Annotated in this window: 55 protein-coding genes (2 of these 55 only partly in view); 28 read left to right on the top strand and 27 right to left on the bottom strand. The window is 42.6% G+C overall.

The window, feature by feature from the left end; genetic code table 11:
- From FSB76_RS06390 to FSB76_RS06370, 5 genes are all read left to right on the top strand, one after another.
- Positions 1 to 1,045 carry the 3' portion of a hypothetical protein gene (locus FSB76_RS06390; protein WP_147052788.1) on the top strand. 41 nt of this gene lie to the left of the window's left edge, so 1,045 of the gene's 1,086 nt are visible here — the last part of the coding sequence; its start codon lies beyond the left edge, outside the window; the stop codon is at positions 1,043 to 1,045.
- Positions 1,046 to 1,194: 149 nt separating this feature from the next.
- Positions 1,195 to 2,589 carry a class II fumarate hydratase gene (gene fumC / locus FSB76_RS06385; RefSeq protein WP_147052786.1) on the top strand — a complete coding sequence of 465 codons (1,395 nt, stop codon included), beginning with the start codon at positions 1,195 to 1,197 and terminating at the stop codon, positions 2,587 to 2,589.
- 108 nt (positions 2,590 to 2,697) lie between these two features.
- Positions 2,698 to 3,267, top strand: a complete 570-nt coding sequence (locus tag FSB76_RS06380) for a fumarate hydratase (RefSeq protein WP_147052784.1) — start codon at positions 2,698 to 2,700, stop codon at positions 3,265 to 3,267.
- Complete coding sequence (locus tag FSB76_RS06375; RefSeq protein WP_147052782.1) at positions 3,267 to 4,061, top strand: S1/P1 nuclease; 795 nt, start codon at positions 3,267 to 3,269, stop codon at positions 4,059 to 4,061. Before FSB76_RS06380 ends, FSB76_RS06375 begins: the two co-directional genes overlap by 1 nt.
- A 107-nt stretch (positions 4,062 to 4,168) precedes the next feature.
- Complete coding sequence (locus FSB76_RS06370; RefSeq protein ID WP_147052780.1) at positions 4,169 to 4,609, top strand: low molecular weight protein-tyrosine-phosphatase; 441 nt, start codon at positions 4,169 to 4,171, stop codon at positions 4,607 to 4,609.
- A 643-nt stretch (positions 4,610 to 5,252) separates the two neighbouring features.
- Here FSB76_RS06370 and FSB76_RS06365 read toward each other — a convergent pair.
- Positions 5,253 to 5,762: a GNAT family N-acetyltransferase gene (locus FSB76_RS06365; protein ID WP_158642855.1), complete on the bottom strand. Its 510-nt coding sequence runs from the start codon at positions 5,760 to 5,762 to the stop codon at positions 5,253 to 5,255.
- Between the two features lie 437 nt (positions 5,763 to 6,199).
- Here FSB76_RS06365 and hisS point away from each other — a divergent pair, with 437 nt between their 5' ends.
- A complete protein-coding gene (gene hisS / locus FSB76_RS06360) occupies positions 6,200 to 7,573 on the top strand; it encodes a histidine--tRNA ligase (protein ID WP_147052776.1) in 1,374 nt (457 codons plus the stop codon).
- Positions 7,574 to 8,090: 517 nt separating this feature from the next.
- Here hisS and FSB76_RS06355 read toward each other — a convergent pair.
- Positions 8,091 to 8,699, bottom strand: a complete 609-nt coding sequence (locus FSB76_RS06355) for a hypothetical protein (protein WP_147052774.1) — start codon at positions 8,697 to 8,699, stop codon at positions 8,091 to 8,093.
- Positions 8,700 to 8,928: 229 nt separating this feature from the next.
- Positions 8,929 to 11,403 carry an endopeptidase La gene (lon, locus tag FSB76_RS06350; RefSeq protein ID WP_147052772.1) on the bottom strand — a complete coding sequence of 825 codons (2,475 nt, stop codon included), beginning with the start codon at positions 11,401 to 11,403 and terminating at the stop codon, positions 8,929 to 8,931.
- 364 nt (positions 11,404 to 11,767) lie between these two features.
- On the opposite strand from lon, the gene FSB76_RS06345 reads away from it, so the two are divergent.
- Entirely contained in the window at positions 11,768 to 12,409 is a 642-nt protein-coding gene (locus FSB76_RS06345; protein ID WP_158642854.1) for a tetratricopeptide repeat protein, read from the top strand.
- 16 nt (positions 12,410 to 12,425) lie between these two features.
- On the opposite strand, the gene FSB76_RS06340 is transcribed toward FSB76_RS06345, so the two are convergent.
- Together FSB76_RS06340 and gpmI are read right to left on the bottom strand one after the other, a co-directional pair.
- Complete coding sequence (locus tag FSB76_RS06340; protein WP_147052768.1) at positions 12,426 to 12,986, bottom strand: hypothetical protein; 561 nt, start codon at positions 12,984 to 12,986, stop codon at positions 12,426 to 12,428.
- The gene (gene gpmI / locus FSB76_RS06335; protein ID WP_147052766.1) at positions 12,973 to 14,496 is read right to left on the bottom strand and encodes a 2,3-bisphosphoglycerate-independent phosphoglycerate mutase; all 1,524 of its coding nucleotides are present in this window, start codon (positions 14,494 to 14,496) and stop codon (positions 12,973 to 12,975) included. The genes FSB76_RS06340 and gpmI overlap by 14 nt, the downstream gene beginning before the upstream one ends.
- Before the next feature lie 188 nt (positions 14,497 to 14,684).
- Here gpmI and FSB76_RS06330 point away from each other — a divergent pair, with 188 nt between their 5' ends.
- The 5 genes from FSB76_RS06330 to FSB76_RS06310 all read left to right on the top strand — a co-directional run bounded on the left by FSB76_RS06330 (position 14,685) and on the right by FSB76_RS06310 (position 18,615).
- Positions 14,685 to 15,083, top strand: coding sequence for a DUF4783 domain-containing protein (locus FSB76_RS06330; protein WP_147052764.1), 399 nt, complete (start codon positions 14,685 to 14,687; stop codon positions 15,081 to 15,083).
- Between the two features lie 246 nt (positions 15,084 to 15,329).
- Positions 15,330 to 16,175 (top strand): carboxylating nicotinate-nucleotide diphosphorylase, encoded by an 846-nt coding sequence (nadC, locus tag FSB76_RS06325; protein ID WP_147052763.1) that lies wholly within the window; start codon positions 15,330 to 15,332, stop codon positions 16,173 to 16,175.
- Between the two features lie 127 nt (positions 16,176 to 16,302).
- Entirely contained in the window at positions 16,303 to 16,950 is a 648-nt protein-coding gene (gene plsY, locus FSB76_RS06320) for a glycerol-3-phosphate 1-O-acyltransferase PlsY (RefSeq protein WP_147052761.1), read from the top strand.
- A gap of 5 nt (positions 16,951 to 16,955) precedes the next feature.
- Complete coding sequence (locus tag FSB76_RS06315; protein ID WP_147052759.1) at positions 16,956 to 17,759, top strand: M48 family metallopeptidase; 804 nt, start codon at positions 16,956 to 16,958, stop codon at positions 17,757 to 17,759.
- Positions 17,760 to 17,889: 130 nt separating this feature from the next.
- A complete protein-coding gene (locus tag FSB76_RS06310) occupies positions 17,890 to 18,615 on the top strand; it encodes a YqjF family protein (protein WP_147052757.1) in 726 nt (241 codons plus the stop codon).
- A gap of 13 nt (positions 18,616 to 18,628) precedes the next feature.
- On the opposite strand, the gene FSB76_RS06305 is transcribed toward FSB76_RS06310, so the two are convergent.
- The 6 genes from FSB76_RS06305 to FSB76_RS06280 form a co-directional block, all read right to left on the bottom strand.
- Positions 18,629 to 19,891: an anthranilate synthase component I family protein gene (locus FSB76_RS06305; protein WP_225976435.1), complete on the bottom strand. Its 1,263-nt coding sequence runs from the start codon at positions 19,889 to 19,891 to the stop codon at positions 18,629 to 18,631.
- 81 nt (positions 19,892 to 19,972) lie between these two features.
- Positions 19,973 to 20,338, bottom strand: coding sequence for a hypothetical protein (locus FSB76_RS06300; protein ID WP_147052755.1), 366 nt, complete (start codon positions 20,336 to 20,338; stop codon positions 19,973 to 19,975).
- 112 nt (positions 20,339 to 20,450) lie between these two features.
- The gene (locus FSB76_RS06295; RefSeq protein ID WP_147052754.1) at positions 20,451 to 21,728 is read right to left on the bottom strand and encodes an adenylosuccinate synthase; all 1,278 of its coding nucleotides are present in this window, start codon (positions 21,726 to 21,728) and stop codon (positions 20,451 to 20,453) included.
- A gap of 42 nt (positions 21,729 to 21,770) precedes the next feature.
- Positions 21,771 to 22,073: a DUF6922 domain-containing protein gene (locus tag FSB76_RS06290; protein ID WP_147052752.1), complete on the bottom strand. Its 303-nt coding sequence runs from the start codon at positions 22,071 to 22,073 to the stop codon at positions 21,771 to 21,773.
- 2 nt (positions 22,074 to 22,075) lie between these two features.
- Positions 22,076 to 22,543, bottom strand: coding sequence for a Fur family transcriptional regulator (locus FSB76_RS06285; RefSeq protein WP_090652792.1), 468 nt, complete (start codon positions 22,541 to 22,543; stop codon positions 22,076 to 22,078).
- A 192-nt stretch (positions 22,544 to 22,735) separates the two neighbouring features.
- Complete coding sequence (locus FSB76_RS06280; protein ID WP_147052750.1) at positions 22,736 to 24,958, bottom strand: RelA/SpoT family protein; 2,223 nt, start codon at positions 24,956 to 24,958, stop codon at positions 22,736 to 22,738.
- Positions 24,959 to 25,066: 108 nt separating this feature from the next.
- On the opposite strand from FSB76_RS06280, the gene FSB76_RS06275 reads away from it, so the two are divergent.
- From FSB76_RS06275 to bshB1, 3 genes are read left to right on the top strand one after another with little or no spacing between them, the layout of a single operon-like run.
- Positions 25,067 to 25,681 (top strand): DUF4294 domain-containing protein, encoded by a 615-nt coding sequence (locus tag FSB76_RS06275; protein ID WP_147052748.1) that lies wholly within the window; start codon positions 25,067 to 25,069, stop codon positions 25,679 to 25,681.
- 2 nt (positions 25,682 to 25,683) lie between these two features.
- A complete protein-coding gene (locus tag FSB76_RS06270) occupies positions 25,684 to 26,184 on the top strand; it encodes a glutathione peroxidase (protein WP_147052746.1) in 501 nt (166 codons plus the stop codon).
- Positions 26,185 to 26,197: 13 nt separating this feature from the next.
- Positions 26,198 to 26,917, top strand: coding sequence for a bacillithiol biosynthesis deacetylase BshB1 (gene bshB1 / locus FSB76_RS06265; protein WP_147052744.1), 720 nt, complete (start codon positions 26,198 to 26,200; stop codon positions 26,915 to 26,917).
- A gap of 78 nt (positions 26,918 to 26,995) precedes the next feature.
- Here the strand turns inward: bshB1 and FSB76_RS06260 are convergent, their stop codons facing one another.
- From FSB76_RS06260 to FSB76_RS06250, 3 genes are all read right to left on the bottom strand, one after another.
- Positions 26,996 to 27,433 carry a hypothetical protein gene (locus tag FSB76_RS06260; RefSeq protein WP_147052742.1) on the bottom strand — a complete coding sequence of 146 codons (438 nt, stop codon included), beginning with the start codon at positions 27,431 to 27,433 and terminating at the stop codon, positions 26,996 to 26,998.
- A gap of 197 nt (positions 27,434 to 27,630) precedes the next feature.
- Positions 27,631 to 28,962 (bottom strand): L-lysine 6-transaminase, encoded by a 1,332-nt coding sequence (gene lat / locus FSB76_RS06255; protein WP_147052740.1) that lies wholly within the window; start codon positions 28,960 to 28,962, stop codon positions 27,631 to 27,633.
- Positions 28,963 to 29,339: 377 nt separating this feature from the next.
- Entirely contained in the window at positions 29,340 to 30,680 is a 1,341-nt protein-coding gene (locus FSB76_RS06250; RefSeq protein ID WP_147052738.1) for an OmpA family protein, read from the bottom strand.
- 348 nt (positions 30,681 to 31,028) lie between these two features.
- Here FSB76_RS06250 and kduI point away from each other — a divergent pair, with 348 nt between their 5' ends.
- From kduI to FSB76_RS06225, 5 genes are all read left to right on the top strand, one after another.
- A complete protein-coding gene (gene kduI, locus FSB76_RS06245; RefSeq protein WP_147052736.1) occupies positions 31,029 to 31,868 on the top strand; it encodes a 5-dehydro-4-deoxy-D-glucuronate isomerase in 840 nt (279 codons plus the stop codon).
- 24 nt (positions 31,869 to 31,892) lie between these two features.
- A complete protein-coding gene (locus FSB76_RS06240) occupies positions 31,893 to 32,708 on the top strand; it encodes an SDR family oxidoreductase (RefSeq protein ID WP_147052735.1) in 816 nt (271 codons plus the stop codon).
- A gap of 112 nt (positions 32,709 to 32,820) precedes the next feature.
- Entirely contained in the window at positions 32,821 to 33,861 is a 1,041-nt protein-coding gene (locus FSB76_RS06235; RefSeq protein WP_147052733.1) for a LacI family DNA-binding transcriptional regulator, read from the top strand.
- A 152-nt stretch (positions 33,862 to 34,013) separates the two neighbouring features.
- The gene (locus FSB76_RS06230) at positions 34,014 to 34,805 is read left to right on the top strand and encodes a hypothetical protein (protein WP_225976434.1); all 792 of its coding nucleotides are present in this window, start codon (positions 34,014 to 34,016) and stop codon (positions 34,803 to 34,805) included.
- Between the two features lie 29 nt (positions 34,806 to 34,834).
- On the top strand, positions 34,835 to 35,290 hold the full coding sequence (locus FSB76_RS06225) for a nuclear transport factor 2 family protein (protein WP_147052732.1): 456 nt from the start codon (positions 34,835 to 34,837) through the stop codon (positions 35,288 to 35,290).
- A gap of 284 nt (positions 35,291 to 35,574) precedes the next feature.
- Here the strand turns inward: FSB76_RS06225 and FSB76_RS06220 are convergent, their stop codons facing one another.
- A complete protein-coding gene (locus tag FSB76_RS06220) occupies positions 35,575 to 36,462 on the bottom strand; it encodes a 1-aminocyclopropane-1-carboxylate deaminase/D-cysteine desulfhydrase (RefSeq protein WP_147052730.1) in 888 nt (295 codons plus the stop codon).
- A 75-nt stretch (positions 36,463 to 36,537) separates the two neighbouring features.
- Between FSB76_RS06220 and FSB76_RS06215 the strand changes: the two genes are divergently transcribed.
- A complete protein-coding gene (locus FSB76_RS06215; protein ID WP_147052728.1) occupies positions 36,538 to 37,593 on the top strand; it encodes an RluA family pseudouridine synthase in 1,056 nt (351 codons plus the stop codon).
- 181 nt (positions 37,594 to 37,774) lie between these two features.
- Positions 37,775 to 38,611, top strand: coding sequence for an aminotransferase class IV (locus FSB76_RS06210; protein ID WP_147052726.1), 837 nt, complete (start codon positions 37,775 to 37,777; stop codon positions 38,609 to 38,611).
- A 136-nt stretch (positions 38,612 to 38,747) separates the two neighbouring features.
- Here FSB76_RS06210 and FSB76_RS06205 read toward each other — a convergent pair whose 3' ends face one another.
- Positions 38,748 to 39,425, bottom strand: a complete 678-nt coding sequence (locus tag FSB76_RS06205; RefSeq protein ID WP_394349431.1) for a DUF3050 domain-containing protein — start codon at positions 39,423 to 39,425, stop codon at positions 38,748 to 38,750.
- 270 nt (positions 39,426 to 39,695) lie between these two features.
- On the opposite strand from FSB76_RS06205, the gene FSB76_RS06200 reads away from it, so the two are divergent.
- A complete protein-coding gene (locus FSB76_RS06200; protein ID WP_147052722.1) occupies positions 39,696 to 40,319 on the top strand; it encodes a hypothetical protein in 624 nt (207 codons plus the stop codon).
- A 16-nt stretch (positions 40,320 to 40,335) separates the two neighbouring features.
- Here FSB76_RS06200 and FSB76_RS32065 read toward each other — a convergent pair whose 3' ends face one another.
- From FSB76_RS32065 to FSB76_RS06190, 3 genes are read right to left on the bottom strand one after another with little or no spacing between them, the layout of a single operon-like run.
- Positions 40,336 to 40,497 (bottom strand): hypothetical protein, encoded by a 162-nt coding sequence (locus FSB76_RS32065; RefSeq protein ID WP_158642853.1) that lies wholly within the window; start codon positions 40,495 to 40,497, stop codon positions 40,336 to 40,338.
- A complete protein-coding gene (fmt, locus tag FSB76_RS06195) occupies positions 40,497 to 41,414 on the bottom strand; it encodes a methionyl-tRNA formyltransferase (RefSeq protein WP_192910130.1) in 918 nt (305 codons plus the stop codon). The genes FSB76_RS32065 and fmt overlap by 1 nt, the downstream gene beginning before the upstream one ends.
- Before the next feature lie 29 nt (positions 41,415 to 41,443).
- Positions 41,444 to 42,688, bottom strand: a complete 1,245-nt coding sequence (locus FSB76_RS06190) for an exo-beta-N-acetylmuramidase NamZ family protein (RefSeq protein WP_147052720.1) — start codon at positions 42,686 to 42,688, stop codon at positions 41,444 to 41,446.
- An 85-nt stretch (positions 42,689 to 42,773) separates the two neighbouring features.
- Between FSB76_RS06190 and FSB76_RS06185 the strand changes: the two genes are divergently transcribed.
- Positions 42,774 to 43,994: an ABC transporter permease gene (locus FSB76_RS06185; protein ID WP_147052718.1), complete on the top strand. Its 1,221-nt coding sequence runs from the start codon at positions 42,774 to 42,776 to the stop codon at positions 43,992 to 43,994.
- A 296-nt stretch (positions 43,995 to 44,290) separates the two neighbouring features.
- Here the strand turns inward: FSB76_RS06185 and FSB76_RS06180 are convergent, their stop codons facing one another.
- The 4 genes from FSB76_RS06180 to mazG form a co-directional block, all read right to left on the bottom strand.
- Complete coding sequence (locus FSB76_RS06180; RefSeq protein ID WP_147052716.1) at positions 44,291 to 45,781, bottom strand: hypothetical protein; 1,491 nt, start codon at positions 45,779 to 45,781, stop codon at positions 44,291 to 44,293.
- Positions 45,774 to 46,328, bottom strand: coding sequence for an RNA polymerase sigma factor (locus tag FSB76_RS06175; RefSeq protein WP_090652815.1), 555 nt, complete (start codon positions 46,326 to 46,328; stop codon positions 45,774 to 45,776). The genes FSB76_RS06180 and FSB76_RS06175 overlap by 8 nt, the downstream gene beginning before the upstream one ends.
- Before the next feature lie 310 nt (positions 46,329 to 46,638).
- A complete protein-coding gene (locus FSB76_RS06170) occupies positions 46,639 to 47,082 on the bottom strand; it encodes a hypothetical protein (RefSeq protein ID WP_147052714.1) in 444 nt (147 codons plus the stop codon).
- A 64-nt stretch (positions 47,083 to 47,146) separates the two neighbouring features.
- Complete coding sequence (gene mazG, locus FSB76_RS06165) at positions 47,147 to 47,950, bottom strand: nucleoside triphosphate pyrophosphohydrolase (RefSeq protein ID WP_147052713.1); 804 nt, start codon at positions 47,948 to 47,950, stop codon at positions 47,147 to 47,149.
- Between the two features lie 117 nt (positions 47,951 to 48,067).
- On the opposite strand from mazG, the gene FSB76_RS06160 reads away from it, so the two are divergent.
- Complete coding sequence (locus FSB76_RS06160; RefSeq protein WP_147052711.1) at positions 48,068 to 48,904, top strand: hypothetical protein; 837 nt, start codon at positions 48,068 to 48,070, stop codon at positions 48,902 to 48,904.
- Between the two features lie 107 nt (positions 48,905 to 49,011).
- On the opposite strand, the gene mnmD is transcribed toward FSB76_RS06160, so the two are convergent.
- The gene (mnmD, locus tag FSB76_RS06155; RefSeq protein ID WP_147052709.1) at positions 49,012 to 49,692 is read right to left on the bottom strand and encodes a tRNA (5-methylaminomethyl-2-thiouridine)(34)-methyltransferase MnmD; all 681 of its coding nucleotides are present in this window, start codon (positions 49,690 to 49,692) and stop codon (positions 49,012 to 49,014) included.
- Positions 49,689 to 51,107 (bottom strand): MBL fold metallo-hydrolase, encoded by a 1,419-nt coding sequence (locus tag FSB76_RS06150; protein ID WP_147052708.1) that lies wholly within the window; start codon positions 51,105 to 51,107, stop codon positions 49,689 to 49,691. Before FSB76_RS06150 ends, mnmD begins: the two co-directional genes overlap by 4 nt.
- 378 nt (positions 51,108 to 51,485) lie before the next feature.
- Between FSB76_RS06150 and FSB76_RS06145 the strand changes: the two genes are divergently transcribed.
- Both FSB76_RS06145 and FSB76_RS06140 read left to right on the top strand, forming a co-directional pair.
- Positions 51,486 to 52,181: a hypothetical protein gene (locus FSB76_RS06145; protein WP_147052706.1), complete on the top strand. Its 696-nt coding sequence runs from the start codon at positions 51,486 to 51,488 to the stop codon at positions 52,179 to 52,181.
- A 118-nt stretch (positions 52,182 to 52,299) separates the two neighbouring features.
- Complete coding sequence (locus FSB76_RS06140) at positions 52,300 to 53,019, top strand: hypothetical protein (protein WP_158642852.1); 720 nt, start codon at positions 52,300 to 52,302, stop codon at positions 53,017 to 53,019.
- A gap of 208 nt (positions 53,020 to 53,227) precedes the next feature.
- Here the strand turns inward: FSB76_RS06140 and FSB76_RS06135 are convergent, their stop codons facing one another.
- Positions 53,228 to 53,551, bottom strand: coding sequence for an SHOCT domain-containing protein (locus FSB76_RS06135; protein ID WP_147052703.1), 324 nt, complete (start codon positions 53,549 to 53,551; stop codon positions 53,228 to 53,230).
- Positions 53,552 to 53,710: 159 nt separating this feature from the next.
- On the bottom strand, positions 53,711 to 55,780 hold the full coding sequence (locus tag FSB76_RS06130) for a M13 family metallopeptidase (RefSeq protein WP_225976433.1): 2,070 nt from the start codon (positions 55,778 to 55,780) through the stop codon (positions 53,711 to 53,713).
- A gap of 480 nt (positions 55,781 to 56,260) precedes the next feature.
- Here FSB76_RS06130 and FSB76_RS06125 point away from each other — a divergent pair, with 480 nt between their 5' ends.
- Positions 56,261 to 57,671, top strand: the 5' portion of a protein-coding gene (locus tag FSB76_RS06125; RefSeq protein WP_147052701.1) for a valine--tRNA ligase. Its footprint extends 1,256 nt past the window's final position; 1,411 of the gene's 2,667 nt are visible here — the first part of the coding sequence; the start codon lies at positions 56,261 to 56,263; its stop codon lies beyond the right edge, outside the window.

Below are 57,671 nucleotides of genomic sequence, written 5' to 3'. Positions count from 1 at the left end.
ATTACCGATAGTAAGCATTGCATTCGGTATGTATGGGGCAATGAATGATACTAGACCTAAGGATGGTAAATTAACTAGACAGGGCAAAATAGCCATAGTAGGCATTATACTTTTTGGCATTCTGACGATTGTAATCAAAGTTGGCGGACTTTACCAAAAAATTGAAACCCAGGATCGGGACCGGCTTACTGCAATTCATGTCGCCGACAGCTTAAAGCGCCGAGATTCAATTGATCAGGTTTTTAAAGTAAAATTAGATACCAGTTTGCATCACTCGGCACTGTTGATTGGTCATTTAAGCAAACAAACTGACACCTCTTTAAATCGCATGCAGCGGCTGGCAAAAGCGCAACATACATTGGTAACCAATTCTATTCGAACAATACAACCACTACAACCCTTGCGCATATCTATCAAGTATACCCTAAGTAAATTATTGCCAGAAGTCCAAACCTACTTTAATCAACTAATTGGCAACAAAGCTGCGCTGATGGCCTCGGCACCTGGCACAATTGTAAGTGGACTACCGGGAAATCGCCAGGAACCGGCATGGATGGAAATTCGACGGATCGAAAATCCGTATTTCCCTAAGTTTGTCGAGTTATATAATGATTACACACTTCATATTACTGGTAAGCCAATTAATTTAGACGATGTATTAACAATGCAATCATTTAAAATTAGGTTGCTTCCTAACAAATTATTGCAACATCCCGAATTGCAGGATAACGTTAACAATTTCAATATCCGTGTAGACTTTGTAAAGCAAACTGTTTCCGTTATTTATGCAACGGATGTTTTTGGAACTTTTGAGGATGCTACTAAAAGTGTATTTAGTATTTATGATTTTGCAGGGCATTATTTATCGGTATTAGGTCCTTTTCAAAAAGGTTACACTTTAGATGATGTAAGTTTTTATACTGGCGGTCATTATTGGCATTTAAACCGTTTTTCTTTCACTGCCGCTAACTATAAGCAACGCTTTACTGCCCACCAGCAATTTAAATATTACAGCAGGCAAATTGTAGTCGGTGAAATTAGATAACCAATGTTAATGGCTTAAACAGAAAGCCTTGGGATTGGAGAGGAACCATTATGGAAATTTTACTCCCCACCCATCACAAAAAAGATTACCATTTCCTCATCTCCCGCATCAGATAAAAGCATAACTTTGCCCCTGCAAAATTTAATGCTATGAGTTTCAGAACCGAACACGATACCATGGGCGAGGTACAGGTACCTGCCGATAAATACTGGGGAGCACAAACAGAACGTTCACGCAACAACTTTAAAATTGGTCCGGAGGCTTCTATGCCCAAAGAGATCATCGACGCGTTTGCTTATCTGAAAAAAGCTGCCGCTTATACCAATACCGACTTAGGCGTACTATCTGCCGAAAAACGCGACCTGATAGCGCAGGTTTGCGACGAGATTTTGGCCGGCTCGCTGGCATCAGAGTTTCCGCTGGTTATCTGGCAAACAGGCTCGGGCACACAATCAAACATGAACGTAAACGAGGTTGTGGCCAATCGCGCTCACGTGTTGCAAGGCAACAAACTGGGTGAAGGTAAAACCTTCATCCACCCCAATGATGATGTAAACAAATCGCAATCATCAAACGATACTTACCCAACTGCTATGCACATCGCGGCGTACAAAATACTGATGGATGTAACCATCCCCGGTATCGAAAAACTGCGCGATACTTTGCAGGCTAAGGTTGAAGCTTTTAAATCGGTAGTAAAAATTGGCCGTACCCATTTGATGGATGCTACGCCGCTTACATTGGGCCAGGAATTTTCTGGTTATGTATCGCAATTAAATCATGGCCTAAAAGCCCTGCGTAATACACTTGATCACCTGTCCGAGCTTGCCCTTGGTGGTACGGCAGTAGGTACCGGCATCAACACCCCAAAAGGTTACGATGTTAAGGTGGCCGAATATATTGCCCAATTTACCGGCCTGCCATTCATCACTGCCGAAAATAAATTTGAGGCCCTGGCCGCTCACGATGCTATTGTAGAGAGCCATGGCGCGCTGAAACAGATAGCGGTATCGTTAATGAAAATAGCCAATGATATCAGGATGCTGGCTTCTGGTCCGCGTTCGGGTATCGGCGAAATCCATATCCCCGATAACGAACCAGGTTCGTCTATCATGCCGGGCAAGGTTAACCCAACCCAAAATGAGGCTGTTACCATGGTAGCAGCACAGGTAATGGGTAATGATGTAACCATATCTATAGGTGGCTCAAACGGCCATTACGAACTGAACGTGTTTAAACCGGTTATGGCTGCAAACTTCCTGCAATCGGCAAGGTTAATTGGTGATGCCTGCGTATCGTTCAATGATCATTGCGCTGTAGGTATCGAGCCAAATTACGATGGTATTAAAAAGCACCTCGAAAACTCGCTGATGCTGGTTACAGCGCTTAACCCGCATATTGGTTACGAGAATGCCGCCAAAATTGCCAAAACCGCGTTAAAAGAAAATAAATCACTGCGCGAAGCCGCCATTGGCCTGGGCCTGTTAACCAACGAGCAGTTTGACCAATGGGTTCGCCCCGAAAATATGATAGGTAGCTTATAAGAATCCTCACCCCAACCCCTCTCCTGAAGGAGAGGGGCTTTTGATTTACTGCTTTTGAATAGCAAGTTTATGCTAAATCCCCTGAACGATTTTCTTTCAGCTCCGACGATGAAAAAGGCTTTTCACTTTCAGCCTTCGGCTTTCAGCAAAAAAAACTTTCACCTTTCGCCTTTCACCTTTTGCCTCAATAAAGCCTTTTACCTTTTACCTTTCGCCGTTTACCTCAGCGGCTGCAGCATGAACCCTAACATGCAAAAGCCAGGATTAACTTATTTACAGGGCGAGTGGAAGCAGGATTCGGTTCCGGCAGAGAAGAGGTTAGTTACCTATTCGCTGTACGATATTAAATTTAGCTGCGATTCGTTTGTGATGAAGATAAGTACCGTAAGCAAGGTAAACTATGGTGCCGATACCTGCATGAATAAGGGGCATTGGGACGAGTACATCCGCGGCACCTATTCCCAAAAGCTGGATACCCTGCATCTTAAAGGCGAATTTTGCAACGCCAACCTGAGTTACAAAGACGAGAAAACCTGTTTCCGCTGGGGCGATTACGAGGAGTTTTTTAAAGTAAAACAAACTAAAGATTCGCTCATTCAATTTACAAGTACATCAAGCGTAATACCCATTAACGCGCGTTTGGTTAAAAAAACAAGCTGCATCCCAAAACCATTATAATGAAAACATCAATCTTAAAAAAAATCGTTTTTTTTGTAGCCATATGCTACATCCCGGTACAAAGCATGGCATGGGGTACCAACGGCCACCGCATTTGCGGCCAGATAGCCGATAGCTATTTAACGCCCAAGGCACGCAAAGCTATACAGGCTATTTTAGGTGACGAGTCGATAGCTATTACCAGCAACTGGGCCGATTTTATTAAGTCGGACCCTGCTTACGGCTACCTGTACAACTGGCATTTTATCGACCTGGATAAGGCTTACACCTATCCCGAATTGCAAACCTATTTAAAAGCCGATACAGCTACTGATGCCTATACCAAAATGAATTTTTTGATAGCCGGTCTTAAAAATAAAAGCACAACCAAAGCCAACAAACTGCTTTACCTGCGTATGCTGATCCATATTGTTGAGGATGTGCACCAGCCCTTTCATACAGGCCACACCAGCGATAAAGGCGGTAACGACTTTAAAGTACAATGGTTTGGCAAGGATAGCAACCTGCACTCGGTTTGGGATAGCCAGCTGATAGATAACCAGCAATTAAGCTATACCGAATATGCCGCCTGGATAAACCACAGCACCGCCGCCCAGCGCGCCGCCCTGCAAAAAGCCCCAATAAGCCAATGGCTGTTTGAAAGCAACCAACTGGCCGAAAAGTTTTATGCCGACATTAAACCGGGCGATAACCTTACTTACAAATACAATTTTAACCACATAGCCACACTGAATCAACAACTCCTTAAAGCCGGCATCCGGCTGGCAGGAGTGCTGAATCAGTTGTTTGGTTGATTTTTGGAGGCGAAAGGTAAAAGGTTAAAGGCAAAAGGTTAGTATTGCTGATCCAAAAACTCTTTCGCCTTTTACCTTTCGCCTTTACCCTTTTACCTCAAAAAGAAATGAAAATACTAATGGTATGCCTCGGTAACATCTGCCGTTCGCCGCTGGCCGAGGGGATAATGCAGCACCTGAGCGACGAGCAGGGTTTGGGCTGGCAGGTTGATTCGGCCGGCACCGGAAACTGGCACGTAGGCGAGGGACCCGACAGGCGCTCAGTACGCGCGGCGCGAAACCACGGAATTGATATAAGCGGGCAAATTTGCCGCCTGTTCAGGAAAAGCGACTTCGACGAGTTTGACCATATTTTTGTGATGGATAAGTACAACCTTAGCGATATCCTGGACATGGCCCGCAATGACGAACATGCACAAAAAGTAAAACTCCTGTTAGGCGATAAAATTGTGCCCGATCCATACCACGATGACACCCAGTTTGAACCGGTATTTGAGCTGATAAAAGTTGGATGTAAGGATATTATAAGGGAGTTAACGGGGAAGTAAAAAAGATCGTTAGGAAATTCTTGATTCGTCGTCCGGGATTTTTTCGAGTTTTGACTTATCCCATGGCGATGCCTGCGGCCCGGGCTCTATGCTCATACTGCACAGGCCTTAGCCACATTTGCCGGTATCCGCGCCGATCCCTATCGCGTTTGTCTGAACCTGAATTTTTAGAATTAAAGAATAAACAGAATTTAGCTGTAAATCGTCTCGTCTTTTATCTGTTCGTGATTTTTCGAATTTACGAAAATTTAACTGCGGCTTTTCCCTAATATTTAGTTTTCGTGTTCCTCAATGTGTCAGTAGAACAGCTTCGGGTGAAAACGGTCAAAACGATGCGGGGCCGTGCGGCTGCAGGGCATAGGAAGTTTTTGCGCGTGTGTGGTTCTAAGTGGGTGAGGGCAAAATAATTCCAGCCCAGGTTTTGACCGTTTTGCCGGGCAAAGGCCTTGAGCGCAAAGAAGCATTTCTGCTGACTTGATTTATTCGTTTATTATTTGTTTTTTTTGGTGCTCATTATCTCGCTATGCTCGGCCTTGGTTACTTTGTATCAAGACAAAGTAACAAGCCCTCCCGCGGCGAATGAGCGGGCCGATGTCATTTATTACAAATAAATCTCGTTGTACTCCCTAAAGCAATGTAGTAATTAAATCGCCCCTTTTCTTACCCTAAAAAACGGCAAATCCTCTCCATACCAAAAAGCTTCGCCGAAACGTTGCAGGCCGGCTTTTAACAAAACCTTTTGCGAAGCGGCGTTATGCGGATGGGTAACGGCATAAATTTCTGTTAACCCAACTTTGTTGAAACCGTAATTAATCAAAGCCTTTGAAAGTTCGGTGGCGATGCCTTGTCCCCAATATTTAAGATGCAGCCGGTAGCCCAATTCAATTTTATCGCCATCGGATTCGCTGGGTTTTAGCATGCATACGCCAATGAAATCATTATCGGCCACGTTGAAAATTCCCCAGCGGCCAAGGCCGGTTTTGTTTTTGTAATCTTTTAGCGTATCCTTAAACACCTGCTTGCTTTCGGCGGGGGTGCGCTTTTTTACGTATTGCGTAAGACGTTCGTCCTCATCCATAATCAGGGACAGGGCTTCGTCGGCAGTAGTAAATTCGCGGATCAACAAGCGGGGCGTTTGAGTGATAATGTTCATGGCCTTCAAAAATATGTTAATTGGGCATTGGTTAAAATTGCCGACGGTAAAAAGAGTGTCATATAAAGTATTCGGGATCATTTGTCCGGATACCCGATTAGATATCGCAGAGGTTTAAAGGTTGACGATCTGGCATCTTCAATCGTCGGGGCCCTGCATAGTAGTATAAATGTATTGAGACAGGGTTAACATAACTTAACACTTTTTTAAAATATTATAAGATAAATATTTGATAATCAATTATTTGAATGTTTTTCATGGTTAGCACAAAATCTGTTATTTTTCCCGGGTTAAACGCATTCAAAAGGTTATTGCCAACAGTTTAGATTTCACGGCATTCAAAGGGACATTTTTTGCGTTTTTGTGGCCAGTGTACAGCTACCTGCCCGCACCCAATTTTGCAAAACGTATAATTTGCTTTTTTGTACATTTGCCGCATGGCATCCATCAAACCATCCGTACCTAAAGGCACCCGCGATTTTTCACCTGCTGAAATGGTGAAGCGTAACTACATTTTCGATACTATTAAAAGCGTTTTCCGTAAATACGGCTATCAACAGATAGAAACCCCAACCATGGAAAATTCATCAACATTATTGGGTAAATATGGTGAAGAAGGAGATAAGCTGATATTTAAAGTACTGAATAGCGGCGATTACCTGGCCAAGGTAAATCCCGAAAAACTGGCGGCGCTCAACTCAAATGCCGTGGCTTCTGATATTTCTGAAAAGGCCCTGCGTTACGATCTAACTGTACCTTTCGCCCGCTACGTAGTAATGCACCAGAACGAGATCACCTTCCCGTTCAAGCGCTTCCAGGTGCAACCGGTTTGGCGTGCCGACAGGCCACAGCGTGGCCGTTACCGTGAATTTTACCAGTGCGATGCTGATGTGGTAGGCTCGGATTCTTTGCTGAACGAAGCGGAGTTTGTACTGATCTACGACGAAGCCTTAGGCAAATTAGGCCTTAAAGATTTTACCATCAAGATTAATAACCGCAAAATTCTGACGGGGATAGCCCAAATCATTGACAAGGCCGATAACATTATCGACCTAACCGTTGCGATTGACAAGCTGGACAAAATAGGCCTGGATGGCGTCACCAAAGAATTGATAGAACGTGGCTTTACCGAAGCCGACGTTGAAAAAATAAAACCGGTCATTTTACTGCAAGGTACCAATGCCGAAAAACTGCAAAGCCTGCGCGAAGCATTGGCCCAGTCAGATATCGGCCTTAAAGGCTGTGACGAGATAGAGACAGTTTTTAAATACATTGAAAGTTGCCCGCTGCAAACCGCAACGCTCGAACTGGATATAACCCTTGCCCGTGGCTTAAACTATTACACAGGCGCCATATTTGAGGTAAAAACAAACGAGGCAGCCATGGGCAGCATCGGTGGTGGCGGCCGGTATGATGACCTTACGGGCATGTTTGGCCTCAAAGGCCTTACCGGTGTAGGTATTTCCTTCGGTGCCGACAGGATTTATGACGTTTTGGAAGAACTAAACCTTTTCCCAACAGCCGCCAACCAAAGCACCCAGGTGCTGATCTGTAACTTTGATAAGGAGGGCGAAACCTACGCCTTGCCGTTACTGCAGCAATTGCGCCGCCAAAATGTTAATACGGAACTTTACCCGGCCGGCGCCAAAATCAAAAAACAGTTAGACTACGCCAATAACAAAAATATCCCCTACACTGTAGTTATCGGTGGCGATGAAATGCAAAGCGGTTTATTAACTTTTAAAGATATGAGCAGCGGCGTGCAGGAGAAATTAACTGCGGAAGAGATTGTTAGCAGGATGGCGAGGTAAATAACAGCTGTTTGGAATACTTATGGGTTTGGACAATGGCATCCCTTCCAGATTTGTCATGCTCAGTAGTAAAATTCGCGGCTTCCGAACAGGTTGATATTCAAAAATAAAACACTGTCATCCTGAAGTACGAAAGATCTATTCGCGAACTTTTCTGTCGGTCATGCGCAGCCTATAGATCCTTCGTTCCTACCCATGACAAGTTGAAAAATGGAAGTCATCCCGAACTTGTTTCGGGATCCCACAGGACAGGTGACCCGCATGAAGTATACTTAGCATTTGGGGTGCCGAAACAAGTTCGGCATGACATTGGGGATTAAATCGTTGTCATTCCTCCTTCAGAATTTCGCAAAATTTTACCACTCAGGATGACAGGAAAATAGGATCTATCATGAATGACTTGTTTCGGCATCCTACTTGCAGATTTGCTATATGCGAGGCGGGCAGCATGTGAGATGCCGTCCTGCGAGATCTTGAGTAATCAGGATGACATTTTTATACAACTTTCCGAGAAAACTTATTTAAACGTGTAGCCCACGCTAATACCGCCGGCTGCAATAATGCCCTCGTCGTAAAATATGGGTACAAAACCTATTCGCAGGTTGATGCCCCGTTCCTGGGGCTGGTAACGGTAGCCTATTGTTGCCGTGCCAATAAAGCCGGTAACTCTGTCGAAAATGAATGTTTTGCCATTGCTGTTACCGTGCGAGTTTAAAAAGGTAGTGCCGCCACCAAGTTCAATGAGGCTGTTGCCTTTTCCAAACAGGTAATTAATTTGTATCGGTACCGAAAATACATCGTTGCCGTCGGTTGCAAAATAACCGGCACCAACCCTAAAACCCAGGCCGTTGCGCCTGTGCCCGAAGCGCATATCGTAATTTACCGTTAATGCCAGGCCAGGACCGCCAACCTCAAAAAAAGCCGTTTGGGCACGGTCGCCTTCCGGTTCAGAACTGGTTGAATCTGCTTTGGTAGTATCTATAACCACCTTATTATTAGTACCTGTAGGATGCGATTTTTTAACAGTATCCGTCATATTGGGCTCAACAATTTGTGCTGATACGCCAAGGCCGGACAATAGGAGCAGGATCAGAATAATTCCGTTAAGAGTAAAAGTTTTTTTCATTCTTTAGGTAAGTAGAATTAATATACAATTCATGCTGTATTACGCTTATGGGGCATAAAAGGTTTCAAAAATGATGATTTGCTGGTTTACGCAAAGGTGCTGGGTTGATAATGAGCTAAATAAACGGTAATTAAAACAGGTATTCGCCCATGGTTGCTTAAAAGCAATACATCACATTATAAACAAAAAAGGCGCCTCGTAAGACACCTTTTTTGTATTATTTTTTGTTTTAATTCAAAACGGGTTTTGTCTCTTCTTTAACCGTAAGGTCAAGCGGCTCGGTTACTTTTTCTTCCAGTAACGCAAGCTTAATCACATCGCGCATATCGGTTACATAATGAAAATTCAAATCTTTTATATAGTCCTCTTTAATTTCCAGGATATCTTTCTGGTTTGATTTGCATAGAATGATCTCTTTGATATTGGCGCGTTTTGCAGCAAGTATTTTTTCCCTGATGCCACCAACTGCCAAAACGCGGCCGCGCAGGGTTATCTCGCCTGTCATGGCCAGGTTAGGTTTTACTTTACGTTGCGTAAATGCCGAAACCAGCGCTGTAAGCATCGTGATACCTGCCGATGGGCCATCCTTTGGTGTGGCACCTGCCGGCACGTGTACATGCACATCCCAAAGGTCAAAAAGTTTCGGGTTGATGTCAAAGTAACTTGCATGCGCCCTTAAATATGCAAGAGCAATAGTTACCGATTCTTTCATCACATCGCCCAGGCTGCCGGTAAGTGTTAAACGGCCTTTACCAGGGCTCAGGCTTGCTTCAATGAACAGGATGTCGCCGCCTACCGATGTCCAGGCCAGGCCTGTTACAACGCCGGCCACATCGTTGCCTTCGTAAAGGTCTTTATCAAATATTGGCGCACCCAATATTTTTTCGATATCCTTTTTGTTTACTGCCGGGTTGTAGGCCTCTTCCAAAGCGATGTTTTTGGCAATGCCACGCACTACCGAGCCTATCTTTTTCTCCAGCGCACGTACGCCCGATTCGCGGGTATAATCAACAATGATTTTTTCAAGGATATCGCTTTTAAGGGCAATGTCCTTTAATTTCAGGCCATGCGCGTCGCGTTGTTTGGGTACAAGGTGTTGTTTGGCAATTTCTATTTTTTCTTCGATGGTATAGCCGTTCACCTCAATAATCTCCATCCTGTCTAAAAGCGCAGGCTGGATACTGCTCAGGGAGTTAGCGGTTGCAATGAACATTACGTTTGATAAATCAAAATCCATCTCAACATAGTGATCATAAAAAGTGCTGTTCTGTTCGGGGTCAAGCACTTCCAATAAAGCCGAAGAAGGGTCTCCGCGGAAATCGTTTCCTACTTTATCAATCTCGTCTAAAATAAAAACAGGATTGGCCGCCCCTGCTTTTTTTACCGATTGGATAATGCGGCCCGGCATAGCGCCAATGTAGGTTTTACGGTGGCCACGAATCTCTGCTTCGTCGCGGATACCACCCAATGCCATACGTACATATTTGCGGCCTAAAGCCTTGGCGATAGATTTACCCAACGACGTTTTACCAACTCCGGGAGGGCCAACCAGGCAAAGGATAGGCGCCTTCATATCGCGCTTTAACTTAAGCACGGCCAGGTATTCAATAATGCGTTGTTTAACCTTATCAAGTCCAAAGTGGTCTTTATCCAAAACCTTTTGGGCGCGTTTCAGGTCGAAGTTATCTTTTGTAAACTCGTTCCATGGCAAATCAAGCAATAGCTCCAGGTAATTTATCTGTACCGAGTAATCTGCAGCGGCAGGGTTAGTGCGGGCAAGTTTCTCCAATTCTTTGGCAAAATGGTCTTTAACCTCTTTAGCCCATTTCTTTTTAACGGCCCTCTGGCGTAAACTATCTATCTCCAAATCAGGGGAATTTCCGCCCAACTCTTCCTGTATGGTTTTAAGCTGTTGATTTAAAAAATAATCGCGTTGTTGCTTATCCAAATCAACACGTACCTTGCTTTGAATCTGGTTTTTTAACTCCAGCATCTGCAAATCAAGGGTAAGGTGTTCCAGTACCAGGTTAATCCTTTCGCGCAAACTGGCAACCTCCAGTAAGCGTTGCTTGGCCGCCATATCGGCATTCATGTTTGACGATATAAAGTTGATCAAAAATGAAGTGCTTTCAATATTGCGGATAGCTATGCCGGCTTCGCTGGGGATATTTGGCGATAGCTGGATAATATTCATGGCCATGTCTTTTATAGACGATACCATGGCTTTAAACTCTTTGTCTTCTTTTATTTTGGTTTCGTGAAAAGGCTCAACGGTTGCTTTAATATAAGGCTCTGACTGAACTTCATCTTTTAAAACAAAACGTTTTTTACCCTGCAGAATAACGGTGGTGTTACCATCGGGCATTTGCAGCATTTTGATGATGAGCGCAATGGTACCTACTTTGTTTAGCTGGCTAAAATTGGGGTCTTCAATACCCACATCCTGTTGCGCAACCACCCCAATCATCCGGTTGCCTTTATTGGCGTCGCGAATTAGTTTGATTGATTTGTCGCGGCCAACAGTTATCGGGATTACAACCCCAGGAAACAGCACCGTATTGCGCAGGGGCAAAATAGCCAGTATATCAGGCAGTTGCTCATTGTTCATTTCCTCCTCGTCTTCGGTAGACATTAAGGGAAAAAACTCAGAGTCTTCGTTAATAACCGGTAAAGCGTTTTTAAAATCGAATGGATCGAAACTCATTAATATATTTTTTGTGTAGAAAATAACGTCATGTTGTCAGCCCATAAAATTGCAGGGCTTGTAATATACAGGTAATTGATGGTTAAAACCTGTGCTGCATTATGTTTCAAGAGCTGTGCCAAGTTATGTTAATAACAAATAACAATTGATTTGGTGCTGTAATATTTTGATTATGTGGTAATTGTAAATTTAACACCAATTTTTTAAATAAACAGGATTTTGTTGCTAAAGATGAAAAAAAGTCATAGTATCGCTTTCCCGATCGAGCTGCCCGATGAAATTATTTTTAATAAATTTAATTTTGGCATAATAATTCGAGGTAATGTTAGTTAATGATATACATTTGTTCACCATTAATCCGTTGATGAGGCTTTCAGTTATTTTACCATTCCTGCTACTGTCAACCATTGAAACTACATTGGCACAAAGTGCTTATGTGAAAATGGGGCAGCAAGCTGTTATGGACGGTGATTTCAGATCGGCAGTGGCTCACCTCGAAAAAGCCTGCATTACCGATTCTACCAATGCCAATGCCCTGTGGATGTTGGGCTATTCTTACTATCACAGCGATAACTACAAAAAATCAATAACGGCCTATACCCGCGTAATTGCCATAAAGCCGGCCGATGCTACCGCTTACTATTACAGGGCCCGTGCAAAAAGCTATCTGGGTAAAGACAACCAAACTAAAGATGCCGATAAAGAGCTATATTTATTGGGAGCGATTGTAGACCTTACCAAAGCCATATCTATCAACGATGATCCGGGCGATAGTAAATACTATCAAAACAGGGGTATAGCTTATCGTGATTATGGCATGTTCAAGCTTCAAACAAATTCCCGCTTTTATGACAGAAGCCGCGGTATAAATTCATTAAAAGCATCAATTGCCGATCTGGAAAAGATATTGAATGCCAACCCCGGCCGGAATGATATCGCTGCACTCATCGATCAGTCTAAAGAAAAACTGACCCAGGCAAGCTTAACTGCGGCTACCAAGCATTAATAGTCGCCGTGATAATTTAGTGTTTTAAAACTCCCTTTATCCTATACAAATTCTTCCCCATCAGCCTCACCTGCTGTGATTTTTCTATCTGGTAAACCGAATCGGGAAAGTAGCTTAATTTTTCGCGGGTTTCGTAAAGCAGGTTTTTAGTATGGTTAAATATTACAATCCATTTTACTTTATCGCCGTCTTTTTTAATCATCACCTCGGTTGTACGCAAATCAGGTGTTTTGGCGCGATAAATGATCAGCGAATCGGTGTTTAAAATGCTGTAGCTGTTTTTCCAGGCCGGGCGGTTAATGTCTGAAAGGATGAAGAGGTTAAATTCTTGCCCCCAGTTGGCAATTTGTACGGTTTTGTTTTCTGTTACCCCGTTGTGGGTAACAGTTTTGTCAACCTGCGGATTTAGCTTGGTTAGCCTGGCCGTATCGGCTTTAAAATACCCGGCTATATCAAAATATTTCAGCTTACCGTTTGATTGCGTTTTATCGGGCCTGCAGGCTTGCAAACCCGATAAAAGCAAAATGCCACCCAATAGGGTGGCATTATAAGTTAGTTTCAGTTTATACCAATACATTACCGGTCATTTCCGCGGGGATATCAACACCCAGGATTTTTAAAATGGTAGGTGCAATATCGCCCAGTTTGCCATCGTTTACATGGGTTACATCTTTGTCTATGATGATACACGGCACCAGGTTGGTGGTGTGGGCGGTGTTTGGCGTTCCATCATCGTTAATCATATAGTCGGCGTTACCGTGATCGGCAATGATGATGAAGCTATAGCCATTGGCTAAACCAGCCTCAACAACTGCTTTTGTACAGGCATCTGCCGTTTCGGCTGCTTTAACAACGGCGCTAAAAACACCTGTGTGGCCAACCATATCGGTATTGGCGAAGTTCAGGCAAACAAAATCGGGCCAGCCGCTTTCCAGTTCAGGAATTATAGCATCGCGAATGCCTGCCGCGCTCATCTCTGGCTGCAAATCATAAGTGGCTACCTTAGGCGATGGTACCAGCAAGCGTTTTTCGTTGTCAAACTCGCGCTCGCGTCCGCCCGAGAAAAAGAAGGTTACGTGAGGATATTTTTCGGTCTCGGCAATACGGATCTGCGTTTTACCAGCATTCTGTAAAATTTCGCCTAGTGTTTTGGTCAGGTCTTCTTTATTGAAAACTACCTGCACATTTTTAAACGTTTCATCATAAGGTACCATGGTGATGTAACGGATGTTTAACGGGTGCAGATTGTATTCCGGGAACGACTTTTGGGTTAATGCCAGGCTAATCTCGCGGCCCCTGTCTGTCCGGAAATTAAAACAGATAACCACATCGCCATCTTTTATAACAGTTAAAGGCTTACCATCGGCATCAACCTTTACTATTGGTTTTATAAATTCGTCGGTAACGCCCTCTTCGTATGATTTTTTGATCAGGTCGGTAATGTGCTGCGTGGCTTCACCTTCGCCGTTAACCATCAGGTCATAAGCCAGTTTAACACGTTCCCAGCGATTGTCGCGGTCCATAGCATAGTAACGGCCAATGGCGGTAGCTATTTGTGCAGATGTGCCTGCTATATGTTGTTCCAGTTCGGTAACAAAACCTAAGCCCGATTTAGGGTCGGTATCGCGTCCGTCTAAAAAGGCATGAATAAATACGTTGTTTACATCCAGCTGTTTTGCTGCATCGCAAAGGCCCTTTACATGCCTGATGTGTGAGTGAACACCACCATCAGATACCAAACCAATGAAGTGAACATCCTTATTGTTTTGTTTGGCGTATTCAAAAGCATCCTTTAATACCGGGATGGTAGGTAATTCGTTATCATCAACCGCTTTATGAATGCGGCCCAATTCCTGGTAAACCACACGGCCTGCACCAAGATTCATATGCCCAACTTCGGAGTTACCCATTTGCCCGGCCGGCAAGCCAACTGCCATACCCGAAGCTTCCAGTTTGGAGTTTGGATAAGTTTGCAGCATCATGTCAACAAAAGGCGTGTTGGCGGCAAGTATAGCGTTCGATTGATCGTTACGGCCGTAACCCCAGCCATCGAGGATAATTAATGCGAGTTTTTTTTTATTTTCCACATTGCAAATATAAATGCAACAATGTACTTATGGCTATAAATTTTGAATTTAGATTTATACTTACATCGCGCTGATTGTTAAGATAATAATTGGGTGCAAAAACAGTTATATCTGAACATTACACTCAAAAAAATGGTCCTCTTTTTTGCCAGGTGTAACTTTAAACCGTTTTTTCACGTATTTATGATATGAAGTTACTTTACCTGTCGTCGTTTTTACTGTTGTTGCTGATGCCTGGCATGGTAGCAGCCGATGCCATGGATAATGTGGCTAATTTGATAAAACAAGGTAACAGTAAAGAAATAGGCAAGCTGTTTGCCCCAACCGTAGAGATGACTGTAATGGCCGAAGAGCAATCATATTCGCAAACCCAGGCCACATCTGTTCTCGGCGATTTTTTTACTAAACATAAGCCACAAACAATAAAGCTGCTTCATAAAGTAAACTCCAGTGCCAGCATTCAGCTTGGTGTATATATTTTAACCACTGCCGATAAACAGGAATACCGCATTGCTTTTACCCTGAAAGATGTAGGCGGCACCATGCGCATCATTGAATTGGGGATTGAGGACGAGAAGGTGAAGTAGACTTTTGAATTTGATGATTTGAAAATTTGAGGATTTGAAAATAATAAAAGCAAATTTAAAAATCCGCTAATTCAATTCAGCGTTCAACACAACGTTTAACAAAATGCAATTACAAGCCAATTTACTGAACCCCGGTTCGGCAACTCTTCCACATTTTCAAATTCTCAAATCCTCAAATTTTCAAATTGCTTTATCCTCGAATTTTCAAATAAAGAATTACTTTTGGGGCTTAAAAAAGTAATTATCTTGGATAGAGAACTTGTTGACCAGTTTATAATTAATGCTTTACAAGAGGATGTTGGTGATGGTGATCATACCTCCCTATCAACCATTCCCGCCGAAACAACAGGCAAAGCACAGCTTTTGGTAAAAGACGAAGGTATTTTGGCAGGTGTTGAATTGGCTATTGAGATATTTAAAGTGGTTGATCCCAACCTGAAAGCGACCATTTTTTTACAGGATGGCGCGGTTGTTAAGTACAAAGATGTGGCGTTTGAAGTAGAGGGCAGCGCCCGCAGCATCCTGGTTGCCGAGCGTTTGGTACTGAATTGTATGCAACGAATGTCGGGAATTGCTACAAAAACCCGCGAGATAGTTGATTTGCTTACAGGCACCAATACAAAAGTTTTAGATACCCGGAAAACAACGCCGGGTTTGCGCTACCTTGAAAAATGGGCCGTAAAAATAGGTGGCGGTGTAAATCATCGGTTTGGTTTGTATGATATGATATTGATTAAAGATAATCATGTCGATTACGCTGGTGGGATAAGGCAGGCCATTGAAAGTGCAAATCAGTATCTTATAGATAATCATAAAAAGCTTGCCATCGAAATAGAGGTGCGTAACCTGGAAGAATTGGACGAGGTATTGCAAACCGGCAACATAAACCGTATCTTGTTAGACAACTTTAACTTTGCCGAACTGCGGCAGGCGGTTAATATTATTAACGGCCGGTTTATAACCGAGGCATCGGGTGGTATAACAATTGATACCATACGCGAGTATGCGGATTGCGGGGTTGATTATATTTCTGTTGGCGCGCTCACGCATTCGGTAAAAAGTCTCGACCTTAGTTTGAAGGCTGTAAAGTAAATTTATGATGCACCCTTGTTTTAACTTTTGAGTTAAGACCCGGCTGTCAGAACCTGGCTATTAAAGCAACCGTTTAAATTATGATTAGCGTTTTAGTACGGTATCAATTTTGTAATATTGCAGGTAAATGATCAACGTATACTCAGTTTCGGCGCTCATCCTTGCTTATCTCTGCGGGTCTATCCCAACAGCTGTCTGGATTGGCCTGGCGTTTTATGATATCGATGTAAGAGAGTATGGCAGCGGCAATGCCGGCGCAACTAACACCTTCAGGGTATTGGGCAAACAGGCCGGCATCCCTGTAATGCTGCTTGATATTTTGAAAGGATGGACGGCTACCAACCTTGCTTTCTTTATCGGCGTATCTACCACTGGGCCTTACAATTCGGCAAGTTATATGAATTATGCCCTGGCTTTAGGGGTAGCTGCGGTTATGGGCCATTTGTTCCCGATATTTGCCGGTTTTAGGGGAGGCAAAGGCGTTGCCACTTTATTTGGAATGATTTTGGCTATACATTTGCACGCCGCTTTATTGTGCGTGTTGGTATTTGTTGTGGTGTTGTTACTTACAAAGTATGTGTCGCTTAGCTCTATTGCCGCGGCCTTTACATATCCTATAGGGGTATCATTTGTTTTTCCCACCTCTATAAGATCGGTGGTGATATACGGAATGTGCATTTGCATGCTTATCCTGGTAACGCATCAGAAGAATATCGAACGCTTGTTAAAGGGCACCGAATCGAAAGTTAATTTTTTAAAGAAAAAAGCTGCCTAACCATTATGAAAAAATTCCTGCCTGCATTTTTAGCAACTACGTTGGTTGTTGTCCTGTTCTCCTGTTCAACTGTGCCGCTTACTGGCCGTAAGCAATTAAGTTTGGTTGGCGATGCCGAAGTAAACCAATCGGCAGCAGCCAGTTATAGTCAACTATTATCAGATCCTAAAACAAAAGTAATTAATAGCGGAACCGATGCACAGCGCGTCAAACGGATAGGTAATAACCTTGCAGTAGCCATTGAAAACTATTTAAAAGCCAACGGGTATGGCGATCAATACAGTTTTCAATGGGAGTTTAACCTCATCCAGAGCCCCGAGGTGAATGCATGGTGTATGCCTGGCGGCAAAGTAGCAGTTTACAGCGGTTTACTACCGGTGGCCAATACCGATGCTTACCTGGCAGTGGTTATGGGGCACGAAATTGGACACGCTATTGCCAGGCACTCTGCCGAGCGCATTTCGCAGCAAACATTGGCGCAGTTCGGTGGTTCGCTGGCCGGTGTTGCCGTGGCAAAACAATCGCAGGTAATGCAAAGCCTTTTTAGCCAGGCTTATGGCGTAGGTACCCAGGTTGTTTTGTTGAAATACTCGCGCGACCAGGAATCTGAAGCTGACCGCCTGGGCCTGACCTTTATGGCGATGGCCGGGTACGATCCGCACAATGCCATTGCGTTTTGGCAACGTATGGCCGCCCAAAACAAAGGTGGCTCGCCACCCGAGTTGTTGAGTACACACCCTTCTGATGCTACCCGAATAGCCAATATTCAAAACCTGATACCCGAGGCTATGAAGTATTATAAAAAATAGTGAGGGGTGAGGAGTGAGTGGTGAATGGTCAGTAGTGAGTAGTTAGTTGAAATACATTCAATAGCCGCTAATTCACTACTCACAACTGACCACTCACCAGTTTACCGCTCACCATTCACAACTCACCAAAATGCCCAAACCTCAATTCTTAAAAGCGCAATGGAAAAACCTGGTAATGATAAATTACGAGGTGGATCCCAGGATACTTGATCCGTATTTGCCTCCTGGTACCGAACTTGACTTATGGCAGGGTAAAGCACTTGTGAGCATGGTAGGTTTTATGTTTTTAGATACAAAGGTACTGGGCATTAAATGGCCTTGGCATGTGAATTTTGAGGAAGTAAACCTTCGTTTTTATGTGAAGCATTTTAACGGAACAGAGTGGAAGCGCGGAGCCGTTTTTGTAAGCGAAATTGTACCTAAGCCAATAATAGCATCTATAGCCAATAATTTGTACAAAGAGCATTACAGCGCCATGCCCATGCGGCACAGCGTAATTGCTGTAGACGATCATACCCAATTTTTATACGAGTGGAAGTTTAAAGGCAAATGGAATAAGCTTGGTGCGACTGCCAGCAATCAATTACTGGATATTAAGCCGGGCATTGCCGAAGAATTTATTTTTGAGCATTATTGGGGATATAATAAACTTTCGGCCACAAGCACCATGGAATACCAGGTTGAACATGTATCGTGGCAAACAGGTAAGGTTAAAGATTATGTTTTTGATGCTGACGTGGCAGGTTTATATGGCGAAGCATTTAAGCCTTATTTAGATAAAGAGCCGGTTTCGGCTTTTTTTGCCGTTGGGTCGGATATTAAGGTGAGGATGGGGGATAAGATTGTGGTAAAATAGTAAAGCTTAGATGCTATCCACCCAAAACTTCCAGCACCGCCTTCGCTTTCAATAAACATTCCTCATACTCCTTCTCTGCATTGGCATGATAAGTAATAGCGCTCCCGGCATGAAATGATATGTATCCTTTATCAGCGTTGTAAAGCAGCGATCTGATTACTACGTTGAAATCAAAATCATCATCCGGGCTAAAGTACCCCACCGCCCCGGAATAAATACCGCGCTTACTTCGTTCATATTGTTCCATCAATTGCATAGCGCTTATTTTAGGTGCGCCGGTCATGCTGCCCATTGGGAAGCTGTTTTTAATGGCCTGTACGGGGGGTAAATGCTCCTGTAACTCGCATACAACGGTCGATATCATTTGGTGTACCTGGCGAAAGCTATGAATGCCGAAAAGTTCTTCGGTTGCAACTGTTCCCTGTTTGGCCGATTTGGTAAGGTCGTTGCGTACCAGGTCAACAATCATTACATTTTCCTGTAGTTCTTTGGGATGGTTGCGTAATTCTTGCTTAACCAATTCATCAGCCTCTAAATCGTCATGCCTTTTGGCCGTGCCCTTGATGGGCTGTGATATGAGTTTACGGCGCCGCTTTGCTAAAAAACGTTCGGGCGAGGCGCCCAGTATGTAATTGTTATTCCATTTAAAAAAAGTTGAAAATGGATTGGGCGACACAGTGTTAAGCTGCGTAAATACGCTAAAAGGATCAATATGTACATCATCAGCATAAAACTCCTGGCAAAAATTGGTTACATAAATGTCGCCACGGGTAATATGTTCCTGTATAGCAGTAACTGCATCAACATATTCCTGTTTTGTAAATCTGCTTTTTAAATGTGTCGATGGCTGATTGTCATACGTAATTAATTCCTGCTCATCAATCCGGCTCAAAACATGTTGAGGATCGTCGCTCATAATCTCGGCTTGATTGCCTTTAATAATGATCAGGTGAACCGGTGCAAAAAAGTACAGATCGGGAAAATCGAGGCCGTCAAAGTTTTGCGAGGATAATTTTTCTACCTCGTTTTTTAGATCATAGCCAAAAAAGCCACAAAGCCAACCGGGATTATCGGTACGAAAGTTTTGTAGGTCACTAAATGCAGAACCAGCGCTCGCTTTTATTTGTGCCTTGCTGCCAATGGCTATCAGTGTATCAAATTTGGTGTAGGGGTCATCAAAACCATTCGAGTCGAGGTAACATGCCGAATTGTATGACGATGCCCATTGCAGGGCTTTCAGCTTGAAATTTTGCAGATCATTTACCTGTACTATCACCCTGCAAAAATAACCAAGTTAATTAAAAAAGACCGGGTAGCCGGCCTTTAAATACTATATGATCAATACAAGATCAATAACTTATATTTCATTGTTTTTCTCACGCATCCAACTGTCAAAACCTGTTTTTTGATTATGAAGGGTGATTGCCAGAAATATTGCCAATAACACCCCTAAAGAAATATTAAAACACAGGAAAAGAACAAAAATTACCAGGATGCCATAAATATAGTAACCAGGTTTTTTGATGTCTTCATCATATAATTCATATGTTGCCAGCTTGGTGCCTAAGTAGCTTGAATAAATAAGCAGTGCCCATGATACTATGCTTAAATACATTTGCCACTGGCCAACAACAACGGCGCCGTAAATAGCCAATAACAAACTTAATGAGCAGCACACCAATGCAATGTACGATACAGTTTTTAGGGTAGAGGGTTTAAACATTATATGATAAGGTTAGGATATAAATAAAATAAAATATCAAGCTAATATAAATAAAAAGGGCCAATTTGACTCGGCCCTTATAATATTTGTTTTAAAACAGGTTTGTTTACTTTTAGTGCAGCACCAAAGTCTGCTTCCTGTCGGGCCCAACAGATAAATATTTTACAGGTACGCCTAATTCCGCCTCCAGGTAATCAATGTATGATTGCAGTTTGGCAGGGATTTCAGACAACTCAGTAATACCTGTTAAATCTTCGTTCCAGCCATCAATTTCCTTTAAAACCGGTACCGGGCTTACCGAGCAGATATCATAAGGCATATAATCAATGGTTTCGCCTAAATAGTTGTAGTGGGTACAAGCGTAAATTTTATCAAAACCGCTTAATACATCAGCTTTAGTCATTACCAGTTGGGTAACGCCATTAAGCATTATAGCGTATTTTAAAGCCGGCAGATCAATCCAGCCGGTACGGCGGGGCCTTCCTGTGGTTGCACCAAATTCGTGGCCTATGCGGCGTAATTCTTCGCCTGTTTCGTCTTCCAGTTCGGTAGGGAAGGGGCCGCCGCCAACACGGGTACAGTAAGCTTTAAAAATACCTATCACATCGCCAATTTGCTGTGGAGCTATTCCTAAACCGGTGCATGCACCGGCGGCCGTAGTATTTGATGAGGTTACAAATGGATATGAACCAAAATCGATATCAAGCATGGCTCCTTGTGCACCTTCGGCCAAAACCTTTTTGCCTTTTTTAATATAGTCGTTCACCAGGTGCTCCGAATCAACAAGCGGGAATTGCTTGATAAAGTCAATGGCTTCAAAAAACAATTGCTCGCGTTCAGAAAAATCTGCTACCTCGCCGTACATGGCGGTAAGCATTGCTGTATGTTTGTCAACCAGTTTCTGGTAACGCTCTTTAAAATCTGGCAGGGTGATATCGCCGATGCGTAAACCGTTACGGCCGGTTTTATCCATATAAGTAGGGCCGATACCTTTTAAAGTTGAACCTATTTTACCTTCGCCCATTTTCTTTTCAGATGCGGCGTCAAGCAGTTGATGGGTAGGTAATATCAGGTGCGCTTTTTTGGCAATCAGCAGGTTCTTTTTAGCCAGCAGATCGTGCCCTGCATCTTTCAGTTTATCTATTTCCTTTTTAAGGGTGATAGGGTCAATCACCACACCATTACCAATGAGGTTCATGGTATTTTCAAAAAATATACCTGAAGGAATAGTATTCAACACGAATTTTTTACCGTCGAATTCCAAAGTATGACCGGCATTTGGGCCGCCCTGGAAACGTGCAATCAGGTCATAACCTGCGCTAAGCACATCAACAATTTTTCCTTTACCTTCATCGCCCCATTGGAGGCCTAATAATACGTCAACAGCCATTAATTTTTATTTTGTATATATGTATTGAATGTTTTTGAGTGATTAAGCACCGTAATAATCTGCCGATAGGGCAGGCGAATGCTTTTTTATGGGATAAATGAAATCTTGTAGTTTGAGTTTGAATACATGGCAACAAAAATTAACTTCTTTAGGCCCAAGCTCTTTAGTATTGATAATTGTTTTAGCTATTTTTTTATCGCCATAAAATCTCTTGATAGAACGGAAATCTTCTAACGAACCACTATTAATAACAGATTCCATTACAAACAAAGCATTCTTTTCATAATCGATACTATCCATATCAACATCCCAAAATGCCTGTTTGCTTAAAATGGGTTTGTCCATGATTATACCCTTCTGTCGCAATTGCCTTCACGTAATTTGGCACAGTTGCCGTAAAGATTTAACGAGTGGTGTTTAATGTCGAATTTTAAAATATCGCCCATCATACTTTGTATCTGCTGAATCCTCGGGTCGCAAAACTCAACTACTTTACCGCAGTCGATGCAAATGATATGGTCATGCTGTTTGTAGCCATATGATTTCTCAAACTGGGCCATGTTTTTGCCAAACTGGTGTTTGGTTACCAGGTCGCATGACACCAGCAGTTCAAGTGTGTTATATACCGTAGCGCGGCTAACGCGGTATTTTTTATTTTTCATGTGGATATAAAGAGATTCCACATCAAAGTGATCTGAGCGCGAGTAAATCTCTTCAAGTATTGCAAAACGCTCCGGCGTTTTGCGCAGGTTTTTATTTTCAAGGTAAGCCTCAAAAATTTTTTTAACCAATGCTATAGTATCCGGTTGGGGCATAATGGTCTGTTAAGCAGGCAAAGTTATTAATAATTTGGTTAAGATAGAGTCAAGAGTCAAGAATCAAGAATTAAGACAAATTTGTGTTTCGCTTGATGATTCCTTCTTTCATCTGTAATTGGTTTTAAACAAAGATCAAAAAATCAATACTTTTTCTGTCTTGATTCTTGACTCTTAATTCTTGATTCTTCTTCAAGAAGCTTTTTCAATCACCGAATCAAATCTGTTAACGCCGGTAACGCCTTTAATAAGTTTTATTTTTTTGATCAGGTTTTCCAGGTGGTTGGTATCATTTACGTAAACCATTATCGATCCTTCAAAAATACCGTTATCGCTATCAACGGTAATGGAGCGGATATTTACTTTGAAATCGGTTGATATTACAGTGGTAAGTTTATTAATTAATCCAACCTCGTCTATACCGGTTATTCTTAAGCCGGTTAAAAATGCAAGCTCCTGCTGGTTTGTCCAGCGGGCTTTTACAATCCGGTAGCCATAGTTAGCCATCAGTTTAGCAGCATTTGGGCAGTTGGTGCGGTGTATTTTAATGCCATCGCTCACGGTAACAAAGCCAAATACATCGTCACCAGGGATAGGGTTACAGCAATTGGCCAGTTTATAGTCAATTTTCTGCATGTCCTCACCAATCAGCAGCATATCGCTGTCTTTCGATTTTAGGTTGCGGATAAGGTTTTGAACCTGTTCCTGTTCAATTTTATCCTGGGGCTTGTTCTCAACATTCTTTTCAAACGCCTGATATTCCTTCAGGTCTTTCATGTCTATCACGCCCTTGGCAATGTTATAAAACAGGTCCTGGGTTGATTGCAGTTTGAAAAAATAACTCAGCTTGTGCAGATTTTCGGAGTTGTAAGTAATTTTAAGCGATTTCATTTTTCGCTCCAGGATCTCTTTTCCGTCTTCTGCAATTTTTCGTTTTTCTTCTTTTAAAGCCGATTTTATTTTCGCTTTAGCCTTCGCGGTAACCACAAAGTTCAGCCAATCCTCTTTAGGGGTTTGCTTGCCAGATGTAATAATTTCTACCTGGTCGCCATTTTGCAGCTTGTAGCTAAGCGGCACCAGTTTATGGTTCACTTTGGCGCCAATACAACTGGCGCCCACATCGGTATGTATTTCAAATGCAAAATCTAAAGCTGTAGCATTAAGCGGCAGTTGAATAAGCGCGCCCTTCGGGGTAAAAATGAAAATTTCATCACTGAATAAATTCATCTTAAAATCGTCAATGAAATCAAGTGCGTTGGTGTCGGGGTTTTTAAGCATATCCCTTACCTTTTGCACCCATTGGTCAAGCCCGCTATCGGTTGATGATTCCTTATATTTCCAATGCGCCGCAAAACCTTTCTCGGCAATCTCGTTCATGCGTTTGGTACGTATTTGTACTTCAACCCATTGCCCGCGCGGGCCCATAACGGTGGTGTGTAAGGATTCGTACCCGTTTGCTTTGGGCGACGATATCCAGTCGCGCAGCCTGTCGGGGTTGGGGCGGTACTGGTCGGTAACAATACTGTAGGCTTTCCAGCAATCGGCTTTTTCCTGGTCGGGGGCGCTATCTAAAATTATCCTGATGGCAAAAAGATCATATACCTCTTCAAAAGGGATCGATTTTTTCTTCATCTTATTCCAAATGGAGTGGATAGATTTTGGCCTGCCAAACACATCGGCGTGAATTTCCTGGGCCTGCAGCGCCTTGTTAACAGGTTCAATAAAATCGCGGATAAAGCGTTCGCGTTCAGCTTTCTTCTCGTTCAGCTTCTTTTTGATGAACTGGTAAGTTTCGCGCTCCATGTATTTCATGGATAGGTCTTCCAGTTCAGATTTTATGGCATATAAACCCAGCCTGTGGGCCAGTGGGGCATACAGGTACACGGTTTCTGACGACAGTTTAAGCTGCTTATCGCGCGGCATAAACTCCATGGTGCGCATATTGTGCAGCCTATCGGCCAGCTTAATGAGTATTACCCGTACATCGTCGGCCAGGGTAAGCAGCATTTTACGGAAATTCTCGGCCTGTAACGAGCTGTTGGTATCAAACACGCCCGATATTTTGGTTAAGCCGTCAATAATTTTGGCCACCTTTTTGCCAAACTCCATCTCAATTTCGTCAAGCGTCATGTTGGTATCTTCTACCACATCATGTAGCAGGGCGCATACAATCGATGTTGTACCCAGGCCAATCTCCTCGGCGGCTATCTGGGCAACAGCAATAGGGTGATATATGTAGGGCTCGCCGCTTTTACGGCGCATATCTTTATGGCTTTCAAGCGCCATATCAAACGCCTTACGTATCATGCGTTTATCGCCCTTTTGCAGGGTCGATTTACAGGCGCGCAACAATGCGCGATATCTTTTTAGTATCTCATTCTTCTCGGCTTCCAGATCAATCTCTATCTCTTTCATATATGATATAGACGGTATAAATAAGATAAACTTGTAACTGAAAATTATTATTACAGATTATATTAAAATACCACAAAAATTTCCTTTAATTTTGTTTTAAGTAAAAATATGAAATTTATTGGTTTTCTGTTGATGTTTTGTTGCTTAGTGGGCGAGGTAAGTGCCCAGACAGATAAACCTGCACCTATGGTACTGGGCAAAAATGATACCATAAGAGTGGCCGTGACCGATGTTGACGGACAGTTGATACCCTGGGTGGTTTGCCCGCCGATAAGAATTGTAGATACCCGCATATTTGCCAACGATGCCGATAGGGATAATTACCGCCGGTTGCGTTATAACGTGATGAAGGTGTTGCCTTATGCCCGTTTTGCAGGCCAGCGATATGCAAAATTACAGCGCGACCTTGCCCTTACCGGTGATAAGAAAAAACAAAAAGAATTGATAAGCACCTGCGAAGGTGAAATAAAAACATTGTTTGATAAGGAAATTAAAAATCTGACAATTAGTCAGGGTGAAGTTTTGATTAAGCTGATTGACCGCGAAACCGGGCAAACCAGCTATACTATGGTTAAGGAACTTAAGGGTGGTTTTAAGGCGTTTATGTTTCAGTCTGTAGCCAGCATATTTGGTCATAACCTTAAAGAAACTTACGACCCCGACGAGCAGAGAGATATCGAGGCTATACTTACCCAGGCCGGATATAATTCCACTAGCTACTGATAATGGACAACACAAGCGTCTACAAGTTTAACGTTCAAAAGTTAAACGGTGATGATATTAGCCTGTCGGCTTATAAAAATAAGGTACTCTTGATTGTTAATACCGCCTCTCAATGCGGCTTTACACCACAGCTTAAAGATCTGGCTGAATTAAAAAACCAGTTCAAGGATACTGATTTCGAGATATTGGCTTTCCCCTCAAATGATTTTGGCGGACAGGAGCCTTTGGAGGGTGCTGCTATAGCTGCTTTTTGCGAAAACGTTGGTGCCAACTACCCGGTATTTGATAAAATAAGGGTGCGCGGGCCTTTTGCACATCCATTATACCAGTTTTTTGCCGATAAGAAAGCAAACGGCAAACTTAAATCGGTGCCCAGATGGAATTTTCATAAGTTTTTGATTGATAGGAGCGGACACCTTACCGATTTTTATTTTCCGTTTACCAAGCCCACCTCGTCAAAAATCCGAAAAAAAATTGAGCGCCTTTTAGCGGCAACTCATTAACACAAACACAACAATGAAGTTAGATATTTTAGTTTTATCGGTACATCCTGATGATGCCGAACTTGGATGTTCAGGCACTATTTTAAAACACATTGCCCTGGGTTATAAGGTAGGTATTGTTGACCTTACCCGCGGTGAATTAGGTACCCGTGGATCGGCCGAGATTCGAGAACAGGAAGCCGCTGCCGCAGCCAAAATACTGGGGCTGGCTGTGAGAGATAACCTGGCTATCCCTGATGGTTTTTTCGAGAATACACGCGAGTATCAATTAAAGATAATTGCCGCTATTCGTAAATATCAGCCTAAAATTGTAATAACCAATGCTTACCATGACCGGCACCCAGATCATGGACGCGCTAATGAACTGGTGGAAGCATCTGCATTTTTAGCGGGCTTGCGTAAGATAGAGACATTTGAGAATGGAGAAGCGCAACAAGCATGGCGGCCAGAAATGGTGTTGCACTTTATTCAGGATAACTATATTAAACCGGATATTTTAATTGATATTACCGAATACTGGGATAAAAAGGTGGAGAGTATTTACGCTTATGGTTCACAGTTTTACAATCCCGAATGGGAAAACGAACCCCAAACTTACATATCTACGCCGGAGTTTATTAACGTAGTTGCAGCGCGGGCCAGTGAATTTGGTAAAAGCATTGGTGCTAAATATGCCGAAGGCTATACCAGCAGGAAAATTTTAGGCGTGGATAATTTATTTGCTTTAAAATAATATATTATTTAACTGAAAATAAAATAAGCCGCTATTTGTTTAAAATAGCAGCTTATTTTATAATATTGGTTTATCTATTTAAGCTTTAATGTATTCGAAACGATTGTTTTCGTTACTTCTTTCTCGTCTTAGTTTATTTTCATTTGCCAATTTTAAAAGGATGCCTGATAATTCCGAAGTTTTGAAATCCGAATCAAATTGCTCTTTACAATAGTTAGCTATTGATGAGATGGAACGTTGCTCGTCAAAAAAATCTGTGCTTAACAATTGGTTCAGTATTTTTGTCGCACCTGGCTTTTTACGCCCGGTATTAGCAGCGTTTTCATCGTCTGGGCGTAATTTACGGCCTTTTTTGCTAAAAATTTCAGAACCATCGGCATCTGCTCTTTCTGACTCAATCATTACATCCAGCAGCCTATCGATGATGCGTACCTGCACGGCTTCTGATTGAAATGAGTTAACAACTTCTGCAACCTCAACAAGTTGTTTTTTTAATTTCTCTATATGTTTGCTCATGATGAACTAGATTTGATTCTAACAGGAATAGACAAATCTAACGGGAATAATAATTAAAAATATAGCGTATTTTGGTAAAAAAATAGCTTATGTTAATATTTTACCCCTTTTTGGAATTAACAATCCCTAAAACATATATTAAATATTAGGATGCAATGCTTGTAGTTGAGGTGTTTTTTTAAATACGTTATTGCTAACTATAGGGTTTTAGCTATTTTTTCCAGCATTTCAAGCCCGGTATCTATATGGCTTTTTTCAATAATAAGTGCCGGCCTAAAACGGATGCTTTTTTCACCACAGCCCAAATACATGATATTATTAGCTAACCCTGTGGTAATGAAATTATCGCGCTTGTTTTTGTCAGGAAAATCAAAGGCAGTAAGCAGCCCCTTGCCGCGCACATTGCTGATGACAGGCATCCTATCCGCAATATCGCTGAGCTGGTTTTGCAAATAGTCGCCCATTTCGGCAGCATTTTGGCAAAGGTTATCTTCGGCTATTACTTCCATTATTTTTGATGACCGTACCATATCAACCAGGCTGCCTCCCCATGTGGAGTTAATTCGCGATGATACATGAAATACATTATTCTCAATTTCGTCAACCCGGTTGCTGCATAATATACCGCAAACCTGCATTTTTTTACCAAAGGCCAAAATGTCTGGCCGTGCTTTAGGGCCAAAATGTTCGTGGCACCAAAATTTACCCGTAAGGCCAACACCGGTTTGCACTTCATCATAGATGAGCATTGCTTCGTACTCATCGGCAAGCTCGCGCAGTTTTTCTAAAAATTCTTTACGTACGTGGTTGTCTCCGCCTTCTGATTGTACCGGTTCAATAATAATAGCGCAAACATCATCTTTATTATCTTCAAAAGCTTGTCTGATCTGGGCTACAGACAATTGCTCGCGTTGCAGTAAATCCTCATGATTGGCGTCACTATACGGGAAATTCATATAGGGTACCGATACCCTTGGCCAGTCAAACTTGGCAAACCATTTTGTTTTATTGGGCACTGTATTGGTAAGGCTCAGTGTATAACCCGAGCGGCCGTGAAACGCATGTTCAAAGTGTATCACTTTAAAACCGCGCTCTTTGGTATAGCCCCTGGCAAAATTCTTTTGTACCTTCCAGTCCATAGCAACTTTTAGTGCGTTTTCTATGGCCAACGAACCGCCTGCTATAAAAAAGGCGTGTGGTAGATAATCAGGAATGCCAACTCTTGAAAAGGTTTCAACAAATTGTGCGTATTGAGTAGTATATATATCGGAGTTGGATGGGTTGGTTAAGGCGGCCAACATCAGGTTTTTTTTAAACTCTTCGTCGTTCACCATTTTGGGGTGATTATAACCCAAAGGTACCGAAGCAAAACAAGTAAAAAAATCAAGCAATGTACGGTCGTTTTTCGAATCGTAAATATATACACCCTTGCTTTTTTCCATGTCAAAAGTGAGATCGAAGCCATCGGCAAGTACGTGCTTCTGCAGCGAAGCCTGAACGTTTTGGGGTGAAACAAGTAGGTTGTACATATCAATTTTGGTTTATACAAATCTACTAAAAAGCCCCAAAAAACAAAATTTAGGCGGTTTTTGAACCGATTGAATGAAAAGTATGTTTAAATTGTTTAAAGTTACTTTTTGTACCAAAGCCGAAAATAGTATAGTAGCATAGAATGCATTTTTTCGATTTTAAATCGCTTGATCGTATTTTAATCTGCCCGAAACAGCGTAGGATGACACGGTGGATTTAAGTTTTAAACTAAATATAATCTGTTTGAATATTTACAGCTAAGCTTTGAATACCTGAATTTTTATAAAAAATCCTGTCAATCCTGTAATCGTGTTTAAACGTAAGAAAGCCCCGGGTTATCCGGGGCTTTCGCAAAATAATATTTAATTAAACATTATTACTTTTTAAACTGAACGCGACGGTTTAATACACGACCCTCTTCTGTTGAGTTATCAGCAATTGGCTTAGTTTCGCCATAGCCTTTGATTTTTACTTTTTTAGCATCAACACCTGAGTTAACCAAGTAAGTTTTTACAGAGTTAGCACGATCTTTTGATAAAGACATGTTGTGCGCAGCTGTACCTTCAGATGAAGCAAAACCATCAACTTCGATTTTAGCACCTGAAGCACGCAGATCAGCCGATGTGGCATCCAATACCGGGTAAGATGAAGTACGTAATACCGAGCTGTCAAATTCAAACTGGATGTTTGAGTAAGCAGTTGCAGGAGCTTTAGCAGCTAGTGCAGATGAATCTGGTTTAGGGAATACGATAACGCAACCAGAACCGTCAACTACGCTGCCTGCAGCAGTACCTGGGCATTTGTCAAACTGATCGGCAACACCATCACCATCCGAATCTTTTTTCAGGTCGCTAACCGCAGTTTCAACATTGGTTACACGGCCTTTCAAAGCTTCAACTTCCTGGCGTAAAGCTGCATCGTACAATTCATCATACATTTGTGCAACCGGGTTAACCCATGTTAAGTTCTGTTTTGATTTCGGGCCAAAAGTGTACTCTAAACCACCATAGGTATAAGAGTAGTGGCTGAATGTTGGGTAGGTACTTTTACCAGCAAAATTGTAACCTTGTACAAAGCTTACAGTGTAGCCTAAATTCAGGGCCAACGCATCAGATAACCTGAATTTTACGCCCGCGCCAACGGGAGCATACAGTTCTTTTACAGTGTGACCACTTCCATAAGGATCATTCACTGTAGCACCTGCATCCGTAACATACATTTTAGGTTTGTACAAATCTAAACCCAAACCTGCAGAACCATAAAAGTTAACACTGTTTTTACGATGTAAAAAGCTAACACTTGCAATGTTGAACACACCGCTTAAAGCCACAGAGTTAAAATTGGTTTTGTATTCGGTAATACCAAATTTGCTTGTACCTGCATCATCAATGCCATGCACTTTACCACCTAAATAATCTAACTGCAAGCTAAAAGTGTGCGATAGCTGCTGCCTTAAATACAAACCATAACCCAAATCAGCTTTAAATTTGTTGGTGGTGTTAATGGTAAACGGAACAAGTCCATCAGTGATACCGGCGCTAACGCCAATACTGAATGTGTTGTACTGGCCAATACCACCAAATACCTTGGCAGTAGAGGCTTCAGTCGTGGTAGTAGTTGCTGTTTTGGTGGAATCGGTTTGAGCATTAGCCATACCTACAACCATCAAAGATGCAAACGACAACGCGACTGATTTCTTTAATGTAGAATAGTTCATAGTTTTAATTTATTAATAAAACGTCATTAAGAATCTTAATGATTTAATCCTAAAAACTCACTTTTTTGAAAAAAGTTTTCTGCCATGGAAATATTTTGTTTAAAATATTAATTATTAAGGAGATATATTTTACAACGACAGCTATTTTACAGGTTAATGAGCTTGCAAGTATAAGGTTATAAACCTTATACCCACACGGTCAGTACCGGTTTTAAAACAATGCTCAACCACAAATGATAATATTTATACCTTTACTAAAGCTACTACAACGTTGAAGTAAAAATAAGCGAAGGATATCTTTTTAATTAATTACGCGGGTTGTAGAATTGCATGGATTAACCTTAATACATGATACCATTGAAAGTAATACAAAGTGTACATCCGGAGGATTTTAAGCGATATGATACTGCTACCATACGGTCGCGTTTTTTAATAGATAACCAGGTACAACCAGGTACAGTTAACTGTATCTATACCCATTATGATCGTATGATAGTTGGTTTTGCCAAGCCAACGGATACCCAGCTGCTGCTGCCAAATTATCCTAACCTGCGCGCAGAATATTTTTTAGAGCGCCGCGAAATTGGCATTATTAATGTAGCGGGTGATGGCGTTGTAATTGCCGATGGTATTACCTACAATGTACAAAAACTTGATTGCCTGTACATTGGCAAAGGCACTAAAACTGTGCATTTTGCAAGTAAAAACGGTGAAGAGCCGGCAGTTTTCTACTTGCTTTCGGCCCCGGCCCATGCAACCTACCCAACAACCTTGCTAACACACGCTGATGCGGTAAAAGTTACCCTTGGCTCGGCATCAACAGCAAATCATCGTACTATTAATAAATATATCCACCTGGAAGGCACCAAAAGCTGCCAGCTGGTTATGGGGCTTACCATTTTGCACGAAGGAAGCGTATGGAATACTATGCCATCGCACGTACATGACCGCCGGATGGAAGCCTATTTTTATTTTGATGTGCCCGAGGGGCAAAAAATATTCCATTACATGGGCGAAGGCAATGAAACCCGCCATATCACCATGAATAATTACGATGCGGTGGTATCGCCGCCATGGAGTATCCATTCGGGCAGCGGCACTTCAAGTTATAGTTTTATATGGGGCATGGCAGGCGAAAACCTGGACTATACCGATATGGACCCTATTGCTATTACAGACCTCAGGTAATCATCATCAATAAAATAATATACATTGGAAAATAATTTCTCTTTAGCCGGCAAAGTAATTGTAGTAACAGGCGGCACTGGCATTTTGGGTAGTGCCTTTATAAACGGTATTGTTGAAGCAGGCGGTGCCGTAGGCATTTTGGGCCGCAATGCCCAGGTAGCCGAAGAGCGTGCCAATGCCATCAATCAAAATGGCGGGAAAGCGGTAGCATTAGTTGCCGACGTTTTAAATGAAGAAGAGTTGCAGGCCGCTAAAGCTAAATTGTTGGATACATTTGGCAGGTTGGATGGCCTGGTAAATGGGGCAGGGGGTAACATGCCGCAAGGTGTTTTACAGCCCGATGAAGACATTTTTAAAATGAATATAGCCGGCATGAAAACCGTAATGGATTTAAATACCTGGGGTACCATTATCCCCACACAGGTATTTGGCGAGGCTATTGCGCAAACAGGTAAGGGCAGCATTGTTAATATCTCATCGATGAATTCAAAGCGGGCTATTACCAAAGTATTGGGCTACAATATAGGTAAGGCGGCTGTTGATTGTTATAACCAATGGTTTGCCGTTGAGTTAGCCAACCGTTACGGTGATGCCATCAGGATGAATGCCCTTGCGCCTGGGTTTTTCCTGACCGAGCAAAACCGGAACCTGCTGACCAAACCCGAAGGTGGCTACACCGACCGTGGACAGCTGGTGATAAAGCAAACACCTTTTAAACGTTTTGGCCACCCGGATGAGTTGATTGGTGCTTTGGTATGGCTGCTAAGCGATGCATCTAAATTTGTAACGGGATCTATGATTTGCGTAGATGGCGGTTTTTCTATTTTTGGCGGCGTGTAACAATTTGATCGCACCGCTTTTTACCGCGAAATTTTATCTCAATTATTTTAGGTTTGTTAGCTGCAATAAATTACAATTGTAGCTAAACTTGCCGTTAAAGCTAAAAAGGGATATGAATTTCGCGGTTGTTACCATAAAGGATATTGCTAAAGAGCTGGGGATTTCCACGTCGGCGGTATCTAAAGCGCTCAAGGATAGTTATGAAATAAGCGAAAAAACCAAAGCACTGGTGCGCGAGTGTGCAAAAAGGCTCAACTACCAACCTAACCATATGGCCCGCAGCTTAAAAAAGGGCAGCAGTAAGTCTTTGGGTATAGTTGTATCAACTATTGATAATCACTTTTTTTCGCAGGTGATTAACGGCATCGAGTTTGTTGCCCATGCCAATGGCTATAATGTGTTTATTACCCAAACCCATGAATCGTACGAACTTGAAAAGTTAAACGTAAGTCATTTAATGTACCGGGCAATTGATGGCTTGCTCATATCCCTGTCAACAGAAACTGCTGATGTATCGCATCTAAAAGATCTTCACGAAAAAGGCCTGCCCATTGTTTTCTTTGACCGTGTGAGCGACGAAATTGATACGCACAAAGTGATTGCCGATAACTTTCAGGGTGCTTTTGAAGCAACACAATCATTAATTGAGGCCGGGTATCGCAAAATAGCTCATATAACAAGTTCGGTAAATGTATCCATCACGGCCGAGCGTTTAAAAGGATACCGGGCGGCACTTGCCCAAAACAAACTTGAGCAAAACGATGGGTTTATAAAATATTGCCTCCATGGCGGTAAAGACCTCATCGAGATTGAAAACGCGCTTAACGAGTTACTCCTTTCGCCCAATCGGCCCGACGCCATTTTTACCGCATCCGACAGGATAACTACCACAACCCTGATGTTGTTGCATAAGCTGGGTTTTAAAATACCTGCCGATATTGCCTTGCTTGGTTTTACCAATACTCAACTGGCCGATGTTTTAAACCCATCGTTAAGTACAGTTTATCAACCTGGGTTTGAAATAGGAAAAAAAGCAACCGAAATGCTTATCAGCTTGATTGAGAGCCGAAGGCCTGTAACCGAATTTGAAACCGTGGTATTACCCACCCAGGTTTGCATCCGCGATTCATCACTACCTGCCACTAACTTTTAATAGCTTTAAGCATTATACATTCTGCTTCTATCAAATAACTATATCGATGTAGTAAATATTTCGCTGTTGTATTGATTAAAATTGCCTGTTCGGCAATACATTTGAAAACCAGTTATACTTTGTGCTTATATTGGCTTTTAAATTATACAGTTATGCATTACCGGTTATTTGTAAAGGGTTTAGTAGGCGTATTATTGATTTGCCAGGGCTACAAAGCAACAGCGCAGGTTGTGCGGTTAGATTACTATTTTAACCGCGAAGTGCATACTGTTGCAGGCGAGGCTAAGCGTTTCCATTATTTATGGGACGAAAAAGAAAATACAGGTTATTCTATTTGGGGAGATACTTTTAAAAGATGTGGCGCTACTTTAGATTCACTTCCAACTGCGCCTACGGCGGGTAATTTAAAAGGTACGTCTATTTATATTATTGTTGACCCTGATACTAAAAAAGAGAGCCCCAAACCCAACTACATAACCCAACAAGATGCAGATGTTATTGCCCGGTGGGTAAAGGCTGGTGGTGTATTAGTGATGCTTGCAAATGATAGCGCCAATGTTGAGCTGCCTCACTTTAACATACTGGCCAATAAATTTGGGATGAATTTTAACAACGACCTGCAAAATCATGTAATTGACGATAGCCATTTTGAAGACGGTGCTATTATAACTACCGGCAATCCGCTTTTTAAAACCGCACAAAAAATATTTATGAAAGATGTATGCTCCATAAGTACAACTTTACCGGCAAAACCCGCTTTGATAAAAAACGGAGTAACCTTAATAGCCCAGGCTAAATTTGGCAAAGGAACTGTACTGGCCATTGCCGATCCATGGCTTTACAACGAGTATACCAATGGGCGTTTGCCGGCCGGATATGAAAATGATAAGGCCGCAAATGATATATCGGGCTGGTTGCTGGCCCAGGTTAAACAAAAGAAATAATTACGTACTGTACAGCTTAACTAAAAATTATGAAGATATTTAACGGCATTAAAATCCTGTTTTTTTTGATAATTATGAGTGTTATTGCCCCGGGTGCTGCGGATGCCCAACAAAATTCGCATACAAAGGAGGTTGCCAATGCGGTTGAACGCTTGCGCCTTACGATGATAAGTGCCGATAGTGTAGCCCTGGATAAAATAGCGGCCGACAGCCTGAGTTATGGCCACTCCAGTGGTAAAGTGCAAAACAAAAAGGAGTTTATACACAGTTTTACCACCGGCGCATCGGTTTTTACAGCCATTGACCTTACAGGGCAAACAATTACCATATCGGGCAATACTGCTATTGTAAGGCACATACTATCGGCAGCCACCAACGATGCAGGGAAAGGCCCCGGCACGGTTAAGCTGGGTGTTTTATTGGTTTGGGTAAAAAATGGCAAAGAGTGGCAATTACTGGCCCGGCAGGCAGTTAAAGTGCCGTAAGGTTAGTTTTTAGACTCTTAAAAGCATAACTTAATCGTCATTGCGAGTATCCATCAGGTAAAAACCTGAAAAAAATGGTGATGACGTCTAACGAATATATAAACAAATGATCTAAAGTACCGTCATTGAGGCACGAAGCAATCCCCGACATGCTAAATCCCACATAGTTCGGGATTGCTTCGTGCCTCGCAATGACGATATTTTAGATTGATAGTCAATAAATTAAGAACATGTCATAATGAGGTACGAAGCAATGACAGTAGTTGTTTTCTTCGCCATCCCCCCTAAAACCTATCCTTCATGCCCAATAACCCCCAAATGCCGCCGCTGTGGATGGCCAGTATTTTACTGCCAGGTTTAAAATGTCCTTTGCCAATCAGGTCGTATAAAGCATACATCATTTTGCCGGTATATACAGGCTCAATAACAATGCCGGTGGCGGCAACAAAATGCTTTACAAAATCAATAAGTTCGTCGGTTGCCTTTCCATATCCACCAAAATGGTAGTCGGTATGCAGGTCATAATCGGCAGGAGCAGTTAAAAACCGGTTAATCTCATTCCTGATAAAACCTCCGTTTTTAAATACGGGTATTGCGTTGAATTTTGTTGTAAGCTGGTGGCTGGTGATACCGTTAATAATGCCTGCAGCGGTGGTTCCGGTGCCACAGGCGCAAAAAATATGGTCGTAGCTGTCGGTAAGTTCGTTTACCAGTTCGGCGCAGCCTTGGGCGCCTTCTGCAGATGAGCCGCCTTCGTCAATAAAAAAAGACTGCTCATTATTGCCAAAATGTTTTTGAAATAGTGCAGGTTTATCACGGTAGCTAATCCTATCGGTAAATAACATTTGCATACCATGCAGTTTGCATAAAAATAGCGTGTTGTTGTCAACTTCTTCGCCGCGTACAATGCCGGTAGATTTGAAGCCGAATTTAGCTGCAGCCGCAGCAGTTGCCAATAAGTGATTGGAGTATGCCCCGCCAAATGTTACCAGGTAATTCTTGTGCTGGTTTTGGGCCGATTTGAGTAGGTACTTAAGCTTGCGCCATTTATTGCCCGATATCATGGGGTGAATAAGATCGTCCCGTTTCAAAAAAACTTTAACCTCATGTGCATCAAACAACGGATTTGTAATTTGATGTACCGGACTAAAAATTTCGAGATCAATATTCATAAAAATAACCTGCCCTTAATGCTATTGCAATATTACGCTTAACCTACCACAAAAAACGATTACTTTTGCGCCCAAATGGCATACGAACCCGAGCTGATAGAGCAGGAAGAACAGGATTTATTTGAACACTTACGCGTTGTGGTTGATAAGGGTCAGTCGCTGCTGCGCATTGACAAGTTTTTGATGCACAGGGTGGAGAATGCATCACGTAACCGCATCCAGAATGCCATCGAATTGGGAAATGTATTGGTAAATGATAAGCCTATAAAAAGCAGCTACCGGGTAAAGCCCTTGGATGTAATTTCGGTTGTATTGCCGCACCCGCCCCGCGACACAGAGGTTTATCCGGAAAATATCCCCATTAATATTGTTTACGAGGATGATGATGTACTGGTGGTTGATAAAGCCGCCGGTATGGTAGTGCATCCTGGTTATAATAACTATACCGGCACATTGGTAAATGCTTTAGTTTATCACTTTCAGCAATTGCCAACATTACCGGGCAATGATGGCCGGCCAGGCCTGGTTCACCGGATTGATAAAGATACCTCGGGCCTGTTGCTCATCAGCAAAAATGAGCGATCTATGAGCTGGCTGGCCAAGCAGTTTTTTGACCATACCATCACCCGCAAATACATAGCCCTGGTTTGGGGCGATTTGGTTGAAGATGGCACCATAACGGGCTATATTGGCCGCAGCATTGCCGATAGGCGGGTAATGTCTATTTATGACGACCCGGAGAAAGGCAAATGGTCGGTAACGCATTATAAGGTATTGGAACGTATGGGGTATGTTACCCTGATAGAATGCCAGCTGGAAACCGGTCGCACCCACCAGATTCGCGCGCATATGCGGCATATTGGCCACCCCTTGTTTAGCGATGCCACTTATGGCGGAGATAAGATTTTGAAAGGAACGGTATTCAGTAAATACAAACAATTTGTAGAGAATTGTTTTGAACTGATGCCCCGCCAGGCACTACATGCTCAAACTCTGGGCTTCTTACATCCAACCCAGAAAAAGCAGGTACTGTTTGAATCGCCCCTGCCACCCGATTTTGAAAGTGTTCTGCTAAAATGGCGCAGGTATACTGCGGGTGATAACCAGGCCAATACTAATAGTGAGGAGTAATAAAGAATGATTTGTGGCGAAATGCATAATTTTTGCACAGTAGTTTAAGTTTTAATAAAGCAGAAGGCATTTATAAATCAATCCGGTTTTAAAATCTGCACATTTGCACATCTGAAATGGCGTAGCCCTCTTGAACACCGACAAAAAAACAAACCGCAGTGAAAAATCTGCACATCTGAAAATGACACCAGTGTTAATCAATTTTAACGGACAAATACTTCCTCAAAGCAGCCTGCTGCTTAGCGTAGCAAACCGGGCCTTTAAATACGGCGATGGTTTGTTTGAAAGTATGCGCCTGATGAAAGGACAGCTTAAATTTGCCGATTTGCACGCCGACCGCTTGCAACGCGGCATGAAAGTGCTCAAAATTGATGGCTATTCACAAATGGATACCTGGTTTTTAAAAGATATTGTGGAAGAACTTGCCAGGCGCAACAAGGTTAGGCACGGCCGCCTGCGCCTGACGGTTTACCGGGATGCCGAGGGATTGTATACGCCTACCCAAAATAAAATGGGCTATTGCCTGGAGCTTACAGCATCAGACGAGCCTCGGTACTTTTTGAACGAGAAGGGGTTGATCATGGATGTATTTACTGAATTGCCCAAGCCATCCAATTACCTGTCCAACATCAAAACCTGCAACTCGCTTATTTATGTAATGGCGGGCATCTATAAAACTCAAAATAAACTTGATGATGTATTCCTGCTGAACCAAAGCGGTTTTTTGTGCGAGGCCAGCAGTTCAAATATATTTATCCATTACCAAAACCACCTGTACACCCCGGCACTAAGCGAAGGCTGTGTAGAAGGAGTAATGCGCCAGGTGGTGATAAAGCTTGCTCAGGATAGCAATATAGATATTACCGAAGCCCAGATAAATCCCGACATCCTTTACGAAGCCGACGAAGTGTTTTTAACCAACGCCACCCGCGGCATCCAAACAGTAATGGGCTTTGGCGTAAGGCGCTATTTTAACCGGGTAAGTAAGGTTTTGATGGATGAGCTGAATAAGTTGTAGCAATAAGCACAACTATTGCTGTCAGCTTGATCATTCATGTCGAGGAGCGTAGCTATTCAGGGGAAATCTTACAAATCGGACATGCAATGGCGACGAGATTGCTTCGTGCCTCGCAATGACAAATTTGATGAGGTGATTATTCTTCGATAGCTACCGGCGCTTTAATAGTCGCCAGGATACCGTCCCATAGTGCAATACGTGCTTGCAATGCTTCCTGAACAGCAATGGTTGCTTCTTCCCATTTGGAGTCGTCGTCGCCGCAAAGTTCGGCAGTCATTTCGTAGGCCAGGTGGGAGTGGTGGTCGCCGTCAACTTCAATGTGGCGCTCCAGGTAGTAAAGCAGGATATCAACCTTGCCGGGTAGCTGGCGGCTGAGCTCTTTTACAATACTCACAAACATATCGGGGATTAAATCCTCGCGGCCAAAGGTAAATACCGCGGCCTGTACATGGTTTTTGTTGGTGCCGATAACATCAAAAGTATGCAGCATAAAATTACGAGCCGCCAACGGGATATCGGCAATGATTAAAGCTTCGTCGATATGTTTGCCGAAGTTTAATTCATGAAATAAATTGTTAATAGCAATCGCGTCGCTGCCGGCCTGCTGCATAGCGCGCAGGTATAGCTCAAAATGGCTGGTGCGGTTGCCTTGTTCGTCAACATCGCTTTCCTCGCCGGTTACAATTTCATTAATCAGGTAGCGTGTATTGGCATTACCGGTTGGCATCCAGGGTGTGGCAGTACAGGTAAGCTTTTGTTGCAACGATTTTAACAGCGACATAAAATCCCACACGGCAAACACATGGTGATCCATAAAAACGGTTAATTCATCCAACGAATTAATGTTTTTATATAATTCGTGTTGAATTAATTGATTGCGTAAAGGCTGGATCTGTGTTTTTAATAATGCTATGCGTTCGCTGTAATTTGCCATCGGGTACTCGGTATATTATGCGGCAAAAGTAGCAATAACAGGTGTTAAAAAACGTTAAGTTGTAATTTTTGACTTTGGCTTGATTAGAATATCATTAGCCATCATAGTAACAATACTATATATTCCTTATCCTATTACATATAATCAATTATGAAAGCAATCGCCTTATTATCAACCCTGCTCATCATCCTGTTTTTTTCGTCATGTAACTCCACGCCTTCAAAAGATACTTCGACACCAAAAAATGACATGCCCGAACCATTAAAGGACGATAAATCAGACTTTAGCCTGAAAAGGATGCCTTCAGGGTCGTTAATGGATGAGATTTATGACGACCTGGCAAAAAAAGATCCGCAACTCCAAAAGCTGGAAGAACAGCTAACTCATTTTAACAGCGGCATAGCTGATAGTTTAAAGGCGTTTAACAATTATGCTGCAAAATCAGATAATTACTACCTTTCGGCAAACGAGTCATTAACAGCCATAAAAGATACCGTGTTGCGGGCACAGCTTAGTGCATTAATAGCCGATAGTAAATCAAAATATATGGATAAAATAAGCAGGTTTACGAGTTTAAAAGCACACATTGATAGCAACCAAATAAAAATTGGCGACTACCATGCTGTGCTGAAAATAGTTGCAACCTTGCCCGTTGTTGAGAATTACCAGGACAAAAGCATGCCCGATATTACAAGTACGGCCAACCTGGCCAATGAGGCGCAGCATTTAAGGGTTAAAACAATGCAGCTGGCAAGGAAGTATCAGAAAAAATAATAATATGTTTTTGACTCTAAGTTAGAAAAGGCCACTTTGCGTATTTCGCAATTATGTCCTCCAACGGAATGAGGTTTGCTTCATCCTCACTTTCGTCATAGGCTTTAAGTACACTTTCCCGCTGTTCTGCTGTTAATGAAAGCCAGTCAGGATTTTCTTGTTCTGATGATTGATCCATCACAATTTTACCCCTCTCAGAAAATCCTCAATACCCATACGTTTTTTGCCCTCCAGCTGTATATCTTTCACACTAATGAAACCTCCTTTGGCGGCAAATTTTAAAAATGTTTTACCATCGGTAAGGAAGCCGCCGGGTTGTATCGCCGGTTCATCAATCAAAAGTTCTGACGAGTAAATTTTTAGCAGTTTACCGTTCAAGTCGGTATAGGCAGTAGGGATGGGGCTTAGGCCACGAATTTTGTTATATACTGTTTCGGCCGGTTGCAGCCAGTCAATCTTACAATCTTCTTTAAAGATCTTAGGGGCGTGTTTAAGCTCTTCGCCTGTTAACAGTTGTACCTGCGGATGCTCATGATAACGGCCGCTTTCAACTGCCTTAACCGTTTTTACCAGCAGGCCTGCGCCTTTGTTCATCAGCCGGTCGTGCAAGTCGCCGGCAGTTTCGGTTCCGGTTAGGGTTATTTTTTCGGTGAATAATACATCACCGGTATCAATTTCATGTTTAAGGAAAAAAGTAGTTACGCCGCTTTCCTTTTCGCCATTTATAATTGCCCAGTTGATAGGTGCCGCACCACGGTATTGTGGCAACAACGAAGCGTGCAGGTTAATGGTTCCTTTAGGCGGCATTGTCCATACAGCTTCGGGCAGCATCCTGAAAGCAACAACCACTTGTAAATCTGCTTTAAGGGCTTTAAGTTCGGCTAAAAAATCGGGGTTCTTTAGCTTTTCAGGTTGCAATACTTTTAAGCCATTGGCTACTGCATACTGTTTCACTGCCGATTCGTTTAGCTTTTGCCCACGTCCTGCGGGTTTATCCGGAGCGGTTACAACGCCTACAATATCGCTGCCGGCCTTTATTAAAGCATCAAGCGATGCAACTGCGAAATCGGGGGTGCCCATAAATACAATTCTCATGGTATATGCTGTTTTATTTGCTTCGTTTATTAATTGTACAATAAGTACTTGCTGCGTGTTTTATTAAATTGTTTGAGGCCCGGTTCCCAACTTGCTCGAATTTCGTGCTCTGTTTTGCCTTCTGTAATTTGCTTTTGTAATTCTTTGCCACCTGCTAACTTGTTAAAGTAGGCATTAAAAAAATGATCTTTATCCGGAAATGCCTTATAAAGCTCTATAAGCCACGATAGGTTTATATGCTCCATGGCGCGTATTTGGTTCGGCGTGTAATTTTTAAGGTCGATTCCGAAGCATTGTTTATCTTTTTGCGGAGGGTTCTCGCTCATTCCCGGGATGCCAACAGGCGTGAAGGAATAAGTATAAATACCCTTTAGCAGGGGGTGCCCCAGCACCAGGAACGGAAAGTAAGTACCTCTGCCCAGGCTAAATGTTGTGCCTTCAAACAGGCAGGTACTGGGGTAAAGTAAAACAGATTGTTCGGTATTTAAATTTGGTGAAGGGTTAACCGGTAGCTTATAAGGCATATTGTGGCTGTAATTGGCCACTTTTATAATTTTCAGCTTGCACTGCACGCCATTTTTTAACCAGTGCTCGCCGTTTATCATTCTGGCATATTCGGCAATGGTCATGCCATGGCTAATGGGGATGGGGTGCATGCCCACAAAGGAATGGTAAGCGGTATCCAGCATGGGGCCATCAACAAGGTAGCCGTTGGGGTTTGGCCTGTCCAGTATCATCAGTTCAATGTTGTTTTCGGCGCAGGCCTCCATTACATAATGCAGGGTTGATATATAAGTGTAAAACCTGGTGCCAACATCCTGGATATCAAATATCATCAGGTTTATATCCTTCAGGTCGTCGGCCGTGGGTTTGTAATGTTTATTGCCATATAGCGAGATGATGGGTAACCCGGTTTTGGCATCTATAGCATCGTTTACCACAGCTCCATTGCTGGCGTTGCCGCGAAAACCGTGTTCGGGGCCAAATACCTTTTTAATGCTGATGCCACGTTTTAGTAAACTATCAACACTGGGCCTAAGGGTTTTGCCAATAACAGAAGTTTGGTTAACAACCATCCCGATATTTTTTCCCTTAAGATAGTCAAAATACAGCGGAATTTGATCGGCACCGGTCATTATTTCTGTATTAATTTTTTTACCGTTTTTTCCTTCTTTCAGCGGGGTTTTGGAATTGGAAGCCGGATTGGCGCAGGCTGTATGTACACTTAGTACTGCTATTAAAGCACTTTGTAAAAAAACAGGTATAATTTTCATAGAATATTGTTTTGAAACAATTTAAAAAGTAGCAGGTTTAATAGCAAAACCGCATATTTGCGAAGGTACTAAAAATCATTCTGCATTGAGTTTCGCCTCTTTTATATCAGCCCGTATTACATTCAAGTCAAAGCGTACATTTTCAAAGCTGATTGTACGTATTGCCATTATTGGTATTATGCTTGGTTTGGGTGTAATGATATTATCATTGGCCATTGTAAAAGGATTTAAACACGAGATCCGCGAAAAAGTTCGTGGTTTCGCAGGCGATATACGCGTTATTAAGTTCGATTTGAACAGTTCATACGAGAGTTCGCCCATTGTTGAAGACGCTGGTTTTGTTGCGCGAATGCGTAAGAGCCCGCTGGTTACCCATGTAATGCCAACCGCCACCAAGCCCGGAATTATTAAAGCCAATAACGAGATTGAAGGCGTGGTACTAAAGGGCGTTGATAAAACGTACGACTGGTCATACTTTAAAAAAATGATGGTTGCCGGCGATGTAATCGACTTTAAAGATTCTGTTGAAGCGCAAAAAGAGATTATGCTATCGCAGCAAACGGCAAACAGGTTAAAACTACGGGTAGGCGATAAGCTGCTGATGTATTTTGTGCAGGAGCCATTGCGTAAGCGCCAGTTTAAAATAAAAGGCATTTTTAACATCGGTGTTGAAGAAGTTGACAAAACATTTGTGATAGGTTCTTTATCATTAATAAACCGCCTGAACGACTGGAAACCTGGCGAAATAGGGCAATATGAACTGCGGGTAGCCGATTTTGACCAGGTGGATTTTGCCGCAGATAAACTGGATCAGATTTTACCGGTGAGGTTAAAATCGCGAACGGTGATGGAGGATTATCCTAACATCTTTGAGTGGTTGAAGCTATTGGATGTAAACTCGGTAGTTATGCTGGTACTTATGGTTATTGTGGCGGTTATCAACATGATATCGGCGCTGTTAATTATGATTTTAGAACGCACAGCCATGATTGGTATGTTTAAAGCCATGGGTGCATCCAACTGGAACATCCGGAAAATATTTTTGTACAATGCCACCTACCTGATAGGCCTCGGCTTGTTGTTGGGCAATGCGCTCGGACTTGGCCTGGGCTATTTTCAGCAGCAAACCCACTTTTTTAAACTCGACCAGGCTTCGTACTACATGACCTTTGTACCTGTGCAATTTGGTTTATGGGATGTACTGCTGCTTAACCTGGGCACGTTGATAATTTGCCTGCTGGTGCTTATTGTGCCGTCGATGCTGGTGAGCCGGATTTCGCCGGTGAAGGCTATCAGGTTTAAGTAGTTTTTTGCCTGCTTTGTCCATTATTTAAACACCACACTTTACACATACTTTTGGTATACTTTTCAACCACTCTTTATGCACTTTTTTGATACTTTTTAATACTTCTCTGATACTTTTTTATACTTTGTTTTTTATTTAAGTATCTTATTTACAAAGGTTTAAATTGTATTTACATGTTTTTGCTTTTCTCTTTTAACAAATGAGGGCGGCTATCTGTGCTTGATAGCCGCCCTGATTGGGTATATTCAAATATACAAAAAATCGAACAATATTTTTTATCCGGAATAATTAGCTTTTTATCGTTTCCCCGCAAAATTAAACTTCAAATTTAAACCGCCGGCGCCAAACTTTATCTGTTGCGCACCCATTCCCTGGAGCGGATATTTTAAAAATGGCTCAATAATTAAGCGGTTTTTGCCTAAGGCTGTACCTACACCTACCGACACATTCAGCGTTCTGGCAAAATAGAAACCATTGAAGCTTTGTCGGTTTGTTTCTTCGGATGTTTGCTGGGTTGCGCCGCTTAGTAACGAATTATGTGGGATGCCATAACTGGTGGTATAAGCCTCATTAATAAACGTACCCGAACTTAAACCTGCCGAGAAATAAGCATCTGTTTTTTCGGGGTTAAACTCGTATTTTAAATTGATGGGTACATCAAGCCCTACCAAACTGGCATTGTAATTTTTAAACACCGGGAACGACGATGCCGGCACCAGCTTGTTATCCTGTGCTGCAGCAGCAAATGTTACCGCATTGGCTGCGCTTGGGTTTGGTGGCACGCTGCTATTATATTTCAGGGTGTTTTGTGCCAGGGCAACCCCGGTAGAAAGTTTGAGGTTTTTGCTAAGCCTGATATCGGATGTAAAACCAGCCCCAGCATTTACCTGGTTGGCGCTCCCTTTGGCATAGTTAAAAAAGGTTGCCGCGTAAATGCCAAACTTTACCTTTTTATCATCTGCGGCTTTGTCTTTTGCCTTGGGTGCCTGCAAATTATCGGCAGCAAGCATTGTAGCCATGGCATTGGCCGATGATGGCCTGGCCTGCGTTGGCTGCTGGTTTGCCGCATTGGGTGTTACATTAGTTGTAGTAGCTTTAGTAGCTGGTGCAACAACCGGATTTGCTGCATATTGCTGTTTGCCTGCATCAGTAACTGCGGTTTTAACGCTATCTGCCTTATTGCCCGGTATGGCAACAACAATTGGTTGCTTATTGGCAGCAGCGGGCTGTTGCGCGGCAAATTGATTAACCGTGCCGTTTACACTGTTATTTTGTGGCTGTTTAACCGCAGGGGCATTTGCAGGTGCTTTGGTTAATGGCGTGAAAACTGCTACGCTATTTTGGTTAACAGCAGCAGCATTTACAGCCGGGTTGTTTATTGCCGGCTTTTTATCTGGTTTAGCTTGATTTTGGGCAATATTGTTTTGGGTTGATATTGTAGTATCAACGGAATTACTGTTACCCGAGCCCTTATTAGCTGCTATACGGCTAAAGGTATCGGGCTGTGCGGCTTGTTGATGCCGGGTATCTTGCTTAACTGGTTTTACAACAGCGGTATTTACATTTACTGTTTGATTATTGTTAAGCATCCATACGCCAATGGCTAAAAAAAGCAACAGGCCGGCTGCTGCACCTGCCCACCACATCCAAACCATGGGGCGCTTCTTCTCCTCCTCAGGAAATTTTTCCCTGAGCAGTAGCCAGCCCTCATCGGCGGTGGTGTCTTCGTAATTTTCAAACACCTCCCTGATGCGGTTCTTTAAGTCGTCATCCAACTGATCATCCATGGTTTTGTGCTTCTTGCCTTAATATTTTTCTTAATCGTTCTTTAGCCCTGCTCAAATAAACGCGCGATGAGCTTGCCGGGATAGCTAACATATTGCCAATTTCATCATGATTATAACCATCTATTTCGTACATGTTAAAAATGGTAAGCTGTATGGCAGGCAGCTCATTCATCATCTTTAATATGTCTTGTGCATTTAAATTATCAACCGTACCCATATTACTGCTTATGGGCGCGGCATTATCCAACTCAACATTTAACTGGAATTTCAGGTCCTTGCGGCGACGGTCGATAGCGGTGTTCACTACAATTGTACGTAGCCAGGCTTTAAAGGGTTTATCTGTATTGTAATTATGCACGGCATTAAATACTTTTATAAAAGCATCGTTTACAGCCTCCAACGCGTCGTCGCGGTTAAGGCTGTAACGCAGGCTTATACCCATAGCATAGCCATAAAACTGCTTATACAGCATTTCCTGGTATTTAAGGCTGCCTTTTTTGCATTGGCTGATAATTTCTTCTTCAGTAATGCCTTTGGGTGGATGCATTAAGTGTGTTTAATTCCGCTTAAATATTGTGTTGTTTTTTATGTACTTACGCAATAAACAACCCTATTGATACAAATAAAAAAGATTTTCCTGTGATATAGAATCTATTAATTAATTTCATCATATATTGCTTTTAGCGATAGAAAATCAATGTGTTAGCTTTAAGCTTTGTGCATTCTGCTTTAAGCCTTATTAACCCCATATACAGGCATCAATAGTGGTAGCTAATTATTAAACGGGTTACCCCCGACTTACCAAAAAAGCCGCCACCAAATATGGGCGACGGCGTTTCAGTTAAAAACAATAATAATTAGTTTGCAGTTTTTACAAGGTCATAACGACCTATAGTATCGGGGCTGGTAGATGAGCTTGCACGTAACATTTTAAAGTTGGTGCCATCGTAAATATATTGGTAAACGCCTACCAAATGATTTTTGGTACGTGGTACGCCCGATTTAAAAGTGCTATCGTTAAACTGGATGTAATAACCGTCAAAAGCAAAAGTACCGTGGCTGCCGGCATGTTTTACCGTGGTATCGGCTGTTACAGCAAAATGATAGGCATTGGTCATTTTCAAGATTATCGAATCTTTCAAGGTATCATATTTACCGGTCGAGTTTTTAGTCAATAGCCTGAACTGGCCGTTAAAAGTTCCTACCGGTGCCGATATTATAACTGATGTGCCTGAGTTTTTGGCGCAGGCTGCCAGTAAGGTTAACAACAGCGGGAGTAAGTAAAATAAATTACGCTTCATATTTTTGTTATTTGTTGTCAATACGAATATAAGCATATAAACGCTACAGGCTGCCAGGAAATTTTTATAGTTTTTTTGCTTCGTTCCAAAAAATGTCCATTTCGGCAAGGCTCATGTCCTGTAGCTGCTTGCCATGTTCTTTGGCTTTTAGCTCCAGGTATTGAAAACGTTTTATAAATTTCTGGTTTGTTTTCTCAAGCGCGTTCTCGGGGTTAATATTAATAAAGCGGGCATAATTAATAAGCGAGAACAACAAGTCGCCAAATTCACCCTCGGCTTTTTCATGATCGATGGTTGTCTCGTCTTCGGCGTTAAACTCATTTTTAAATTCCTGCATTTCCTCTTCTACTTTGGCCCAAACCTGGTTTTTCTCTTCCCAGTCAAAACCCACACCCCTGGCTTTTTCCTGTATACGTGAGGCTTTTACCAATGCCGGCAGGGAAGATGGTACACCGCCTAAAACAGATTTGTTGCCTTCTTTGAGCTTTATTTGCTCCCAGTTACGTTTTACGTCTTCCTCATTTTTTACTTCCACATCGCCATAAATATGCGGATGACGGTTTATAAGTTTATCGCAAACTCCGTTTAATACATCGGTGATGTTAAAATCATTGGTTTCTGACGCTATTTTTGAGTAAAAAACCAGGTGCAGCATAATATCGCCCAGCTCTTTTTTAATCTCCTGTTTATCATCGCCCAAAATGGCATCGCTCAGCTCGTAGGTTTCTTCAATAGTCAGGTGCCTGAGGCTTTCAAGCGTTTGCTTCTTGTCCCAGGGGCAGTTGTCCCGCAGGTCGTCCATTATAATAAGCAGGCGTTGAAAGGCGATAGTAGCGGTAGGGGCAGTTTCGGGGGCTTTTAAAGGCATAGTATGGTGCGGTATTTTTTGCAAAGGTATGATAACATCTTTAATGCAAACTTATCCCGGTATTAATTTAAAGGTAATATTAATTAACTTTATTGGCCAACTCATAACCGTACAACCATGATCAAAAAAATCTACCTGTCTGTATTTTTTTTAATGCTGATAATTGACTGCTGCCAGGCGCAGCAATTAATGCAAACCACGCCGCAAAACAGTACGCTTGAACAGCCGCAGCCATTTTTATATACCATTAGCACCTTAAACCCATCGGGGCGAAACTGGAGCGTGAATTACTCGGGCGGTTATGGCGAGCATACGGTTACGCCGCTGGGTTTTGACGGGGTTGACCAAAATATATCGGCAAAGGGTTATTTAGGGTCAAAATTTACATTTTTGGCCACGTTGGGCACAGGTTTTAGCAACAACGGAAGCGTGCACACCCTGGAGCAGGCCGAATTGCTGCGCGATTTTATAGGCGGAAACCAGCCTATGGGTTTCCGTATAGGAGCAGGCCTGGGTTTCAGGCATGAGTTTAATAATGATAACGTGGCATTTAGCCGGATAACCGCCGCTTACGATGTTATGCGGTGGAAGATAGGAGCCAACGTACGCTTAGAAAAAGCTTTTGCTACCAACCGCGATGGTCTTGATATTGTTACAAGCGTTGGGGTGCACAGGCATATTACCGGCCAGTTTTTTGGCGGCTTTGAAGCAGTAGGGCAGGATTTGGAAGGCTTTTGGGAAACGGATGAAGCCGAAGGCGGCGCCCGGTTAATGGTAGGCCCGTCTATAAACTATGCACCAACTAATTCGCGTTTTGCGTTTACCCTTTGCGGCGGGCCTATTATATATGCCACCCGGAGCGCTAACACACAAGGCCAGTTTGCCGCCTACCGCGAGTTGCCGGCCAATAATGGTTTTACCCTGAAATTCAATGTTGGTTTCCGGTTTATGTAAGGAGATGGTGTCGTGTCATCGATAAATTGACGGATAGTCTTTAGCCCAAAGTCGTAAGTCCCAGGTCAAAAAAAACAACTTTGGACTTACGACTTAGTACTATTGACTTAATGGAGTTTTATTGCCCTCAACATTTCGCGTTTGCCTGCGGCACCCGGTATTTTTTGTATGGCAAAGCCAAGTGCCTTAAGCATCCTTTTAAGGTTGCCGGTTATGGCGTAGGTAACAAATATACCGCCAGGCTTTACAAAGCCGGCAACATGGCTAATGGCTTGCTGTTTCCACATTTCGGGCTGGTGGGATGCTGCAAATGCGTCGAAATAAACGATATCGTATTGCCCGCCGGATTGAAACTCCAATAATTTGCAGTTGGCTATTTGTAGCCGGCAATTACTGTTAATGTTTACAAAACCGGCCAAAGCCGCGGGGTAATGTGTTAAGTATGACTGCCACAATTCGGCAGGCGTATAATCATCATAACCGGTCTGGCTCATCATTTGTTCCGTAAGCGGATATGCTTCAATACCGGTATAAGTAAGATTGATTTGCTTTGTTGTGCAGGCATCGGCACTCAATAAAAAATTGAGCCCTGTGCCAAAACCCACTTCCAGTATGCTTACTTCATTTGTATTATTTTGATGAAGGAAATAGTTAAGCCCCGCGTTTACAAATACATGCAGGCTCTCCTGCAAAGCCCCATTGCGCGAGTGGTAAAGTTCGCCTACCTGGACATTGTAAATGGTTTTTGAGCCATCGGCGGTGGTAACTATTTTTAGTTCGTGGTTCATTTGGCCCCCTCTAAATCTCCCCCGGCAGGGGAGACTTTCCTTGTATGATCTGAAGCCCTCCCTTCCGGGGAGGGTTGGGTGGGGCTAAACTTCGTCACCACTTCGCCAAGGTCATAAACGGGGATTTCGCTTATACTCCCTGCTATAATACTTGTTGCGGCGGCCGAGCGGTAGCCCGCTGCGCAGTGCACAACAATTGGCTTATCTACAGGTATTTCGTCAATTCGTTCCCGTAGTTCAGGAAGGGGAATACTGATGGCCTGTTTAAATATTTTGCCTTCGTTCACTTCGTTGCTATTCCTGACATCTATGATGGTATAATTTTCAGGATGGGCCTTAAAATCTTCAAGATCCAGGTTTTGGAGGTTCTCGCTGGTGTTTTGGGGCGATAGCTGTATAGCCATGATGTTGGCTTCATAACCTATTTTGGCAGCTTTTTTTACCAGTAAATCGGCAGTAGCGTCATCTGCCGCAATCAGGTAAAATTTTTCGTCGGGCTGCAGTATCGAGCCTAACCAGGTTTCAAATTTATCGCCATCCTGAAGATTGATAGCGCCTTGAATGTGGCCGGCACTGAAAAGTGTTTTCGGCCGGCTATCTATTATCGCAATTTCTTCCTGTAAAAGAATGTCGGCCTCAAATTTTACGATGTTATCAATACTTTGCTGAAATTTGGGAGCCCCCGCCTTATTTAACTCCACATCATAACCAAAGTATTTTGGTACAAATGGCTGGTCGGCCGTTAGGGTTTTGATGAAGGTAGCCTCGTCCATCAGTTGCAGCGCGTAGTTCTCCTGTATTTCGCGGCCGATGGTACTTTGCAGGTCGGCACTCATGTTTTTGCCGCATAACGAACCGGGTCCGTGCGCCGGGTAAACAATAACGTTTTTGGGCAGCGTCATCAGCTTATGGCGGGTGCTCAGGTACATTTGTTTGGCCAGTTCCTCTTTTTTAGCTGTAATGTTGCCCACACTTTCGCGCAGGTCGGGCCGGCCAACGTCACCTACAAAAAGGGTGTCGCCGGTAAAAACGGCTGTTTCTTTGCCCTCTTCATCTACCAATAAAATACAAATAGAATCGGGCGAGTGGCCCGGGGTATTGATGGCTTTCAGCTTCACATCATTCAGCTGGATAACATCGCCATCGTCAAAAGTTTCATGCGGATACGTGGCGCCGGTAAGCTTGCTGCAATAAATAACGGCATCGGTAACCTGGTGAATTTCCAGGTGCGAACTTACAAAATCGGCATGCGGATGGGTTTCAATAACGCCTACTATATCGGCATTGTGCTGGGCTGCAAGTGAATAATAGGGCAGAGGGTCGCGCGCCGGATCAATTAAGATCATTTTACCTGTGCGGATAACGGCGTACGATGCATGCGCCAAACCTTTGTCGTAGAACTGCTGGATAATCATAACTGCAGCAAAGATAACTGTTTGGCAGGGATGTTTTAAGGTTTGAATGTTTGGGAGTTGTAAAGTTTGGTGTGTTCCGTTCTGTAACGAGATGACTTGAATTGAAAAAAGCGGAATGTTGTCTTCTTATGATTTTACGGAACAGGGGCCTGCTTTAATCAGCGGTATTTTTAGCCCGGCTATGGGTAAACCGCAAGTACCTGCGCCATACCCCCCCGGTTGTATATTGGCAATTGCCATACCTGGTTATTTTTCATGTTTAAATGGGGTAACGAAAATGAAGATATTTAATGAAACAGATCAAAATGCTTGTTAAGTATGTTGCAAAAAAAGGGGGTAATGACATATATTGCGAGAATAAATCTAAATCAAAATCACATGCAGAATTTCGATGAACAATTGGCCGAAATTGATTCGATGATTGAAGCAAAAATCATTGACCCTACCGATAACTCAAAAGTTATAATAGATGGGATTATTAATCCGGAAGACTATTTAAAAGCCAAATACAAAATTCTTTGGATATTAAAAGAACCAAGATGTGATTATGGCGGATGGGATATGCGCTTAGCTCTTAAAGGGTTAAAGGAAGATAGACGTCCAGGCTGGCGTTATGCATTCAACAAGATCATTTATACTTCATTTGGTATTTTAAATAATTTTGAAGAATGGGGAAATATGGATTATATCAAAGACAACCCCGAAATGAAAGATATACTTAAGAGTATTGCTTATATCAACTTAAAGAAACTGCCAAACATAAGCGATAGCTACACCTCAAATAATGATCATATACGTAATGCTTATGAAAGAGATAAAGATATAATAATGGCACAAATTAACCTCTTTAATCCTGATATTATCATTGGAGGCAATACGCTGAAGTTTATTTTAAATGACCTTGGCATTTCAGCGGGGCAAATGATAAATTATAATACTATCAGTTACCTGGCAACTAAAGATAGATTATTCATAAACGCAAAACATCCTACCTATTATAAAATTCCCGAAGCAAATTATAGTGATGATATAATTACAACGTCCAAAAGGTGGGCGATTGAGTTTGATAAATAAGCAACATGCAAAGAGCTTTAACTCATCAATCGCGCCATGATGAATAATCGATTAGATTTTGGGGAATATTTGCAGTAAATAAATAATACACGGGAATATCAATTAACAATACATGACTATGGATGAAAGCTACGACCAGGAATTCAAGCAATTAAAAGAGCTAAAAAAGAAACTTACATGGCTGCCGTGGGTAGGCGAACATTATTCAGTTTTGCCGGCAGAAAACAGGGTTTTACTTATAGGTGAAAGCCACTATCTGACGGATAGCGCGGGAAGCAAGGCCGAACATGAAAAAGATAATCTTACCCGCAGGATAGTTGGTAGTAAGGGGATTGATCAAAAGGGCCGGTCGAACTTTTATATAAATACTCAAAAGTTAATGTTGGGTAACGGTACCCTGCAAAAAAGAGAAAGGTATATTTTTTGGAGCAGATTAGCCTTTTATAATTTTATACAAACGCCTATGGATAGCTTAAAACATAGGCCAACTGAAGAGCATATGCTTATTGCAAGTGATAATTTTATTGATGTAATTAAGGTCTTGAAACCCTCGGTTTGCGTTTTTCTGGGGCTTGGAGCTGCCGAAAAATTAAATGAGGTTATTCATAACTCTGCATATAAGTTTGAAAGGGAAATAGGCGGCGCAAAAAAAGTTGGAAAAAACACACCACGTATTGGCAGAATAATAGCACCCGATGGACAAGTAATCAAATTGCTTTTTGTAAAGCATCCGAGCAGCTATTTCAGCCCCGGTTCATGGAATTTGTTTTTGACCAAAAATGCGCCGTCACAAATGAAATGGTTTAAAAGTTTGATAAATATTAATAAAGCCGCCTAACACCCGTCATCCGGCAGGTTGCCCTGATATCGTTTTTTGAGCAACGGCGGTATGGTGTTTTCTTGGGCAAATTGCCGGTTATATTGCCGGCAATTTGCATATTAACAGGCAATAGTATTGCGCATGAAGGATAGGTTGAAAAAGACGCTACAGATTTATCGAACAACGAACGCGGAGGCATGCCCTGCTGCCCGGAATTGCCGAAAGTTTATTGTTTTGAATTTAAAATTCTGCCCTTTTGAACGTTATATTCGTTTTCTGTTATTGCGCCGCTATCTAACAATTGCTTAAACTTTTGCAATTCATCGGCAGGCGATTGACTGGAGAAGCCGTAAAATGGTTTTTCATCTATCCGCCGGGTGCAATAAACTATAAGTACACCCAATATGCTTAAAAACAGGCCTAATAAAAGCCCGCCAACCGGGCCGATGGTTCTTTTCGAACCTGCGTTGTATCCCCAGATAGCCGGAATAAACCACATGCCGCCAAAGGCAATAATAATTAAAATGATTTCAGGTGCGCCGAGTCCCATATATGTAATCAGGTTTTAAGGTGAGAGGTTATTTATTAAGCGATTAAGGTATAAAATAGTTTATGATTTAGCCTGTAAAGCGCCAAAAAATATTTGTTAAGGAGGTGTTCTCAACGGCTGCTATATCTTATTACTACTTGATATTTGCTACTACAACGGTTACCAGATAGCCGTCCTATCCTCCGGCTTTTTGTATAGTTTATCGCCGGGTTTAACGTTAAATGCCTTGTACCATGCATCTATGTTGGTTAAAGCGGCATTAACCCGCCATTGATCGGGCGAATGCGTATCCGTAAGAATGCGCTGGGCTGTAGCCTCGGGGCGTTGCAAACTGCGCCATACCCGCGCCCATGACAGGAAGAAGCGCTGGTCGGGCGTAAACCCGTCTATCATTTTGGCCAACCGGTGTTGTTTGGTTTTCATGAAGGCTTCATATGCAATGCTTAAGCCACCCAAATCGGCAATATTTTCGCCAAGAGTTAATTTGCCGTTTATATGCAGGCTGTCCAATACGGTAAGGTTGTTGTATTGTACAACCAACCGGTTGGCACGTGCTTTAAATTTGTCGGCGTCGGTTTTTGTCCACCAATCGCGCAGGTTGCCATGACCATCGTACTGGCGGCCCTTATCGTCAAAGCCATGTGTAATTTCGTGGCCTATTATGCAGCCTATGCCGCCATAGTTTACAGCGTCATCGGCCTTTAAATCAAAAAAAGGGAACTGCAATATGCCTGCGGGGAAAACAATTTCGTTGTTGATTTCGGAGTAATAGGCGTTTGCGGTTTGCGGCGTTATTCCCCAGCGGCTTTTATCAGCGGGCTTGCCCAGGCGGCTTATCTCAAAACGGTAACGCCATACCGACATATTACGTATGTTGCTTACGTAGCTGCCGCGTTTAATCATTAAGCCATCATAGGTTTCCCATTTATCAGGGTAGCCTATTTTTACAGTAAGGGCATTCAGTTTTTTTAACGCGTATTCCCTGGTTTCGGGGCTCATCCAGTCCAGTCGCTTAATACGATCGCCGAGCGCCGTTTTTAGGTTGCTTACAAGTTCTGCCATGCGCTTTTTAGCCTGGGGCGTAAAATATTTTTCTACATACAATTGCCCTAACAGTTCGCCCAGGCCACTGTCAACAAATTTGCTCACACGCTCGCTGCGTGGCGGTAGTTCTGTTTCGCCGGTTAATACGCTGTTATAAGCAAAAGTAGCTTTTACAAAAGGCGAGCTCAGTTGTGCCGCAGTCCCCCTGATGATATTCCATTTTAATAAAGTTTTCCAGCTTTCAACCGGCTCCGCCGCCAATAAAGAATCGGCAGCTTTAAAAAATGAAGGCTGCCCTACCAGGATGCTATCCTGTTGGGGGATATTTAAACTGCGCAAAAGTTTAGTCCAGTTTAAATGCGGTGTAACTTTGTTAAAATCGGCTACAAGGAATTTATTGTAAATAACATGCGGGTCGCGCCTGGCTTCACGGCTAAGCTGGGCTTTTGCCAACATGCTTTCCAGGTTATAAACTGTTGTCGCATTTCTGCCGGCTTCGTCCGGGCTGCTGCCGGTTAGCGTAAATAAGGTTGTAATCAGCGTTTTAAATGCACCCTGTACTTTTTTTGACCGGGCGTCGTTTTTTAAGTAATAGTCCCTGTCGGGTAACGAAGTGCCCCCCTGGCCAAGGCTCACAATACATTTTGAAGTGTTTTTATCGTCCTGGTCAATCCCTAATCTGAACAGCTGGGCGGTGCCGTTAATGCGTTCAAAAACAAACTCGTTGATAAGATCATCAAAACTTTTGACTTTGTCAATGCGCTCCAGGTCGGGTATAATGGGCGAATAACCCAGTTTTTCAATGGTGGCGGTATCCATGCCGCTGGCATACAGGTCGCCAACGCGTTGTATTAGGCTGCCTTCAGGTGCGGTTACCGATTGGCGGCTTGCCTCATCTAATAATTTTAAAAGTTTTTGGGTGTTTTGCTGCCGAAGGATGGCAAAGCTACCCCAGCGTTCTGTTTTGGTAGGTATAACGTTATTTTTTACCCAGTTGCCGTTGCCGTATTCAAAAAAATCATCGCCGGGCTTAACAGCGGTATCCATATCGGCCGGGTTGATAACTTTTGGAGGTGCGGTAGTTTTTGGTTTATATTTTGGCGTTTTTTGTTTACCGGTTACCTGGGCGTTTACGTATGGTAAAAAGGCTACCATGAACATAAAACACCAGAACTTTAATTTCATAGTTATTATTTGAAAATTAAAGGTAGTAAAATACAGCAAAAAAGTTCAAAACAACAGCGCGGAACCGCTTAACGGTTAAACCAGTTTATAACAAAACCCAGTTTTGACCTTTTTAAAACATCGAGCCAAAAACGGTGTATATGCAGTGATTTCATGACTAATAATGTTTGAGTAGTATAATAACTTTTTAATTGTAAAAATATTGTGAAGTGTTTTCTGTTGCCACTTTCGGGTTGCCTGTGGCCGGTTAAAATGTTGACAAATTATACCTTGAATCTGTTGCCGGTTACGGGTTGCCTGTGGCCGGTTAAAATGTTGACAAATTATACCTTGAATCTGTTGCCGGTTACACGCATCGGTTATCTAAACTTTGTTTCTATAGCCTGGCCCTCAAACCGCAGCCCCAAACCACCAACCTCGCTCCCGGAACCGTAAAAACCTATTTGCTATGAACCGCTAACAATCGTACTTTTGCGCGTTATGAGTATTGCTAAAACATATTTGCCTAAAGAAACCGAAGATAAATGGTACAGTTACTGGTTAAAGCACGATTTTTTTAAATCGGTGCCCGATGAGCGTGAACCTTACACAATAGTAATTCCGCCGCCAAATGTTACCGGGGTTTTGCATATGGGGCATATGTTAAACAATACCATACAGGATGTATTGGTACGCCGCGCCCGCATGAAGGGCAAAAATGCCTGTTGGGTACCGGGTACCGATCATGCCAGTATTGCTACCGAGGCCAAAGTAGTGGCCATGCTTAAAGAGCGCGGCATCAGCAAAACCGACCTTACCCGCCCCGAGTTTTTAACTTACGCCTGGGAGTGGAAAGAAAAATATGGCGGCATCATTCTCGATCAGCTTAAAAAATTAGGCGCGTCATGCGATTGGGACCGTACCAAATTTACCATGGACCCCGAAATGTCTGAAGCGGTAATTGATACCTTTATCCACCTGTACAAAAAAGGCCTGATATATCGTGGCGTACGCATGGTAAACTGGGACCCGCAAGGGAAAACGGCTGTAAGCGATGAGGAAGTTATCAGGAAAGAAGTAAATCAAAAACTATATTATATTAAGTATGAAGTAGTTTCGGAATTGGTTAGCAAGACTGCGCATCACGTTGCAACTCCTACTAACTATTTGACTATTGCTACGACTCGTCCGGAAACTATAATGGCCGATGCTGCTATTTGTATTAATCCAAATGATGAGAGATACACTTATCTCCACGGGAAAAGTGTTTATATACCTTTGATTCAAAGGATTATTCCGGTAATACTGGATGAGTACGTTACCATGGATTTTGGTACCGGCTGTTTAAAGGTTACCCCGGCACATGATTTGAATGATTATGAGCTGGGTATAAAACATAATCTGCCCGTTATTGACATACTGGACGATGATGGCAAGCTAAACGAAAAAGCGCAGATACTGGTAGGTGAAGATCGTTTTATCGCCCGTAAAAAAATTGCCGTTTTATTGGAGGAAGCAGGCGCTTTAGCTAAGGTGGAGGACTATAAATCGCAAATTGGTTTTAGTGAGCGTACTGATGCTGTTATTGAGCCAAAATTATCGATGCAATGGTTTTGCAAAATGGGCGAGATGGCTAAACCGGCGTTGGATTATGTATTGAATGGCGAAATAAAACTTATTCCCGAGAAATTCATTAACACGTACCGTCATTGGATGGAAAATGTGAGGGACTGGAATATCAGCCGCCAGTTATGGTGGGGGCAGCAAATCCCGGCGTGGTACCTTCCAAACGGTGAATTTGTTATCGCCAAAAATGTTGACGAAGCGTTAACCGAAGCAAAACTCAAAACTCAAAACCCACAACTCACTACCGACGACTTACGGCAGGATCCCGATGTTGTTGACACCTGGT

The organism is Mucilaginibacter ginsenosidivorax (genome assembly GCF_007971525.1).
In the GTDB taxonomy this organism is placed as follows: Bacteria; Bacteroidota; Bacteroidia; order Sphingobacteriales; family Sphingobacteriaceae; genus Mucilaginibacter; species Mucilaginibacter ginsenosidivorax.
The sequence above is the reverse complement of the archived record's forward strand: the minus strand, read 5'-3'. Positions and strand labels throughout refer to the sequence as shown.

Coding starts and splice junctions, on each gene's coding strand:
- fumC (WP_147052786.1), top strand. CDS start 1,195: ATGAGTTTCAGAACCGAACACGATACCATGGGCGAGGTACAGGTACCT.
- FSB76_RS06380 (WP_147052784.1), top strand. CDS start 2,698: ATGAAAAAGGCTTTTCACTTTCAGCCTTCGGCTTTCAGCAAAAAAAAC.
- FSB76_RS06375 (WP_147052782.1), top strand. CDS start 3,267: ATGAAAACATCAATCTTAAAAAAAATCGTTTTTTTTGTAGCCATATGC.
- FSB76_RS06370 (WP_147052780.1), top strand. CDS start 4,169: ATGAAAATACTAATGGTATGCCTCGGTAACATCTGCCGTTCGCCGCTG.
- FSB76_RS06365 (WP_158642855.1), bottom strand. CDS start 5,762: ATGAACATTATCACTCAAACGCCCCGCTTGTTGATCCGCGAATTTACT.
- hisS (WP_147052776.1), top strand. CDS start 6,200: ATGGCATCCATCAAACCATCCGTACCTAAAGGCACCCGCGATTTTTCA.
- FSB76_RS06355 (WP_147052774.1), bottom strand. CDS start 8,699: ATGAAAAAAACTTTTACTCTTAACGGAATTATTCTGATCCTGCTCCTA.
- lon (WP_147052772.1), bottom strand. CDS start 11,403: ATGAGTTTCGATCCATTCGATTTTAAAAACGCTTTACCGGTTATTAAC.
- FSB76_RS06345 (WP_158642854.1), top strand. CDS start 11,768: ATGAGGCTTTCAGTTATTTTACCATTCCTGCTACTGTCAACCATTGAA.
- FSB76_RS06340 (WP_147052768.1), bottom strand. CDS start 12,986: ATGTATTGGTATAAACTGAAACTAACTTATAATGCCACCCTATTGGGT.
- FSB76_RS06330 (WP_147052764.1), top strand. CDS start 14,685: ATGAAGTTACTTTACCTGTCGTCGTTTTTACTGTTGTTGCTGATGCCT.
- plsY (WP_147052761.1), top strand. CDS start 16,303: ATGATCAACGTATACTCAGTTTCGGCGCTCATCCTTGCTTATCTCTGC.
- FSB76_RS06315 (WP_147052759.1), top strand. CDS start 16,956: ATGAAAAAATTCCTGCCTGCATTTTTAGCAACTACGTTGGTTGTTGTC.
- FSB76_RS06310 (WP_147052757.1), top strand. CDS start 17,890: ATGCCCAAACCTCAATTCTTAAAAGCGCAATGGAAAAACCTGGTAATG.
- FSB76_RS06300 (WP_147052755.1), bottom strand. CDS start 20,338: ATGTTTAAACCCTCTACCCTAAAAACTGTATCGTACATTGCATTGGTG.
- FSB76_RS06295 (WP_147052754.1), bottom strand. CDS start 21,728: ATGGCTGTTGACGTATTATTAGGCCTCCAATGGGGCGATGAAGGTAAA.
- FSB76_RS06290 (WP_147052752.1), bottom strand. CDS start 22,073: ATGGACAAACCCATTTTAAGCAAACAGGCATTTTGGGATGTTGATATG.
- FSB76_RS06285 (WP_090652792.1), bottom strand. CDS start 22,543: ATGCCCCAACCGGATACTATAGCATTGGTTAAAAAAATTTTTGAGGCT.
- FSB76_RS06280 (WP_147052750.1), bottom strand. CDS start 24,958: ATGAAAGAGATAGAGATTGATCTGGAAGCCGAGAAGAATGAGATACTA.
- FSB76_RS06275 (WP_147052748.1), top strand. CDS start 25,067: ATGAAATTTATTGGTTTTCTGTTGATGTTTTGTTGCTTAGTGGGCGAG.
- FSB76_RS06270 (WP_147052746.1), top strand. CDS start 25,684: ATGGACAACACAAGCGTCTACAAGTTTAACGTTCAAAAGTTAAACGGT.
- bshB1 (WP_147052744.1), top strand. CDS start 26,198: ATGAAGTTAGATATTTTAGTTTTATCGGTACATCCTGATGATGCCGAA.
- FSB76_RS06260 (WP_147052742.1), bottom strand. CDS start 27,433: ATGAGCAAACATATAGAGAAATTAAAAAAACAACTTGTTGAGGTTGCA.
- lat (WP_147052740.1), bottom strand. CDS start 28,962: ATGTACAACCTACTTGTTTCACCCCAAAACGTTCAGGCTTCGCTGCAG.
- FSB76_RS06250 (WP_147052738.1), bottom strand. CDS start 30,680: ATGAACTATTCTACATTAAAGAAATCAGTCGCGTTGTCGTTTGCATCT.
- kduI (WP_147052736.1), top strand. CDS start 31,029: ATGATACCATTGAAAGTAATACAAAGTGTACATCCGGAGGATTTTAAG.
- FSB76_RS06235 (WP_147052733.1), top strand. CDS start 32,821: ATGAATTTCGCGGTTGTTACCATAAAGGATATTGCTAAAGAGCTGGGG.
- FSB76_RS06230 (WP_225976434.1), top strand. CDS start 34,014: ATGCATTACCGGTTATTTGTAAAGGGTTTAGTAGGCGTATTATTGATT.
- FSB76_RS06225 (WP_147052732.1), top strand. CDS start 34,835: ATGAAGATATTTAACGGCATTAAAATCCTGTTTTTTTTGATAATTATG.
- FSB76_RS06220 (WP_147052730.1), bottom strand. CDS start 36,462: ATGAATATTGATCTCGAAATTTTTAGTCCGGTACATCAAATTACAAAT.
- FSB76_RS06215 (WP_147052728.1), top strand. CDS start 36,538: ATGGCATACGAACCCGAGCTGATAGAGCAGGAAGAACAGGATTTATTT.
- FSB76_RS06210 (WP_147052726.1), top strand. CDS start 37,775: ATGACACCAGTGTTAATCAATTTTAACGGACAAATACTTCCTCAAAGC.
- FSB76_RS06205 (WP_394349431.1), bottom strand. CDS start 39,425: ATGGATCACCATGTGTTTGCCGTGTGGGATTTTATGTCGCTGTTAAAA.
- FSB76_RS06200 (WP_147052722.1), top strand. CDS start 39,696: ATGAAAGCAATCGCCTTATTATCAACCCTGCTCATCATCCTGTTTTTT.
- FSB76_RS32065 (WP_158642853.1), bottom strand. CDS start 40,497: ATGGATCAATCATCAGAACAAGAAAATCCTGACTGGCTTTCATTAACA.
- fmt (WP_192910130.1), bottom strand. CDS start 41,414: ATGAGAATTGTATTTATGGGCACCCCCGATTTCGCAGTTGCATCGCTT.
- FSB76_RS06190 (WP_147052720.1), bottom strand. CDS start 42,688: ATGAAAATTATACCTGTTTTTTTACAAAGTGCTTTAATAGCAGTACTA.
- FSB76_RS06180 (WP_147052716.1), bottom strand. CDS start 45,781: ATGGATGATCAGTTGGATGACGACTTAAAGAACCGCATCAGGGAGGTG.
- FSB76_RS06175 (WP_090652815.1), bottom strand. CDS start 46,328: ATGCATCCACCCAAAGGCATTACTGAAGAAGAAATTATCAGCCAATGC.
- FSB76_RS06170 (WP_147052714.1), bottom strand. CDS start 47,082: ATGAAGCGTAATTTATTTTACTTACTCCCGCTGTTGTTAACCTTACTG.
- mazG (WP_147052713.1), bottom strand. CDS start 47,950: ATGCCTTTAAAAGCCCCCGAAACTGCCCCTACCGCTACTATCGCCTTT.
- FSB76_RS06160 (WP_147052711.1), top strand. CDS start 48,068: ATGATCAAAAAAATCTACCTGTCTGTATTTTTTTTAATGCTGATAATT.
- mnmD (WP_147052709.1), bottom strand. CDS start 49,692: ATGAACCACGAACTAAAAATAGTTACCACCGCCGATGGCTCAAAAACC.
- FSB76_RS06150 (WP_147052708.1), bottom strand. CDS start 51,107: ATGATTATCCAGCAGTTCTACGACAAAGGTTTGGCGCATGCATCGTAC.
- FSB76_RS06145 (WP_147052706.1), top strand. CDS start 51,486: ATGCAGAATTTCGATGAACAATTGGCCGAAATTGATTCGATGATTGAA.
- FSB76_RS06140 (WP_158642852.1), top strand. CDS start 52,300: ATGGATGAAAGCTACGACCAGGAATTCAAGCAATTAAAAGAGCTAAAA.
- FSB76_RS06135 (WP_147052703.1), bottom strand. CDS start 53,551: ATGGGACTCGGCGCACCTGAAATCATTTTAATTATTATTGCCTTTGGC.
- FSB76_RS06130 (WP_225976433.1), bottom strand. CDS start 55,780: ATGAAATTAAAGTTCTGGTGTTTTATGTTCATGGTAGCCTTTTTACCA.